54 protein-coding genes, 1 tRNA gene and 1 riboswitch (2 of these 56 only partly in view) are annotated in these 55,467 nt (G+C 70.4%); of the genes, 20 read left to right on the top strand and 35 right to left on the bottom strand.

Annotation, left to right across the window (positions count from 1 at the left end):
* From ACFWZ2_RS25570 to ACFWZ2_RS25525, 10 genes are all read right to left on the bottom strand, one after another.
* Positions 1 to 878 carry the 5' portion of an alkaline phosphatase family protein gene (locus ACFWZ2_RS25570; RefSeq protein ID WP_384549381.1) on the bottom strand. The gene continues 616 nt to the left of window position 1, outside the view, so the window shows 878 of its 1,494 coding nt (coding positions 1–878); its start codon is at positions 876 to 878; its stop codon lies beyond the left edge, outside the window.
* A 129-nt stretch (positions 879 to 1,007) separates the two neighbouring features.
* Positions 1,008 to 2,087: a 2-aminoethylphosphonate ABC transporter substrate-binding protein gene (locus ACFWZ2_RS25565; RefSeq protein ID WP_384549379.1), complete on the bottom strand. Its 1,080-nt coding sequence runs from the start codon at positions 2,085 to 2,087 to the stop codon at positions 1,008 to 1,010.
* 42 nt (positions 2,088 to 2,129) lie between these two features.
* Positions 2,130 to 2,957: an ABC transporter permease gene (locus ACFWZ2_RS25560; protein ID WP_384549377.1), complete on the bottom strand. Its 828-nt coding sequence runs from the start codon at positions 2,955 to 2,957 to the stop codon at positions 2,130 to 2,132.
* The gene (locus ACFWZ2_RS25555) at positions 2,944 to 3,816 is read right to left on the bottom strand and encodes a 2-aminoethylphosphonate ABC transporter permease subunit (RefSeq protein ID WP_384549376.1); all 873 of its coding nucleotides are present in this window, start codon (positions 3,814 to 3,816) and stop codon (positions 2,944 to 2,946) included. The genes ACFWZ2_RS25560 and ACFWZ2_RS25555 overlap by 14 nt, the downstream gene beginning before the upstream one ends.
* Entirely contained in the window at positions 3,809 to 4,861 is a 1,053-nt protein-coding gene (locus ACFWZ2_RS25550) for an ABC transporter ATP-binding protein (protein ID WP_384549374.1), read from the bottom strand. The genes ACFWZ2_RS25555 and ACFWZ2_RS25550 overlap by 8 nt, the downstream gene beginning before the upstream one ends.
* Entirely contained in the window at positions 4,861 to 5,556 is a 696-nt protein-coding gene (locus tag ACFWZ2_RS25545; protein WP_384549372.1) for an HAD family hydrolase, read from the bottom strand. The genes ACFWZ2_RS25550 and ACFWZ2_RS25545 overlap by 1 nt, the downstream gene beginning before the upstream one ends.
* 5 nt (positions 5,557 to 5,561) lie before the next feature.
* Positions 5,562 to 6,686, bottom strand: a complete 1,125-nt coding sequence (locus ACFWZ2_RS25540; protein ID WP_384549370.1) for a TIGR03364 family FAD-dependent oxidoreductase — start codon at positions 6,684 to 6,686, stop codon at positions 5,562 to 5,564.
* Positions 6,687 to 6,824: 138 nt separating this feature from the next.
* The gene (locus ACFWZ2_RS25535) at positions 6,825 to 7,634 is read right to left on the bottom strand and encodes a GntR family transcriptional regulator (RefSeq protein ID WP_384549368.1); all 810 of its coding nucleotides are present in this window, start codon (positions 7,632 to 7,634) and stop codon (positions 6,825 to 6,827) included.
* 128 nt (positions 7,635 to 7,762) lie between these two features.
* The gene (locus tag ACFWZ2_RS25530) at positions 7,763 to 8,989 is read right to left on the bottom strand and encodes a hypothetical protein (protein WP_384549366.1); all 1,227 of its coding nucleotides are present in this window, start codon (positions 8,987 to 8,989) and stop codon (positions 7,763 to 7,765) included.
* Between the two features lie 303 nt (positions 8,990 to 9,292).
* Positions 9,293 to 10,411: an ROK family protein gene (locus ACFWZ2_RS25525; protein ID WP_384549365.1), complete on the bottom strand. Its 1,119-nt coding sequence runs from the start codon at positions 10,409 to 10,411 to the stop codon at positions 9,293 to 9,295.
* 56 nt (positions 10,412 to 10,467) lie between these two features.
* Here ACFWZ2_RS25525 and ACFWZ2_RS25520 point away from each other — a divergent pair, with 56 nt between their 5' ends.
* The 4 genes from ACFWZ2_RS25520 to ACFWZ2_RS25505 all read left to right on the top strand — a co-directional run bounded on the left by ACFWZ2_RS25520 (position 10,468) and on the right by ACFWZ2_RS25505 (position 13,450).
* On the top strand, positions 10,468 to 11,556 hold the full coding sequence (locus tag ACFWZ2_RS25520) for a Gfo/Idh/MocA family oxidoreductase (protein WP_384549363.1): 1,089 nt from the start codon (positions 10,468 to 10,470) through the stop codon (positions 11,554 to 11,556).
* The gene (locus tag ACFWZ2_RS25515) at positions 11,553 to 12,023 is read left to right on the top strand and encodes a heme-degrading domain-containing protein (protein ID WP_384549361.1); all 471 of its coding nucleotides are present in this window, start codon (positions 11,553 to 11,555) and stop codon (positions 12,021 to 12,023) included. Before ACFWZ2_RS25520 ends, ACFWZ2_RS25515 begins: the two co-directional genes overlap by 4 nt.
* A 91-nt stretch (positions 12,024 to 12,114) precedes the next feature.
* Entirely contained in the window at positions 12,115 to 13,029 is a 915-nt protein-coding gene (locus ACFWZ2_RS25510) for a radical SAM protein (protein ID WP_384549359.1), read from the top strand.
* 10 nt (positions 13,030 to 13,039) lie between these two features.
* The gene (locus tag ACFWZ2_RS25505) at positions 13,040 to 13,450 is read left to right on the top strand and encodes an NUDIX hydrolase (RefSeq protein WP_384549357.1); all 411 of its coding nucleotides are present in this window, start codon (positions 13,040 to 13,042) and stop codon (positions 13,448 to 13,450) included.
* Here the strand turns inward: ACFWZ2_RS25505 and ACFWZ2_RS25500 are convergent.
* From ACFWZ2_RS25500 to ACFWZ2_RS25470, 7 genes are all read right to left on the bottom strand, one after another.
* The gene (locus tag ACFWZ2_RS25500) at positions 13,422 to 15,164 is read right to left on the bottom strand and encodes a hypothetical protein (RefSeq protein ID WP_384549355.1); all 1,743 of its coding nucleotides are present in this window, start codon (positions 15,162 to 15,164) and stop codon (positions 13,422 to 13,424) included. The genes ACFWZ2_RS25505 and ACFWZ2_RS25500 overlap by 29 nt on opposite strands.
* Positions 15,165 to 15,210: 46 nt before the next feature.
* Positions 15,211 to 15,966, bottom strand: a complete 756-nt coding sequence (locus ACFWZ2_RS25495; RefSeq protein WP_384549353.1) for a trypsin-like peptidase domain-containing protein — start codon at positions 15,964 to 15,966, stop codon at positions 15,211 to 15,213.
* Between the two features lie 194 nt (positions 15,967 to 16,160).
* On the bottom strand, positions 16,161 to 16,763 hold the full coding sequence (locus ACFWZ2_RS25490; protein WP_384549351.1) for a hypothetical protein: 603 nt from the start codon (positions 16,761 to 16,763) through the stop codon (positions 16,161 to 16,163).
* A 108-nt stretch (positions 16,764 to 16,871) separates the two neighbouring features.
* On the bottom strand, positions 16,872 to 17,729 hold the full coding sequence (locus ACFWZ2_RS25485; protein ID WP_384549349.1) for a fumarylacetoacetate hydrolase family protein: 858 nt from the start codon (positions 17,727 to 17,729) through the stop codon (positions 16,872 to 16,874).
* A 113-nt stretch (positions 17,730 to 17,842) separates the two neighbouring features.
* Positions 17,843 to 18,604 carry a YidC/Oxa1 family membrane protein insertase gene (locus tag ACFWZ2_RS25480; RefSeq protein ID WP_384549347.1) on the bottom strand — a complete coding sequence of 254 codons (762 nt, stop codon included), beginning with the start codon at positions 18,602 to 18,604 and terminating at the stop codon, positions 17,843 to 17,845.
* Positions 18,605 to 18,710: 106 nt separating this feature from the next.
* Positions 18,711 to 19,031, bottom strand: a complete 321-nt coding sequence (locus ACFWZ2_RS25475; protein WP_384549345.1) for a DUF6412 domain-containing protein — start codon at positions 19,029 to 19,031, stop codon at positions 18,711 to 18,713.
* A 72-nt stretch (positions 19,032 to 19,103) separates the two neighbouring features.
* Positions 19,104 to 19,634, bottom strand: coding sequence for a winged helix-turn-helix transcriptional regulator (locus ACFWZ2_RS25470; protein ID WP_384549344.1), 531 nt, complete (start codon positions 19,632 to 19,634; stop codon positions 19,104 to 19,106).
* Between the two features lie 107 nt (positions 19,635 to 19,741).
* On the opposite strand from ACFWZ2_RS25470, the gene ACFWZ2_RS25465 reads away from it, so the two are divergent.
* Positions 19,742 to 21,193 (top strand): MFS transporter, encoded by a 1,452-nt coding sequence (locus tag ACFWZ2_RS25465; protein WP_384549342.1) that lies wholly within the window; start codon positions 19,742 to 19,744, stop codon positions 21,191 to 21,193.
* Positions 21,194 to 21,204: 11 nt separating this feature from the next.
* On the opposite strand, the gene ACFWZ2_RS25460 is transcribed toward ACFWZ2_RS25465, so the two are convergent.
* Genes ACFWZ2_RS25460 through ACFWZ2_RS25450 form a run of 3 tightly spaced genes read right to left on the bottom strand, consistent with a single transcriptional unit; the run spans position 21,205 to position 23,817 of the window.
* Complete coding sequence (locus ACFWZ2_RS25460; protein ID WP_384549407.1) at positions 21,205 to 22,695, bottom strand: sodium:solute symporter; 1,491 nt, start codon at positions 22,693 to 22,695, stop codon at positions 21,205 to 21,207.
* A 38-nt stretch (positions 22,696 to 22,733) separates the two neighbouring features.
* Positions 22,734 to 22,943, bottom strand: coding sequence for a DUF3311 domain-containing protein (locus tag ACFWZ2_RS25455; protein ID WP_384549340.1), 210 nt, complete (start codon positions 22,941 to 22,943; stop codon positions 22,734 to 22,736).
* 31 nt (positions 22,944 to 22,974) lie between these two features.
* Positions 22,975 to 23,817 carry a class E sortase gene (locus ACFWZ2_RS25450; protein WP_384549405.1) on the bottom strand — a complete coding sequence of 281 codons (843 nt, stop codon included), beginning with the start codon at positions 23,815 to 23,817 and terminating at the stop codon, positions 22,975 to 22,977.
* Positions 23,818 to 23,975: 158 nt separating this feature from the next.
* On the opposite strand from ACFWZ2_RS25450, the gene ACFWZ2_RS25445 reads away from it, so the two are divergent.
* The 9 genes from ACFWZ2_RS25445 (at position 23,976) to ACFWZ2_RS25405 (ending at position 35,951) form a co-directional block, all read left to right on the top strand.
* On the top strand, positions 23,976 to 25,004 hold the full coding sequence (locus ACFWZ2_RS25445; protein ID WP_384549338.1) for an SEC-C metal-binding domain-containing protein: 1,029 nt from the start codon (positions 23,976 to 23,978) through the stop codon (positions 25,002 to 25,004).
* Between the two features lie 446 nt (positions 25,005 to 25,450).
* Positions 25,451 to 28,030, top strand: coding sequence for a Z1 domain-containing protein (locus ACFWZ2_RS25440; RefSeq protein ID WP_384549336.1), 2,580 nt, complete (start codon positions 25,451 to 25,453; stop codon positions 28,028 to 28,030).
* A complete protein-coding gene (locus tag ACFWZ2_RS25435; RefSeq protein WP_384549334.1) occupies positions 28,027 to 29,070 on the top strand; it encodes a PD-(D/E)XK motif protein in 1,044 nt (347 codons plus the stop codon). The genes ACFWZ2_RS25440 and ACFWZ2_RS25435 overlap by 4 nt, the downstream gene beginning before the upstream one ends.
* Positions 29,067 to 31,028, top strand: a complete 1,962-nt coding sequence (locus tag ACFWZ2_RS25430) for a hypothetical protein (protein WP_384549332.1) — start codon at positions 29,067 to 29,069, stop codon at positions 31,026 to 31,028. Before ACFWZ2_RS25435 ends, ACFWZ2_RS25430 begins: the two co-directional genes overlap by 4 nt.
* Positions 31,025 to 31,921, top strand: coding sequence for a hypothetical protein (locus ACFWZ2_RS25425; RefSeq protein WP_384549330.1), 897 nt, complete (start codon positions 31,025 to 31,027; stop codon positions 31,919 to 31,921). Before ACFWZ2_RS25430 ends, ACFWZ2_RS25425 begins: the two co-directional genes overlap by 4 nt.
* A gap of 3 nt (positions 31,922 to 31,924) precedes the next feature.
* Positions 31,925 to 33,796: a DUF6339 family protein gene (locus ACFWZ2_RS25420; RefSeq protein ID WP_384549328.1), complete on the top strand. Its 1,872-nt coding sequence runs from the start codon at positions 31,925 to 31,927 to the stop codon at positions 33,794 to 33,796.
* Positions 33,797 to 33,902: 106 nt separating this feature from the next.
* On the top strand, positions 33,903 to 34,970 hold the full coding sequence (locus ACFWZ2_RS25415; protein WP_384549327.1) for a DNA cytosine methyltransferase: 1,068 nt from the start codon (positions 33,903 to 33,905) through the stop codon (positions 34,968 to 34,970).
* 52 nt (positions 34,971 to 35,022) lie between these two features.
* Entirely contained in the window at positions 35,023 to 35,412 is a 390-nt protein-coding gene (locus ACFWZ2_RS25410) for a very short patch repair endonuclease (protein ID WP_384549403.1), read from the top strand.
* Between the two features lie 236 nt (positions 35,413 to 35,648).
* Positions 35,649 to 35,951 carry a hypothetical protein gene (locus ACFWZ2_RS25405; RefSeq protein ID WP_384549325.1) on the top strand — a complete coding sequence of 101 codons (303 nt, stop codon included), beginning with the start codon at positions 35,649 to 35,651 and terminating at the stop codon, positions 35,949 to 35,951.
* Between the two features lie 60 nt (positions 35,952 to 36,011).
* Here the strand turns inward: ACFWZ2_RS25405 and ACFWZ2_RS25400 are convergent, their stop codons facing one another.
* The 3 genes from ACFWZ2_RS25400 to ACFWZ2_RS25390 all read right to left on the bottom strand — a co-directional run bounded on the left by ACFWZ2_RS25400 (position 36,012) and on the right by ACFWZ2_RS25390 (position 39,078).
* The gene (locus ACFWZ2_RS25400) at positions 36,012 to 36,440 is read right to left on the bottom strand and encodes a hypothetical protein (protein WP_384549323.1); all 429 of its coding nucleotides are present in this window, start codon (positions 36,438 to 36,440) and stop codon (positions 36,012 to 36,014) included.
* Between the two features lie 168 nt (positions 36,441 to 36,608).
* Complete coding sequence (locus tag ACFWZ2_RS25395; protein WP_384549322.1) at positions 36,609 to 37,619, bottom strand: GlxA family transcriptional regulator; 1,011 nt, start codon at positions 37,617 to 37,619, stop codon at positions 36,609 to 36,611.
* 67 nt (positions 37,620 to 37,686) lie between these two features.
* Positions 37,687 to 39,078, bottom strand: a complete 1,392-nt coding sequence (locus ACFWZ2_RS25390) for a DUF445 domain-containing protein (RefSeq protein ID WP_384549401.1) — start codon at positions 39,076 to 39,078, stop codon at positions 37,687 to 37,689.
* A 286-nt stretch (positions 39,079 to 39,364) separates the two neighbouring features.
* Here ACFWZ2_RS25390 and ACFWZ2_RS25385 point away from each other — a divergent pair, with 286 nt between their 5' ends.
* A complete protein-coding gene (locus ACFWZ2_RS25385; RefSeq protein WP_384549320.1) occupies positions 39,365 to 40,684 on the top strand; it encodes an SGNH/GDSL hydrolase family protein in 1,320 nt (439 codons plus the stop codon).
* A gap of 42 nt (positions 40,685 to 40,726) precedes the next feature.
* Here the strand turns inward: ACFWZ2_RS25385 and ACFWZ2_RS25380 are convergent, their stop codons facing one another.
* Genes ACFWZ2_RS25380 through ACFWZ2_RS25365 form a run of 4 tightly spaced genes read right to left on the bottom strand, consistent with a single transcriptional unit; the run spans position 40,727 to position 44,030 of the window.
* A complete protein-coding gene (locus ACFWZ2_RS25380; protein ID WP_384549318.1) occupies positions 40,727 to 41,413 on the bottom strand; it encodes a DUF1707 domain-containing protein in 687 nt (228 codons plus the stop codon).
* Between the two features lie 9 nt (positions 41,414 to 41,422).
* A complete protein-coding gene (locus ACFWZ2_RS25375; RefSeq protein ID WP_384549316.1) occupies positions 41,423 to 42,388 on the bottom strand; it encodes an ATP-binding cassette domain-containing protein in 966 nt (321 codons plus the stop codon).
* Positions 42,389 to 42,394: 6 nt separating this feature from the next.
* A complete protein-coding gene (locus tag ACFWZ2_RS25370) occupies positions 42,395 to 43,159 on the bottom strand; it encodes an ABC transporter permease (protein WP_384549399.1) in 765 nt (254 codons plus the stop codon).
* A gap of 49 nt (positions 43,160 to 43,208) precedes the next feature.
* On the bottom strand, positions 43,209 to 44,030 hold the full coding sequence (locus ACFWZ2_RS25365) for an ABC transporter permease (RefSeq protein ID WP_384549314.1): 822 nt from the start codon (positions 44,028 to 44,030) through the stop codon (positions 43,209 to 43,211).
* Positions 44,031 to 44,219: 189 nt separating this feature from the next.
* Between ACFWZ2_RS25365 and ACFWZ2_RS25360 the strand changes: the two genes are divergently transcribed.
* Positions 44,220 to 46,709: a transglycosylase domain-containing protein gene (locus tag ACFWZ2_RS25360; protein WP_384549313.1), complete on the top strand. Its 2,490-nt coding sequence runs from the start codon at positions 44,220 to 44,222 to the stop codon at positions 46,707 to 46,709.
* A 288-nt stretch (positions 46,710 to 46,997) separates the two neighbouring features.
* Here the strand turns inward: ACFWZ2_RS25360 and ACFWZ2_RS25355 are convergent, their stop codons facing one another.
* The 3 genes from ACFWZ2_RS25355 to ACFWZ2_RS25345 form a co-directional block, all read right to left on the bottom strand.
* On the bottom strand, positions 46,998 to 47,318 hold the full coding sequence (locus ACFWZ2_RS25355; RefSeq protein ID WP_365150541.1) for a multidrug efflux SMR transporter: 321 nt from the start codon (positions 47,316 to 47,318) through the stop codon (positions 46,998 to 47,000).
* Between the two features lie 46 nt (positions 47,319 to 47,364).
* A riboswitch (guanidine-III (ykkC-III) riboswitch) is annotated at positions 47,365 to 47,430 on the bottom strand.
* A 54-nt stretch (positions 47,431 to 47,484) separates the two neighbouring features.
* Entirely contained in the window at positions 47,485 to 47,829 is a 345-nt protein-coding gene (locus tag ACFWZ2_RS25350; protein ID WP_384549311.1) for a GroES family chaperonin, read from the bottom strand.
* Positions 47,830 to 47,894: 65 nt separating this feature from the next.
* On the bottom strand, positions 47,895 to 48,221 hold the full coding sequence (locus tag ACFWZ2_RS25345) for a DUF3618 domain-containing protein (protein ID WP_384549309.1): 327 nt from the start codon (positions 48,219 to 48,221) through the stop codon (positions 47,895 to 47,897).
* A gap of 151 nt (positions 48,222 to 48,372) precedes the next feature.
* On the opposite strand from ACFWZ2_RS25345, the gene bcp reads away from it, so the two are divergent.
* The 3 genes from bcp to ACFWZ2_RS25330 all read left to right on the top strand — a co-directional run bounded on the left by bcp (position 48,373) and on the right by ACFWZ2_RS25330 (position 51,115).
* Entirely contained in the window at positions 48,373 to 48,840 is a 468-nt protein-coding gene (bcp, locus tag ACFWZ2_RS25340) for a thioredoxin-dependent thiol peroxidase (RefSeq protein ID WP_384549307.1), read from the top strand.
* Positions 48,841 to 48,966: 126 nt separating this feature from the next.
* Positions 48,967 to 50,463, top strand: coding sequence for a glycine betaine/L-proline transporter ProP (gene proP / locus ACFWZ2_RS25335; protein WP_384549305.1), 1,497 nt, complete (start codon positions 48,967 to 48,969; stop codon positions 50,461 to 50,463).
* A gap of 568 nt (positions 50,464 to 51,031) precedes the next feature.
* Positions 51,032 to 51,115, top strand: a tRNA-Leu gene (locus ACFWZ2_RS25330).
* A gap of 69 nt (positions 51,116 to 51,184) precedes the next feature.
* On the opposite strand, the gene rdgB is transcribed toward ACFWZ2_RS25330, so the two are convergent.
* The 5 genes from rdgB to ACFWZ2_RS25305 form a co-directional block, all read right to left on the bottom strand.
* Positions 51,185 to 51,787 (bottom strand): RdgB/HAM1 family non-canonical purine NTP pyrophosphatase, encoded by a 603-nt coding sequence (gene rdgB, locus ACFWZ2_RS25325; protein ID WP_384549304.1) that lies wholly within the window; start codon positions 51,785 to 51,787, stop codon positions 51,185 to 51,187.
* Positions 51,788 to 51,821: 34 nt separating this feature from the next.
* Positions 51,822 to 52,217, bottom strand: a complete 396-nt coding sequence (locus ACFWZ2_RS25320) for a hypothetical protein (protein WP_384549302.1) — start codon at positions 52,215 to 52,217, stop codon at positions 51,822 to 51,824.
* 201 nt (positions 52,218 to 52,418) lie between these two features.
* On the bottom strand, positions 52,419 to 52,811 hold the full coding sequence (locus tag ACFWZ2_RS25315; RefSeq protein ID WP_384549300.1) for a hypothetical protein: 393 nt from the start codon (positions 52,809 to 52,811) through the stop codon (positions 52,419 to 52,421).
* Positions 52,812 to 52,938: 127 nt separating this feature from the next.
* Positions 52,939 to 53,679, bottom strand: a complete 741-nt coding sequence (gene rph / locus ACFWZ2_RS25310) for a ribonuclease PH (RefSeq protein ID WP_384549299.1) — start codon at positions 53,677 to 53,679, stop codon at positions 52,939 to 52,941.
* A gap of 78 nt (positions 53,680 to 53,757) precedes the next feature.
* Positions 53,758 to 53,991, bottom strand: coding sequence for a glucose PTS transporter subunit EIIB (locus tag ACFWZ2_RS25305; RefSeq protein ID WP_055553187.1), 234 nt, complete (start codon positions 53,989 to 53,991; stop codon positions 53,758 to 53,760).
* Positions 53,992 to 54,216: 225 nt separating this feature from the next.
* Here ACFWZ2_RS25305 and ACFWZ2_RS25300 point away from each other — a divergent pair, with 225 nt between their 5' ends.
* Positions 54,217 to 55,467 carry the 5' portion of a PTS transporter subunit EIIC gene (locus ACFWZ2_RS25300; RefSeq protein WP_384549297.1) on the top strand. Its footprint extends 63 nt past the window's final position, so 1,251 of the gene's 1,314 nt are visible here — the first part of the coding sequence; its start codon is at positions 54,217 to 54,219; the stop codon falls past the right edge of the window.

The following is a 55,467-nucleotide window of genomic DNA, read 5'->3' as shown; positions in this document are numbered from 1 at the left end:
CAGGCCGGATCGATCGCCACGCCCAGATGGGCGAGGGCGCTCGCGGCGACGTCGGGCATGCGGACGTCGTGACGGACGGAGCCCGCGGTGACCGTGCCGCCTGCGGCGATCAGGAAGGTCTGGCGCTCGGGCCAGCTGGAGCCGCCGTGGCCGCCCGCGTCGGTGTGCCCGTGGTCGGCGGTGATCATGATGAGCCAGTCCTCTTCGCCGTACGTGGCACGGGACTTGACGGCGGCGACGATCTGGCCGACCTGGGTGTCGACGCCGTGCAGCGCGTCCAGGTACGCCTGGCTGGCGGCGCCGCTCTCGTGGCCCGCGTGGTCGACGTTGTCGAGCTGGACGAAGACGGCGTCGGGGTTGCCGTTCCTGACCTCGGCGACGGCGCGGGACGTGGTGCCCGCGTCGTACTCGGCGGACGGGGTGGAGACCCGGGTGTCGACCTTCGCGGAGAAGATGATGTCGGTGATGGGGTTCCAGGAGGCCACCGCGTAGGTCCGCAGGCCCGGCTTCGCGGCCTCGATCCGGGTCATGAAGTCCGGGTACGTGGCGAGCTGGTGGCCGGTGAAGTCGTTGTTGACGACCTTGTGCTTGTCGGGCCAGACGCCGGTGATGAGCGTCGACCAGCCGGGTCCGGACGAGGTGGGCGCGAGCGGATTGGCGTAGAGGGCGCTGGGCGCGGTGAGGCCCGCGGACATCAGGCCTTTCAGGACGGGCGTTTCGGCGTCCTTGATTCTGTTGAGCAGGGCGCCGTCGAGCCCTATGACCAGGACCTTCGGGGCCTTGGCCGCGGCTCTGGCGACGGCGGCGAGAGGGCCCGCCGCGGTCGCGAGCGCGGCGGCCGAGACGAGGAGCGAGCGGCGGGAGATTCCTTGCGACACGTGTGCCTCCGGCAGAAGGGGGTGGGGGGACGCGCACGCCAACGCCCCTGGAGAACCAGGGGCGTTGGGTCCATACCCGTTATCTTTTCGCTACCGAACCCCTGGGGCCAGGGGTACGACGGTGAACTCTCAGCTACCGGTCGCCGACTTCCAGTCCTCCACGTACGAAGGAAGGTTCTTGGAGATGTCGGCCCAGTCCGGCTCGAAGATCTCCACACCGTCGACGATCTTGTCGAGGGCGACCGCGTTGGCGTCGGTGGCCTTGACGTCCTTGCGGGCCGCGAAGCCGCCGCCGATCTCGCTGACCTGCTGCTGCGCCTTGCGGCCGAGCAGATAGTCGAGGAACTTCTTCGCGTTGGCCTCGTGCGGGGCCTTGGTGACGAGCCCGGCCGCGTACGGCAGCGCGAAGGTGGTGGGCTTCTTGCCCTCCTTGGCGGGGAACCAGATGCCGAGGTTCGGCATGTCCTTGGACTGCGCGTAGTTCATCTGCACGTCACCGTTGGCGGCGAGCAGCTCGCCCTTGTCGACCTTGGGCGCGAGCTTGCCGGTGGAGGCGGACGGGCCGACGTTGTTGGTCTGGAGCTTCTTCAGGTACTCCATCGCCGGCTCCTTGCCGCCGAAGTCGTGCATCGCCTTGATAAGTACGGCGGTGCCGTCGCCCGCGACGCCGGGCGTGGAGTACTGCACCTTGTCCTTGAACGAGCCGTCGGTGAGGTCCTCCCACGTCCTGGGCGCCTTGCCGCCCGCCAGCTCCTTCTTGTTGTAGATGAAGCCGAAGTAGTTGTTCACGACGGAGGTCCACTTGCCGTCGGCGGCCTTGTCGGCGCCGTCGACCTCCTCGGACCCCATGGGCTTGTACGCCTTCAACAGGCCCTTCTCGTCGGCCTGCTGGATGAAGGGCGGCAGCGTGATGATGACGTCGGCCTGCGTGTTGGACTTCTCGCGGACGGCGCGCTGCACCATCTCGCCGGAGCCGCCCTCGACGTAGTTCACCTTGATGCCGGTCTTCTTCGTGAAGTCCTTGAAGACCTGGTCGTACCAGCCGTCGCCGTTCTCGCCCTTGAGGCCGTCGGCGCTGTAGACGGTGACGGCCTTCTCGTCGGAGGCCGCGGAGTTGCCGCCGCACGCGGTGAGGGATCCGGCGAGGACGAGGCTGCCGGTGACGGCGGCGAGCGTGCGCGGGTGTCGGGCTCGGGTAAGGCGGGACATGACGTTTCGTACTCCTTGAAGAACCGTGGGACGGGGGTGAGTTCAGCGATAGGAGGCGCGGGTGCGCAGACGGGACACGGCGAAGAGCACGAGCAGCGTCGCCGCCATCAGGACCACCGCGACGGCGGCACCGGTGAAGGTGGAGCCGCGGTCGGTGGCCGCGTAGATCCGCACGGGCAGCGGCATCCAGTCCGGCGGGTAGAGCATCATCGTGGCGCTCAACTCGCCCATGGAGAGCGCGAAGCAGAGTCCGGCGGCCGCGGTCAGGGACGGCAGCAGCAGGGGCAGCTTCACCTTCCACAGGACGTACGAGGGACGGGCACCGAGCGAGGCGGCGGCCTGTTCGTACGCCGGGTCGAGACGCACGATGGCAGCCGAAACCGACTGGTAGGCGAACGCCGTGACAAGAATGGCGTGCGCGAGGATCACGATCCAGCGCGTGCCGTTGAGGATCATCGGCGGCTTGCTGAACGCCACGAGGACCGCGAGACCGACCACGACGGACGGCACGGCGACGGGCAGCATGAACAGCGCGTCGAGCAGCCTCCCCCAGAGCTTGGACAGCCTGGGGGCACCCCCTCCGCCCTTCCGCAGCGAGGCGGCGGCGAGCGCGGCCCACGATCCGACGGTCAGCGCGAGCAGACTGGCGCCGACGGCGGTGACCAGGCTGGTGGTGAGCGCCTGGAGCGACTCCCCGCGGGTCGCCGACGCGTAGTGCTCGGCGGTGAACCCGGAGGGGAAGGCACCCGACCAGTGCTCGGAGAACGACGCCGCGAGGATCACGAGGAGCGGCAGCGCGAACAGCGGAAGGAAGAAGACGAAGAAGAGGACCCAGGTGGCCCACTTCCCCTTGCGGCTATGCACCAACACGACGGCTCACCACCCGGTACAGGCCGTAAAGACCCACGGAAATCGCGATGTTGACGACGGCGACGACACACGCCGCCGGATAGTCGGACTCCAGGATCGCCTTGCCGTAGACGAGCATCGGCAGGGTCGTGACGCCCTTCGCCCCCGTGAACAGCACGATCCCGAACTCGTTCAGACACATGACGAGCACAAGACTCCCGCCGGCCGCGAGCGCGGGCAGCGCCTCGGGCAGGATGACGCGCCGCACGATCCGCCACGGCCCGGCGCCCAGGCTGGACGCCACCTCCAGCTGCGCGGTGTCGATCTGCGAGAACGCGGCGAGCAGCGGCCGCATCACGAACGGCGTGAAGTACGTGATCTCCGCGAGCAGCACGCCCCACGGAGTCGTGAGGAACTGGAACGGCCCCTCGGCGGCCCCGGTCGCATCCGTCCAGACCCCGTTCGCCATGCCCTTCGTCCCATAGATGAACAGCAGGGCGAGGGTGATCAGGAAGGACGGGAAGGACAGGAAGACATCGATGAACCTCGACACGGCCTTCCCCCCGGGGAACGGCACAAAGGCGATGACCAGCGCGAGCGCGAACCCGAGCACCAGACACCCCACCGTCGCCCCCACGGCCAGCCACACGGTGGTCCCGAGCGCCTCACGGAACGCCTCGGACGCGAACACGTCCGAGTAGGGCTGGAGGGAGGTCCCTCCGGTGTCGGGTCGCAGGGACTGCTGGACGACGAGGGCGAGGGGGTACAGGAAGACGAGGGCGAGCACGGCGACGGGAGGCAGGGCCCACACCCAACGGGGCATCTGCGGCGCCGACTTGGACTTCTCCCCGGGTACGGCGGTGAGCGTCGTGCTAGCCATCGGTCACCCCTGCGGACAGCAGCACCGCGTCCTCGGGCGCGAAGTGCAGGACGACCTCGTCCCCCAGCCCCGGCGGCGCCTTCAGCTCGCGGACATCCGCCTTCACCGCCTGCCCCGCCACATCGACGTACAACCGATGCGTGGCTCCCCGCCATTGGACCTCGGTCACCCGCCCGGTGACCGCGTTGGGCCCGTCCCCGAGCCCCACCAGATGCGGCCGCACACACAACGTGGCCGTCGCACCGGGGGCGGCCTCCCCCGTGCCGACCTTGACCTCGACCCCGCCGAAGGAGACACCCCCGGACCCCACCGTCACCGCGAGGAGATTCGCGTTGCCCACGAAGGACGCCGTGAACTCGGTCCGGGGCGCCCGGTACAGCTCCTGCGGCGTCCCGCAGTCCCGCAGCCGCGCCCGGTCCATGACGGCGATCCGGTCCGCGAGGGTCAGCGCCTCCACCTGGTCATGGGTGACGTACAGAATGGAGACGTCGGGCAACTCCCGGTGCAGCCGGGCGAGTTCGGCGAGCATCCCCGACCGCAGCTGCGCGTCGAGCGCGGACAGCGGCTCGTCGAGGAGCAGCACCCCGGGCCGGATGGCGAGCGCCCGTGCGATGGCGACCCGCTGCTGCTGTCCGCCGGACAGCTCGCGCGGGTACCGCTTCGCGTACGCGGCCATCCCGGTCATCTCCAGGGCCTCGGCGACCCGCCCGGGGATCTCCGCCTTCGCCACCTTCTGCGCCTTCATGCCGAAGGCGACGTTGTCGGCGACCCGCATGTGCGGGAAGAGCGCGTACTGCTGGACGACCATCCCGATGCCCCGCCGGTGCGGCGGCAGCCCCGTGACGTCGCGGTCGCCGATGAACACCCGCCCCGACGCGGGCCGCACGAAGCCCGCGACGGCCCGCAGCGCGGTGGTCTTGCCGGATCCGGAGGGCCCGAGCAGGGCCATGACCTCGCCGGGTTCGACGGTCAGGTCGAGGGAGTCGAGGACGGTGTTGCCGCCGTAGGCGACGGAGACCCGGTCGAAGCGGATGCCGCTGCCCATCAGCCGACTCCCCTGAGTATGTCGGGCAGTTCGCCGACGGAGCCGAGCACGTGGGTGGCCCCTGCCTCGCGCAGCGCGGCGTCCCCGTGGGCGCCGGTCAGCACCCCGGCGACGACCGAGGCACCCGCCCGTACGCCACTCTTCATGTCGTACGCGGTGTCACCCACGACAGCGACCTCCTGCACGCCCGCCACCGCACCGGTGCGCAGGAACGCGCTGAGCACCATGTCCGGGTAGGGCCGCCCGCGCCCGCCCGCGTCGGCGGGGCACAGGGTGAGCCGGACGAGGTCGCGCCAGCCGAGCGCGTCGAGGATGGCGTCCTGGGTGACCCGGGCGAACCCGGTGGTCAGGACGACGGTGCGCCCTTCCGCCGTCAGCTCCTCGATGGCTTCGCGCGCCCCGTCGATCGGGGCGATGCGCCCACCGTCCACCAGCGCCCCGTACGCCTTCTCGAAGGCGGCGTTGGCCTGCTGGGCGAGCGCCTCCTCGCCGAACAGGTGCCGGAAGACGGAGATCTTGGACTCGCCCATCGTGGCGCGCACGTACTCCAGCTTCGCGGCGTGGTCCGCGGAGCCCGGCTCGACGCCGAGCTCCCGCGCGGCGGCGGCGAAGGCCTGCTCGACCAGGCCGCCGTCGGCGACGGTGGTCCCCGCCATGTCGAGCACGACGAGGCCGATACGGTTGTTCGCGGTCAACTCCCTCACCATCCCAGTTCGTTGGCAGTCTGCTCGGCGATCGCGGGCGAGCAGGTCATGCCGCGCCCGCCGGGCCCGGTGACCAGCCACACCCCCGGGCGCAGCTCCTGCCGGTGCACGACCCGGCTGGTGTCGACGCACTGCGCGTACACCCCGGCCCAGCGCCGCCTGATCCTCGGCAGCGGGCGGCCCAGGAAGCCCTCGACGACCTCGGTGAGGTGCTCGTAGGGGTCTTCGAGGGTGTCGAAGGCGAAGGGGTGCTCGTACTCGTGGGTGTCACCGATGGTCAGGCCGCCGTCCTTGCGCTGCACCATGAGCAGCTGCATCTTGTGCGCGGCGGCGGTCGGCGTCTGGGCCTGTCCCGCGTTGAGCGCGTCGAGCGCCTCGGACTTGTACGCCGGGTAGTAGCGGAAGCTGTCGGCGTCGGCGACGGACGTGGTGAGCGGCTCGCCGAGCGGTTCGGTCTGCATCATCTGCAGCCGGACGCGGCGCACGGGCAGGTCGGGGCCCGCCAGTTCGCGCACCAGGCCGCCGAGCCAGGCCCCGGTGGCGAGCACGACGACGTCGCCGGTGTGCACGTCGCCGTGGTCGTCACGCACGCTGCCCGCGCCGACGACCTCGCGGACCTCGCGCCCGGGCAGGAAGGTGTAGCGCGGCGACTTCAACAGGGCTTCACGGAGCCGCAGTTGGGCGGTGCGCGGCTCCACCGCGGCGTCCCGCTCGCACCACAGGGCGGCGCTGAACCCGCCCCGCAGGGCCGGATTGAGGACGCGTGCCTCCTCGGCGGCGAGCAGCTTGTAGCCGCGGGCGGCCGCGTCGGGGCGGGCGAGCGCCGCGTCGGCGACCGCGCGCTCGCGCTCGTTCCGCACGAGGGTCAGCGAGCCGTTGGCCCGGAAGCCGAGCCCCGGCACGCGCTCACCGATGCCTTCCCACAGCTCCCTGGCGCGCAGCGCGGTGTCGAGCTCCTCGCCGCCCGCGCGGCCGCTCACCCATATCTGCCCGAAGTTGCGCAGCGACGCCCCGCGGGCCTCGCTCTCACGCTCGATCTGTACGACCTCGTGGCCGCGTTCCACTGCGTGCCAGGCGTGCATGGTGCCCACCACGCCGGCTCCTACGACGATGACTCTCACGGCGGCAACGCTCCTGGGGGTTGGTGACCCGCGCGGGGCCGAGGGGCAACGGGACGGTGAACGGCCACCCAAGGTTGGCCTAGACCCGTTACGTTTCCGTTATCGTCGTGGGTCGATCGCCGCTCGTGGAGGGCCCGTTCAGCCGTTGTCGTCGGCGCCCCGCGTGTGGCCGAGATGCGTGGTGAACGAGAACCGGTCACCCCGGTAGAGGGTCCGCACCCGCTCCAGCGGGCGGCCCGCCGTGTCCCGGGACAGCCGGTGGATCAGCAGCATGGGCAGCGCGGGCGGCGTCCCGATGAGCAGCGCCTCGCGCGGCGTCGCGAGCACCGTCTCGATCCGCTCGTCGGCGTCACCGAAGGAGATGCCGAGCCCGTCGCGGAGGTAGGCGTAGAAGGACGAGTCGGGCTCGAAGTCCGCGTCGAGCCGGGGCACTCTGGCCACCGCGACATAGGTGCTCTCCAGGCCGACCCGCTCGTCGTCGGCGAGCAGCACCCGCTCCATGTGCCAGACGGGCTCGCCCGCCTCGGTGCCGATCTCGGCGGCGAGCGCGGGCGGGCACGGGAAGCGGTCGAGGGAGATGAGGTTGCGGCCGGGGGTGCGCCCCTGCCGCCGTACGCCTTCGGTGTAGCTCGCGAGCGACAGCGGCTGCTCCAGCTTGGGGCCCGCGACGACGGTGCCGCGGCCCTGCCTGCGCAGCCGTCCCTCCAGGAGCAGTTCGCGCAGCGCCTGCCGCACGGTCTCGCGCGCCACCTCGTACCGTACGGCGAGGTCCCGCTCGGTCGGCAGCGGCTGCCCGTCCCCCAACTCCTCGATGAGCGCGGCGATCCTGGCCTTCACGGCGTAGTACTTGGGGATGCGTCCGTGCTCGGGGATGCCGGAGCGCACGGGTGCGCCCGGTGCCTGGTCGAGCAGGTGGGCGGGGGTCTGTGCGGGGTTCGGGTTGTCCACCCGGGGATGTTCGCAGACGTTCGTGAACACGAAGGTGAACCGAAGGTGACCGCGCCCGCGGCCGCCGGTGGTGCATCGGCTGGGGCGGCGCGGGCGCGGTCTTCCGGAAGGTGGCGGGAACGGCTGGTTCAGCGCTCTCTGGCCCGAAAGCGCCGAGATCCCACCACAAGGGCACCGCCGGCGAGGAGGAAGGCGCCGGCGGTGGCCCCCAGCCCGAGCAGAGTGCCCGGGCCCGTCTGTGCGAGCTCCTTGGCGGACGGCGTTCCAGGGCCGTCGGCCACGATGTCGAACGGGTAGTCGTTGGACTCGCCGACCCAGTCGCCGTCGTCTTCCCTGCGCTGCACGAGCGCGGCGGAGGCGACGACGTGATTGGCCTGTGTGTCGGAGGTGAAGGCGAGCCGGACCTTGACGGTGACCGTCTTGCCGGGGCCCACCGTGAAGCCCTCGAAGCCGTCGTCGAAGACGCCGATGTTCTCGTCCTGGTCGGTCTTCTCGAACGGCACGGGCCGCCAGCGCGTCCCGTCGTGGAACTCCAGCTGGATCTGGCGCGCCTGCAGCGTGTGGCGCTGGTCCACGAGGACGAGGACCGGGTGGATGTTGCCGCAGGAGTCACCGGTGGTGTTGGTGAGGTCGATCGTCCAGTTCCGGTAGCCACCGCCGGGGTGGTAGGTGGCCGGGCCCTCGTGGATACGGGTGTCGATGGGGAAGTCCGCGCTGTCCGCGGGGGCGCAGGTGGGCCGGTTCGCGGCCCCGGTGTCGACCAGGGACTCGCGGGGGCGGGCCTCCTGGGCGGTGGGACGGTTGACGGTGGCGGGCGGACGGGCGGTGGTGGGGCTGTCGGGGTTCTGGGCGGTGCCCGTGTCGTTGGGGTTCTGGGCGGTGCCGGTGTCGGCCGGGTTCTGGGCGGTGCCGGTGTCCGCCGGGTTCTGCGCCGTACCCGTGTCGTTGGGGTTCTGCGCGGTCCCCGTGTCCGCCGGATTCTGCACCGTGCCGGTGTCGTTGGGGTTCTGCGCGGTCCCCGTGTCGGCCGGATTCTGCGCCGTACCCGTGTCGTTGGGGTTCTGCGCCGTGCCCGTGTCCGCCGGATTCTGTGTGGTCGACGCGGGCTGCTGCTGGTTCGGCTGTTGCTGGTTCGGCTGCTGCTGGGACTGGGGGAACTCGCTCGCCACCCCGGCTTCCGCGGCACAGGACGAGTCCTCGATCACCGCGTCCAACACCCCGGTCACCGCGCAGATTTGGCTGCCAATGATGCTGCTGCCCTCGTCCGCCACTGCGGGTGCCCCGGCCACGGCGGGCGCGAGGGTGGCGGCGGCTGCGGCGGTGACGCCGAAGGCGAGAGAGCTGCGGAATCGCATGGAAGACCTTTGCTGAACTGGGCGCGGAACAGGTGACGAGCGAGCCGCCGACCGGACCAAACACCCTCCCCCGTCATGGAGTTGGTGCCGCCGAAGGACCTGCCGTGCGCCACAGGAGCCGGGTGGACGAGGAGGAACCGGGCGGAACCAGGGGGGAATCAGGGGGAAGGACGCGGGCGGACGACGGCCGGAATCCACCGGTCGTGGCCCGAGACCCTGCCACGCACGCGCGACCTCACCGGCACGCCACCGCCCGATAGGACCAATCGGCGGCCCAAGTCCCCTCGATCAGCCGAGTTTCCGTCAATTCCGATTGGCGGGAAAGGCCACATTCTCACGGCCGAAAACCGGCGCGAGAACCAGCTGGGCCGCCCCCTCCGCAACCCCACGCGCCCCTCCGGGGGCCGGCACGACGGGCACCCGCGCTCCCCCGCCGCCGCGCCGGACGCACTCGGCGACGACGGCGCCGACGCCGCGTACGAAGAGGTCCTCAGCAGCGAGAACGGTCCGGCCGCCGAGGAGCACGCGGTCGATGTCGAGCAGCCCGACGAGGTTTCCCGCGGCCGCGCCGAGGACCCGCGCGGCCTCGTCGAGATCACCGCGGGCGACCGCCGCGAGGCACAGGGCCTCGACGCAGCCCCGGTCGCCGCATGCGCAGGGCGGACCGTCCAACTGCAGTACCTGGTGGCCGAATTCACCCGCCCCGGTGCGGGCGCCGCGATAGAGGGCGCCGCCGAGCACGAGTCCCGCGCCCAGCCCGGTGCCCAGGTGCAGATACGCGAAGGACTCGGCGGCGCCCGCGAGCGCGAGGCCGAGGGCGGCCGCGTTGGTGTCCTTGTCCACCACGACGGGCAGTCCGAGGCGGCCCGCGAGCGCGTCCCCGAGCGGGTATCCGTCCCACGCGGGGAAGCCGGTCACGCGGTGCAGCACTCCGGCGACGTGGTCGAGCGGCCCGGGCAGCGCGACGCCGACTCCGGACACCGCGCCGTGCCCGGCCAGGAGCGCACGGACCTCCCCCGCCGCCGCGTCGACGACCGCGTCCGCACCGGCGGCGAAGGCGAGCGGGGCGCGGCGTTCGGCGACGACCGCGCCCGCCAGGTCGACGAGGACCGCCGTCAGCTCGTCGCGGTCCAGGTGGAGGCCGACCGCGTGGCCCGCGTCGGGGACCAGGCGCAGCACGGTGCGCGGCTTGCCGCCCGTCGAGGCGCGGCGGCCCGCCTCCGCGGCGAGGCCCTCGGCCCGCAGTCTCGCGGTGATCTTGCTGACCGCCTGCGGGGTGAGCCCGGTGCGCTCGGCGAGTTCCAGACGGCTGATGCCGCCCTCGCCCGCGGCGCGCAGCAGATCGAGCACGAGCGCGGCGTTGTGGCCGCGCAGCGCCGGCAGGTTCACTCCGGAGCTGGCCCGGTTCACGTACGACTTCACAGGGCCATTGTCCCTTCCGCTTGCACTTTGGCAACACCGTTGCTTAAGTGGACGACATGACTGGTACAGGCTCAGGCACCCCCCTCCGCGTCGGCCTCGTCGGATACGGCCTCGCGGGTTCCGTCTTCCACGCCCCGCTGATCGCCGCCACCGACGGCCTCGTCCTCGACACCGTCGTGACGTCGAACCCGGAGCGGCAGGCGCAGGCCCGCGCCGAGTTCGGCGACGAGCTGCGCTGTGCGGCGTCGGCCGACGAGCTGTGGGAGCGGGCCGACGAGCTCGACCTGATCGTCGTGGCGTCGCCGAACAAGACGCATGTGCCGCTCGCCACGGCCGCCCTGAAGGCGGGCCTGCCGGTCGTCGTGGACAAGCCGATCGCGGGCACCGCCGCCGAGGCCCGCGGCCTCGCCGCCCTCGCCGACGAGCGCGGGCTCCTCCTGTCCGTCTTCCAGAACCGCCGCTGGGACAACGACTTCCGTACGCTGCGCGCACTGATCGCCGAGGGCGAGCTGGGTGACGTATGGCGCTTCGAGTCCCGCTTCGAGCGGTGGCGCCCGCAGCCCAAGGGCGGCTGGCGCGAGTCCGGGAACCCGGAGGAGATCGGCGGTCTCCTGTACGACCTGGGCAGCCATGTCGTCGACCAGGCGCTCGTGCTCTTCGGCCCCGCGGCGAGCGTGTACGCGGAGTCGGACGTGCGCCGCCCCGGCGCGGAGGCCGACGACGACACGTTCATCGCCCTCACGCACACGAACGGCGTCCGCTCGCACCTGTACGTCAGCGCGACGACCGCCCAGCTCGGCCCGCGCTTCCGCGTCCTCGGCGCGCAGGCGGGCTATGTGAAGTACGGCCTCGACCCCCAGGAGGCGGCCCTGCGCGACGGCAGGCGGCCCGCGACCGACGCGCCCTGGGGCGTGGAGCCCGAGGGGATGTGGGGCCGGGTCGGCTCCGGCGAGTCCCCGCTGACCGGCGGCGGCCGCCCCACCCCGACGCTGCCGGGCGACTACCCCGCGTACTACGCCGCGATCGCCGACGCCCTGCGCGGCACCGGCGAGAACCCCGTCACCGCGCACGAGGCGGCCGCGGCCCTCGACGTCCTGGAGGCGGCCCGCCGCTCGGCCCGCGACGGTGTGACGGTGACGCTGTGACGACGCCCCCGCCCACGGTCCCCGAACTCGAGGAGCAGGAGCGGCGCCTGGTCCTGCCCCGCTTCACGCACGCCGACGCCTGGACGCTCGGCACGCTCCTGGTGGACCTGGCCCGCGAGCGCGAGGCCCCCGTCGCGATCGACATCCGGCGCGGCGGACAGCAGCTGTTCCACGCGGCGCTGCCGGGATCGACGCCCGACAACGACGCCTGGATCGACCGCAAGCGCCGGGTCGTCGAGCGCTACGGCTGCTCCTCGTATCTCGTCGGCTCCCGCTTCCGCGCCAAGGGCACGACGTTCGAGGAGTCGTCGCGCCTCGACCTCGACGTCTACGCGGCCCACGGTGGCGCGTTCCCCATCGCGGTCGAGGGCGCGGGGGTGATCGGCACGGTGGTCGTTTCCGGGTTGCCGCAGGTGGCGGACCATGCGCTGGTGGTGGAGGCACTGGAGCGGTTCATCGCCGGGTAGCGGGGGCGGTCGGCGCCGCCCGGCCGCTGCCAGACTGCCGCAACCACCCGCGCCCGCGCAGCCGTAACAGAATTGTTCAGCGATTCGGGTGATGGCGGCCCGCAGGCGACTCGCGGACCCCCTATTGTCGCCTTCCATGCAACTGCCCCCCTTCGTCGATCTACGCCCCGTCGGCCGTTGCAATTTGAGTTGCCCGTTCTGCTTCGGGCCCCGCCACGAGGTGGAATCGATGAGCGGGGACACCGCCCTGCGCGTCGCCGCCGTCCTGCGGGACGGCGGCGTCCAGGGCGTCGTGATCTCCGGCGGCGAACCGACCCTGCTGCCCTATCTCCCGGATCTCGTACGGGAGTTGAGTGATCCCCTGCCGGACGGCCGACGGCCCCGCGTGGTCCTCAGCACGAACGGGCTCGCCCCGCTGCGCGCCATGGAGCGCGTGCTGCCCGGCCTCTCCTGGCTCGCCCTGCCGCTGGAGTCCAAGGACGAGGCGGAGCACCGGCTGCTGCGCACCGGCGTCGCACCGCACCGCGACAGGGTGCTCGGCCTCCTCAAGGAGGTCCGCAAGAACCACCAGCACGTCCGCGTCAAGCTGGGCACGGTGGTCACCCGCCTCAACACCAAGGGCGCCCCGGAAGTCCTCGACCTGATCGAGGACGCCGGATCACTCCCCGACGTGTGGAAGGTCTACCAGATGTCCGAGACCAACTACGGCGCGGACAACCGGGATTGGCTCTCCGTCGAGGACGCCGAGTTCGAGGACGTGGTGGCCCGCTGCCAGGAGGCGGCCGACCGGCGCGGCGTGCCGCTGCGCGTCTACCGCAACTCCACCCGCACCGGCAGTTACTTCTTCATCGACCCGGACTGCGAGATCGTCGTGGTCGACGAGGATGGGGAGCGCAGGACCGGGAATCTCTTCGAGAGGCTGGCACAAGGAACGCTGCGTCCCGCCGAGCTGATCACCCCGGCACGGAATGCCGAGAACTTCGACGGTACGTACCCGGACGCATGAGGAGCTCCCGATGACGGCACACGTACGCGTAGGGGTCCAGGCGATCGTCCGCCTCGGCGGCGACGTCCTGCTCGGCCTGCGGGCCAACTGCTTCGGCGCCGGCACCTGGGGCCTGCCCGGCGGCCACCTGGAGGTGGGCGAGTCCCTCATGGAGGCCGCCCGCAGGGAACTCGCCGAGGAGACCGGCGTGCTCGCCCTCGATCTGCGGGTCGCCTGCGTGACCGACCCCGACCCGGCGGCGAACCACCACATGCAGGTCGGCGTGGAGGTCGTCGACTACACCGGCGACATCCGCGTACGCGAGCCGGACCGCTGTCTGCGCTGGGAGTTCTGGCCCATGGACGCGCTGCCCGACGCGCTCTTCGTCGGCTCGGCCGGAGTCCTCGGGAACATCAGGGCCGGTGCCCTGCACCGCCCGTGAAGCCCTCCCCGCTCTCGGAGTCGTCGTCGCTCTTGCTGAGCCTGTCGTCGGACTGTGTCGCGAGCAGCGACCGCAGCCGCCCCTTGTGCTGCTCCTCGTTCACCCCGAACTGCTCCCAGGTGCTGGTCAGTTCCCACTGCGCGAGGAACGCCGCAAGGCTGTCCGCGTAGTACTTGCTGTCCTTGCGGAACCGGTGCTCGAAGACCATCAGGCCCCTGCGCGTGCGGTGCTGCGGATTCGTCGTGATGTACGGCTCGAAGAAGCTCACCTGCGAGGTGATCAGCGTCGACCCGGAGAGATCGGTGGGGGTCAGCTTCAGCTCCACCTGGCCGGGGAATTCCTTGCGCAGGGCGAGATAGGAACGGATGACGGGCCGGTACGTCTTTCGGTAATAGTCGCTGGCCTTCACCCGGTCCACGATGTTCTCGCAGGCCCGGTCCGATTCCGTGCCGTGGTGCATGAAGATCGCGAGATTGTTCCAAGGACTGCTGAGGATCACGTGGAAAAGGGCGCCGCGCTGCAGGGCCCGCCTGATCTGCCAGTAGAAGATGTCCAGGTCGTCGAGGAAATAGGAGGCTCCCGCGTGCGCGATGAGGCGGATGACATTGTTCTCCGCGTCGATCGCCGCCCGCTTCGCCTCGTTGCGGATGTCGTTCTCCTGCGGCGTATACGTGTGATCGATGAGATACGGCAGGTCGTCCGTCTGCACGGTCGCCTCCCGCAGATGCGCGAGCGCCTCCCGGATGGCCAGCGTCTGGGCGTGCCCCCGGCCGAGCACCTCCACCGCCATCTCCTCGGCCGTCTCGAGGAGGCACACCGCCCGCTGCCTGCGCAGCAGACTGCCCGAGCCGCCGCTCGCCGCGTCGAACTCGGCGACGGCCAGGGCCGCTTGGGCCACGATGGTCTCACGGTGGCGCGCCCCGAGGAGGGCGGAGGCGTTCAGCTTGACGATCTCCATCTGGCTCAGCTGGTGCTCGCTGCGCTCCACGTCGTGCGTGGCCGCCGCGGTCTCGAACTTCGCCGTGGCCAGGGCGCGGCGCGCGGCGATGGCCGTGGGGTGGTCGCCGCCCTTGAAGCGGATCACGTCGTCGGCCGACCGGCCGAACTGGTCCATGGCCACGTTGAGTTGGGCGATGTCCTTGCGGGACCTGGCGACTTCGAGGAGCACCCAGTCCGCGGTCATCCGCGCCTCGTCGTCCTCGTCGCCCCAGTAGGTGTCCAGCTCGCGTAACGCCTTGCCCGCCCAGACGTCGGCGTCCGCGATGTCGCCCATGCGCAGGCTGACGGCGCCCAAGTTGGCCAGGATCCTGCCCCGTTCGGGGACATTGCTGCCCCGCTTGGCCCTGCTGAGGGCGCAGCACAGGACGAGCTTCGACCGTTCCAGCTCGCCGTGCTCGGCTAACAGCGCGCCCAGTTCGTTCCAGACGGAGGCCCCGTACACCTCTCGGTCCGCCTCCGAGATCTCCATGTGCCGCAGCGTCGTGCCCGCCACGTTCAGGGACAGTGTCTTCATGCCGAGCGCGCCGAGCAGCTTGGCGAGGTGGGTGAGTTGTTCGGCGAAGCTCTGTTGGGACTCGGCGGCCGGCTCCGGCCTGCCGACGAACTTCACACAGTCCGCGAGGCGGTCCTTGTCGCTCCTGCGCGGCGCGGCCGGCGCGAGGAGCATCTCCTCGGCGACCTCGATGGCGCGGTCCAGGTATTCGGTCGTGGTCATGGTTCCTCCTGGGGTGCCGCCGGCCCGCTGCCGGTCGGGCGCGGTGTCAGCGGCGTTTCCACGGCAGTCTCACCAGGGACGAGAAGCCCGCTTTGTCGAGGGCGTCCCGCACCTCGGCCCTGACCCGCATCTCCTCCGCCGTCTCGATGGGTTCGAGGCGGTACGGGCTCACGGACAAGGGATACGGCTCCCTGCCCAGGCCCTCGATGCGAAAGCGCCCGAACCGACGGACGGCCTCGCGCACGGTGCCCGCGTAGACCGTCTTCGGGTCCGGGCCCGCTCCCGGCCGAAGTTTGACGATGAGCCCGAGGACGACGGGCGGCCTGTAGGGGTCACCGCGCTCCACCGGGCTCCCGGCGAACCTGTCGTAATCGTGGGGTACCCGGTAGCAGTCGAGCCGCAACGCGCTGACGCGGGCCCCATCATCCGTACTCCGGTACAGGCTGCCGACCTCGGCGACGCTGCCGCTCAAGTCGTTGCCGGTGTCGGGCAGTTGATGGGTCGCCTGCCACAGCTCGCCCTCGCGGGCCTCGTCGAAGCAGACTCCCGGGAGCTGGACATCCTCGTCCTTGTGGAAGATGAGCCTGAGCAGCGCGAGGTCGGAGAGGTCGTCGTACTCCTGTACCTCACCCATGGCCTGCTTGCCGTCCGGCAGACACAGACGCACCGCGTCGCCGCCCTCGAGTTCGTTCTCCTCGAGGCAGTGCGCCGCGGTGAGGGCGAAATCCCGGGTGAGCCGCACTCCGGACCCCAGCCGGCAGTCGTCCCGGTAGATTTCGATGAAGTACTCGTCGTAGACCACGGGTCACCCCCCGTACCGGACCCTGAGCGAACCCCCGCTTTCGCCCGGAAGACGCCATGGTAGCCAGGAACGGTTTCGGCCGCGCCACGCTATGCGCGCCTCTTGGCGAATATGCCGGGAGAAAGGCCGAATAGCGTTCTCCATTCGGCACGTCGGGCCTTTTCCGCCCCTTCGGCAACGGCGGCCCGTACGGTTCATTCCGTCCGCGCGGTCACTGCCGCCGCCTGCGGTCGGCCCTGTATCGCCCGCCTCTTGCGCCAGGCGTGCCGCTCCTTCACCTTCCACCACTTCGGCGGTCGTTCGACATGCACTTCGGCCCGCAGCAGCTCGATGACCCGCTTCTCGGCCGCACGCGATGCCGCCACGGACTCCAGGAACCTCACCCATCGCGGGTCGGACGCGCTCATCCGCGGGTTGACCTCCCGCCGGGTGCGCCAGAACCCCCACGCCAAGTTCCAGCCATTGAACGCCTCCGAAGCGCACTCGCAGGCCTCAAGGAGGTCGTCGGACCCGTAGATGTCCATGCGGGCCACCAGCGCCGTCATGTCGCCCAGCGGGTCCGGGGCGCCCGCGGCACGCTCGGGCAACTTGCCGAACTCCTCGACGTGGTCCCGCAGCTGCCCGATGCGGTGCATCACGATCACGGCCTCGTCGTAGACGTCCCGCCGCCGCGCCCAGACACGGTGCTCGTGCTCGCGCCTGCTGGTGGCGCGCTGGATGTACCAGGCGCTGGAGAAGGTGGCGAGGGACCCCAGCGCCGTGCCCGTGAGCGCGGCTTCGACCGCAGTCAGTCCCACGGCGCCATCATGCACCGGCCGCACACCGGGCGGCAGTCCGCGCTCCCGGCGCACCGGGAGCCAACTGCCGCCTGGGCGCGGGCGGTTACGCGTCGTGCGCGGGGGCGGTCACGCGTCCTTGAGTTCCTGGCGCTGGTGGCCGAGCCCGTCGATCTCCAGCTCCACGACGTCCCCGGCCCGCAGGTACGGCTTGGGCTCGGGCCGCCCCATCGCCACGCCCGCGGGCGTGCCCGTGTTGATGACGTCGCCCGGGTACAGGGTCATGAACTGGCTTACGTAGCGCACCACTTCGGCGACCGGGAAGATCTGGTCGGCGGTCGTGCCGTTCTGCTTCAGCTCGCCGTTGACCCAGAGCTTGAGGGAGAGCGCCTGCGGGTCGGGCACCTCGTCCGCGGTGACGAGCCAGGGGCCGAGCGGGTTGAACGTCTCGCAGTTCTTGCCCTTGTCCCAGGTGCCGCCGCGCTCGATCTGGAACTCGCGCTCGGACACGTCGTGCGCCACCGCGTACCCCGCGACGTGCGCGAGCGCCTCCTCCTCGGACTCCAGGTAGCGCGCCGTACGCCCGATGACCACGGCCAGCTCGACCTCCCAGTCCGTCTTCACGGAGCCGCGCGGCACCAGGACCGTGTCGTCCGGACCGACGACCGTGTCCGCCGCCTTGAAGAAGACGACGGGCTCGGCGGGCGGCTCGGCACCCGTCTCGGCGGCGTGGTCGTGGTAGTTGAGCCCGATGCAGACGACCTTGCCGATCCGCGCGAGCGGCGGCCCCACGCGCAGCCCCTCGGCCGCGATCTCCGGCAGCTCACCGGCGTCGGCGGCGGCCCTGATCCGGCCGAGGGCGTCCGCGTCGGCGAGCAGCGCGCCGTCGATGTCCGCGACGATCCCCGACAGATCCCGCAGCGTGCCACCGGCGTCGCGCAGTGCCGGGCGCTCCGCGCCTGCCGTACCGACTCGCAGCAGCTTCATGGTCAGACTCCATTCCCTTGGTAGCCCGGCCGATGGGTTGCGGCCATCGGAGGTTTGGTCGATCGTCCAAGGTCCCCGTCCGCTCTGCAAGACCCCGTTCACGTACTGGACCTTTACGCAGCGGTAGCGAGCGCCCCCGCCCCGCTCGGCATGTCCCGGTACAGCACCGCCCGCTCGACCGCGCTCCACGTCGTACTGGTCACCACGTACAGCGCGGCGGCCAGCGGCACCACCGCCACCGTGAACAGAGTCATGAACGACATCAGCGGCATCACCTTGGTCATCGCGGCCATGCCCGGCATCTGCTGGTCCCCGGCCTGCGGCTGCGGGGCGGTCGCCATCTGCCGCTTGGTGCGCCGGTAGTTGAACGTGGCGACGGCCGCGACGATCGCGAACAGGCCCAGATAGACGAGCCCCTGCGCCCCGAAGACCCCGCCGCCGGAGAGCGCGTCCGCCCAGCGCCCGCCGAGCGGCGCGGCGAAGAGCTTGTGGTCGAGCAGCGTGTTCGCCTCGCCGCCGATGCTCGCGTTCGAGAACAGGTGGTAGAGCAGGAAGAAGGCGGGCAGCTGGAAGAGGCTGGGCAGGCACCCGGAGAGCGGCGACACCTTCTCCTTCCTGTGCAGCTCCATGATCGCCTTCTGGAGCTTCTCCGGGTTCTTGCCGTGCTTCTTGCGCAGCTCGGCGATCTGCGGGGAGAGCTTGGCGCGGGCCTTCTGACCTCGGGCCGACGCCCGTGACAGGGGGTGGACGAGGAGTCGTACGCAGGCGGTGAACAGGATGATCGCGGCGGCGGTCGCCGAGGCGTGGAAGAGCGGGTCGAGCGCGTCGGCGAGGTGCTCGACCAGGCTGGCGAACACGGACATGAAAGCGGACATGGAGAAGCCCTCCGAGGGATGCGTCGTGCCGGACGGAAAGGCGATGGCGGACATCGCGTCGGCGTGACGACCCACGAGGGGCTTGCGGTACGGGTGTGCTGCGCCCCTACGCGGCCGTCAGGAGGGCACGGCCGGGTGCTCGGGGGCGCCTGCGGCCCCTGGCGTCGGGGTCGCGTTGCGGCAGGAAGGCGGTGCGCAGCTCGCGGTCGCGGATGGCCGTGCGCACTCTGGTGCGGGGCACGGCGGGCGCGCAGCGCGCGGCGATCACGGAGCAGACGGCGAGCGCGGAGCCGGCCGCGGCGGTCGCCGCGAGGGCGACGGCGGCGGTGAGGCTGCCGGTGTCGACGAGGACGACCTCGACGAGGAGGAACAGGAGGAGCAGGGCGGGGCGTACGGCTGCTTTCCAGCCGCTGATCATGCCGCGCATCGCCGGTCCTCCTCTCCTGGTGCTCGTCGTGCCGCAGTCAGCACTTGTCGTACTGCACGCGTCGTACTGCCGTTATACAGGATCCGTCTCGACGGGCTGCAGGAGCCTGCGGGGCCGCAGCAGTGCCCGGCTGACCGGATCGGCGGGATCGGGGTCGAGCCCCGGGCCCGGCATCATCTCGACGTCGCCCGGCGCGACGGGGACGCGGCAGACGGGGCAGTCCCCCGCGACGCCCAGCTCCGTGCCGCAGGCCGCGTGGCGGAAGTAGCGCAGCGGTTCGGTGCCGGGGATGTGGTCGCGCCCCCACAGGCCGAGCGCGCGCAGCGCGGGCCACAGGGCCTCGCCGCGCTCCGTCAGCACGTACTCGTGCCGCCTCGGCGCCTCGGCGCACGGCCGTTTGTCGAGGACCCCGGCGGCGACGAGCGTCTGGAGCCGCGCGGCGAGTACCGCGCGCGGGATGCCGAGGTGGACGAGGAAGTCGTTGTAGCGCCGCACTCCGTAGAGCGCGTCGCGGACGACGAGGAGCGTCCAGCGCTCGCCGACCACCTCGAGCGCGCGGGCGATCGAGCATTCCTGCGCGGCGTAGTCCTTACCCAGAGCCATGGCCCCACTGTAGTCACTTTCCCCGTACGAGGTTCAGTGAATGAACTTCGGATGCTACGGTCGCCTCACTTACCGAGTTCAATGACTGAACCTCGAAGGGCTGACCCATGTCCACCCGGCTCGTCCGCACCCCGTCGACCGCCCCGTCGCAGGCCACCGCGCCCCCGACCGCCGCCGCGCCCACCGAGGGGCGCCCGTCCGCCACCCTCGCCGTCACCAGCGCCGCCACCGCCGTGGCCCTCATGACGTACACCGCGCCGATGATCACGCTCCCCGACACGGCCGCCTCCCTGCACACCCCGCTCTCCGCCCAGGCCTGGCTGCTCAACGGCACGCCGCTCGGCCTCGCCGCCGTGCTCCTGGTCGCGGGCAGCCTCGCCGACGACCACGGCCGCCGCCGGATCTTCCTCTCCGGCACGATCGCGCTCGGCATCACCACCGCACTCGCCGCGCTCGCCGACTCGACCTGGCTGTTCACGCTGGCCCGCGTAGCCCAGGGCGCGGCGAGCGCGGCGATCCTCGCGAGCAGCCTCGGCCTGCTCGTGCACGCGTTCCCCGCGGGGCCGGGCCGGATCAGGGCCACCGGCATATGGGGCGCGTTCGTCAGCGGCGGCATCGCGGCGGGCCCACCGGTCGCGGGCGGCATCGCGGGCACGGGCCAGGACGGCTGGCGCTGGGCGTACGCCGCACTGGGCATCGCCGCCCTCGCGGTCGCCGCCTTCGTCCCTCGTACGCTGACGGAGTCCCGCGCCCCGCGGCCGGGACGCCCCGACCTGGCGGGCGCGTTGACGCTCGGCCTCGCGCTGACGTCCCTGGTCGCCGCGCTCACCCTCGGCAGGGACGGCTGGCTGCGCGCACCGGTCGGGGCGCTGCTCGTCGCGGCCGCGGTGCTGCTCGCCGCGTTCGTGGCGGTGGAGCGGCGGGGCCGCAACCCCATGCTCGACCTCGGCCTGCTGCGCCGCCCGCTCTTCCTCGCCTCGACCACGGGCGCCCTGTTCACCGGCTTCTCGCTGATCGCGCTCTTCAGCTACCTGCCGACGCTGCTCCAGCACACGCTGGGCCTCTCCGCGATGAACGCGGCCTGGCTGTTCGTGATCTGGTCGGGCACCTCCTTCCTGGTCGCGCTGCAGGCCAGGCGCCTCGCGGGCCGGGTCTCCGCACGCCACCAACTGGCCATCGGCTTCGCCCTGCACGCGGTCGCCGTCCTGACGATGCTGGGCGCGGCGTCGGCGGGTCCCGGCTCGGCGGGCTCCTGGCTCCGCCTCCTGCCGGGACTGCTCATCTCCGGCGCGGGCAGCGGCCTGCTCAACGCCGCCCTTCCGCTGCTCGCCGTGGAGTCCGTGCCCGCCGACCGCGCGGCGATGGGCTCGGGCGCCAACAACACGGCCCGCTACATCGGTTCGGCGGCGGGCGTCGCCCTGATGATCGCGGTGTCCACGTCCTCCGGCGACCTCGGGCACGGCACGGACGTGGCCATGACGGTCTCGGCGGGCCTCGCCGTGCTCGCGGCGGTCAGCGTGCTGCTTCTGAAGGAGCGGCGGTCAACGACCCGCCCCTGAAGGCGCAGTGGTCAACGACCCGCCCCTGAAGGCGCGGCCGCCCCGGAGCTGACGCCCTCCTCGTCGTCGAGGGGGTCGCGCGCCAGGACCTCGTCGTCCGGCCGGTCGTCCGCGTCGGCGGGCCCCGCGTACGTCACGACGAGCGCGACGGCGAGGTTGGCGGCGAGCGCGACGATCCCCGCGTTCACCCCGAACACCGGATCGTGCTCGCTGAAGACGAGCCCGCACACGATCGCGACCCCCACGACGAGCCCGCTCAGCGCCCCCGCGAGCGTCAACTTCCGCCACACGAGCCCGAGAAGAAGCATGGGCACCAGCTGGGCCATCCCCTCGTACGAGATCAGAGACAGCCGTACGAGGGTGTTGGGCGCCGCATAGGTCATGCCGAGGGCGAGCGCGCCCGCCACGACGACCACGCCCTGCGAGGCGAGCTTCTGCCGCAGGGGACCGCGCCACCGGGGCAGCAGCGAGAGCACGCTGCTGCCCCACATCGTGCCGATGACCAGCATGAACACGGCCATGGGCACGATGGAGGAGAGCGCGGCCGCGACCCCGATGACGCCGACGGCCCACGCGGGCAGCGAATCCACCACGAGCTTGAAGAGCGCGAGATTGGACTCGGCGCCGGTGAGCCCGGGCACGACGAAGAGCGCGGCCATGCCAAGCAGCATGGGGACGAAGAGCAGCACGTTGTAGGCGGGCAGCCAGATGGCGTTGCGCCGCAGCCCGTCGGCGCTGCGCGCGCCGAGATATCCGGCGACGGTGGTCGGGAAGATGACGACGGTGAGGGCGTTGAGGAACGACGTCGTGGCGAACCACGCCTCCCCATAAGGACTTCCGCCGCTCCCCGGCAGCGTGAGCCAGTCCGCCTTCTCCGTGACGATCCGGTCGAGGAAATCCCCGTACCCGTCGAAGTAATGCAGGGGTACGTAGAAGGCGAGGAATCCCAGGGTCCCGATGACGAGCACGTCCTTGAGCACGGAGACCCAGGCGCTCCCCCGCAGCCCACTCACCACCACGAACCCGGTGGTGACCGCAAACCCGATGAAATAGGCCCAGTTGAGGCTGATCGCGCCATAACTGATCGTCGACACGACGACACCCATGCCGGTGATCTGCAACTGAATGTACGGAAGCAGAAAGACGGTCACGAGAATCGCGATACCGGCACCGAGCCACGGCCGGGCGTAACGGTGGGCGACCATGTCGCTGATGCTGACGAGCCCGTGCGTGCGGGCGTAGTTCCAGAGCATCGGGCCGACCACGTATCCCACGGCGTATCCGCAGGACATATAGGCGACGACGTACAACACGGGCGCCCCGTAGTTGTACCCCCACCCCGCGGCGCCCAGATAACTGAAACTGGTGTACCCCTCCCCCGCCATCAGCACCCAGATGAACACGGCCCCCAGACTGCGCCCGCCCACCGACCACTCGGCGAGCCCGCCCTGCCGGCCACGCCCCCGGACGGCGGCGAGCCCGAGGGCGACGGTGCCGACCATGAAGACGGCGAAGATGGTGGTGGCGACGGCTCCGTTGCTCACGACCGGCCGCCCTTCGCCCGCAGGTCACCGCGGCGCGTGAGCCAGACGGAGAACGGCGTCAGCACGGTGGCGCCAAGGAGCCAGAAGAAGAGAAAAGGCAGCCCGAAGACGACGGGCCGTACGCGATTGACCAAGGGCAGCACCCCGATATACAGCACAAAGGGAAGCAGCAGCCACAGCAGGTGAAGACGACGTCGAGCGATCACGAAAGGCGACCCTATCGGGGACGGGCTGCGACTACCGGGCCCGCATGGACCGCAGCTTCCCCCACACCACGAGCCGGTACTTCGAGGTGTACTCGGGGGTGCAGGTGGTGAGCGTGATGTAGTACCCCGGCTCGTCGTACCCGTACCCCTTGCGCACATCACTGCGCGGCACACTCCGGATGACCCCGCCGTCCCGCGCCGAAGTCCGCGCGAGCGCCTTGTCCACGGCATACGTATAGACGCCGCTCTTCGTCTCGACCCTCAACTCGTCCCCGTCACGCAGCCGGTTGATGTACCGGAACGGCTCCCCATGCGTATTGCGATGCCCCGCAAGCGCGAAATTCCCGGCCTGGCCCGGCTGCGCGGTACGGGGGTAATGCCCGACGTACCCCTGATTGAGCACGGCACTCTTGCTGATGCCCTCGGCGACGGGGACGCGGATTCCGATGCGGGGAATACGGAGGACGGCGTAGGCCTGGTCCCAACGGGGCTGTGGGGCGGGGGAATGGGCGCGACTCCCAGGACGGGGGCCGGAACCGGGGCCACCCCCACCGAGGTCGGCCTTGCCGGAGCCGGAGCCGGAGCCCGCCTCCCCTCCACCAAGCCCACCACCCGCACCCGAGGCCCCAGACGACGCCCCGAGACCCCCCTCCCCCCGCTCTCCCTCCCACTCCCTCTCCAACGCCTCGACCTTGCGTTCAGCGGCGGCGCGGGCCTGCCGGTTGGTCCACCACAGCTGATGGACGACGAGCAGGAGCAGCACGATCCCGAGGGTGACGGCGACTTCGGCACCGTTCCAGAGGAACCGGACGGCGGGCCCGCGCCCCTGGCGGCGCCGCCGCCCATGCTGAACGACCGGCACCCGTTCCCGCACGACGCCTCCCTCGACCTCGACCTTGACCTTGACCTCGACAGAGGGCCGCACGATAGGCGCTGCCCCCGCAACAATCCATGGCCGGACCAGGACCGGAGGCCGAACGTGCCCTGCTGCGGCCCTGCTGCAAGGAGGCACTCGGCAGTACGGTGTCCCGTATGCGCCCCGACAAGCCTGCTGCTGCCGACCACGTCGACGTCGACCACATCGCCGAAGCCGCGCGCCTGGAACGCACGGCCGGCCTGTACCCGGAGGACGCCGAACAGCTCCTCCTCCAGGCCGCGGCCCACCTGGAACTGGCCGGCGCCCGCGACCGCGCGACGACGCTCTACGACAGCCTGCTGTCCGGGGACGCCGCGTCCCCGCTCCTCATCCGCGCCCTGAAGGCCTCGAACCTCTGGGAGTACGGCCACGAGGCGGAGGCAAGGGCGATCATCGAGGGAATCCGCACGGCGGCCCCCCGCGACCCGGCCCCCTGGCTGATCGTCGCGGAGTCCCTGGAATCCCACGACGAGCTGGAACAGGCGCACGACACCTTCACCGAGGCGGCGTCGCTGCTGCTCCCCGACGACACCACGGAACCCCCCTACGCGACGCACCCCCTCCTCTACGGCCGCCACCGCGTACGCCGCCTCATGGGCGCGGACCACGACGCCTGGGACACCCTCGCCGACCGCATCCACACGGCCCGCGCCACGGTCCCCCTCGACGAACTCCACGACCCGAAACGCATCTGGTCCCTCGGCTCGGAGAACCCCGCGGAACTCCGCGCGGAAATCTCCCGCATCCAGGCGGAGTTGGGCTCATACAGGGAGGCGTTGTCCCGCCCCTTCCCGGTGGCAATCCTCCACTGGCCCTCAACAGAACTGACAGAACTCCTGACGGCGTACCCGTCCCTGGCCTCCGAATACCCCTCCCACGAGGCGCACTTGTCGACCATAGAGTCCTCCTTGCGCGAACTCTCCGCCTCGGGCACCCCGAACCTGGGCGTCGTCACAGGCACGGTCCCTTCGTACGAGGCGTTCGCCGCCTCAGAGGGCACCTCTCCGGAAGACTCGTCCTTGCTCCCGCAGTACGCGACGACACTGGCGGCACGGGGGCGGGCTGTGGGGTGGCCGCCTGAGCGGGGGGAGGGGTGTTGGTGTGGGTCGGGGGCGGTTTATGGGGAGTGCCACGGAAGGCCATAACGACGCCGCGCACCGCCGGGACCACTGCCTTCGGCGCCCTTCAGGACCTTTGGCCGGGTCTGAGGTCCCTTTCATCCACACCAACAGTCCCTATGAAACTACTGTGCGATACCGTCATGGTGGAACATTGGAACTGCCGAGCCGTTGTTTCCCGCTTGCGCAGCTGCAGTCCCGCGCTCCCGAGGAACACGACAGCCCATGCTTTATGCGCCCTCCGCCGACCGGCGTCACGACGTACCCGCCACCGGCGAAATCCGGGCCCCCCACCCCACAGGCCCACTCGGTCTCGGCCCCACCGCTCCACCGGTAGGCCCGGTCGGCCTGCACGCCGAATGGCCACCAGGCACGGCTTCGGCACATTCTGGAATTTCACGGCTCCACCGACTGCGTCGAGCCAGGAAGTAATCGGGGTACCGGCGCCACGCGCAGCCCGGCAAGGAGACACAGTGAGCAGCGATCTCGACCAGATGTACGGCGTCTTCCGCAACCTCCTCGACACCAGTACGCCCGCGGACGCGGTGAAGCAGCTGGAGGTCCTGGGCGTCGACGACGAGCGGATCCAACGCATCCGTGAGTTCCACGAGCGGCAACTGCTGTCGATCAAGGAGATGGAAGAGCCGCGGGTCGCCGTCAACGGCAATCGCGAGACCTGGTACACGGGCCCACGCGAGAACGACCGGGCATGGCCCGCCATCCAACGTGAGCTGGAGAAGTCGGGCTGGCCCTCGGAAGCGATCAAGGATCTCGACGCGGCATCCACACGCGTCGTCTCTCTGCTCAACCACCCCAAGGAGCCCGCATTTTCCGCGCGCGGCCTGGTGGTCGGCTACGTACAGTCCGGCAAGACCACCAACTTCACCTCGGTGATGGCCAAGGCGGCCGACCGCGGCTACAAGCTCTTCATCGTGCTCGCCGGGATCCACAACGGACTGCGCCGTCAGACCCAGGCGCGCCTCGCCCAGCAATTGGTGGCGTCGAACCCGACGGGCTGGTCCCAACTCACCGGCCTCGACCAGGACTTCGTTCCGCCGGAGAACGCCGCTTCCTTCTTCGGCGGCAGCAACCGTACCCACGTTCTGTGCGTGGTGAAGAAGAACGCCAAGGTGCTCGAGAAGTTCGTCAAGTGGCTGCAGTCGGCCTCCAAGTACCTGCAACAGGCCCCCGCGTTGGTGATCGACGACGAGGCCGACCAAGCCAGCGTCGCCACACCCTCGATCAACCCATTGATCCTCGGGATCCTCGACACTCTGCCGAAGGCGGCGTACGTCGGATACACGGCGACCCCCTTCGCCAACATCCTCATCGACCCGGCGGCGAAGGACCTGTACCCGAGCGACTTCATCGTCAACCTGCCGCAGCCCAAGGGCCACTTCGGCACGGAGGTCCTCTTCGGCAGGTACGCCCTGGACGGCGAGGATCCGGAAGACGTCGACGACGGTCACGACATGATCCGCACAGTCCCCGCCGAGGACATCCCCCTGGTCACCCCTGCGACGCGAGCCGACGCCGACGGCTTTACGCCGGAGATCACCGAAACCCTCGACGAGGCCGTCCAGTACTTCTGGCTCACGACAGCCGCTCGGCGGGTGCGCGGCACGGGCAACAAGCACTCCACCATGCTGATCCACACCAGCATGCGCATCCAGGTCCACAACAGCTTCCGTGAACCCCTCAAGAAGCTCCGCGCGCACACGTTGGACCATCTGACCGACCCCGACACGCTTCGCCGACTGCGCGCCCTCTGGGACAAGGAGACCGCGCGGGTGCCCGCCGAGAGCTTCGGGGAGAAGAAGGTTCCCTTCGACGCGCTCCTGGAGGAACTCCCGGGCGTGGTCGGCGACTGCCGGATCATCATGGACAACTCCGAGAGCGAGGACACCCTCGACTACGACAACGGCGCGGTGGTCGCCATCGCGGTCGGCGGCAACAAGTTCTCCCGGGGACTCACCCTGGAGGGCCTCGCCGTCACCTACTTCGTGCGCGCGGCCTCGGCGTACGACACCCTGCTGCAGATGGGCCGATGGTTCGGTTTCCGGCACGGCTACGCCGACCTGCCCCGGGTCTGGATGACCGCCGACCTCCACACCGCCTTCCGTCATCTCGCCACGGTCGAGGCCGACATGCGTCGCGACATCGACGTCTACCTCCACGAGAACGAGACCCCGCAGACGTTCGCGGTTCGCGTGCGCACCCACCCGGTGCTGCGGGTGACCGCTGCCGCCAAGATGCAGTCCGCGATCAGGGCGAGCGCGGCATACGGCGGCCGTCGGATCCAGACCCGCTACTTCCACACCCGCGCCGACTGGCTGGCCGACAACCAGGAAGCCGCCCGCGACCTGGTGCGTCGCGCCGTCACGGAGGCGGTCACGCAGGACTCGCGCCCCGGAGACGGTCGACACATCCTGCACGGGGTCCCCCACACCGACGTGCTCGACTTCCTCGGCCGGTATCGCTTCCACGAGAACTCCCAGGAGTGCGACGCCAAGCTGATCTCCTCGTACATCCGGCGCCGTGTACGGACGGGCTCCCTCCAGCGCTGGAACGTCGCGATCATCGGCAACCGCGCGGGGGACACCACCAAGGACTTCACCTTCGCCCCGGACATCACCGTCGGCCGCATCACCCGTGCCCGTCTCCACAACCCCACGGGAGAACCGGACTTCGCGGACATCAAGACCCTGATGAGCCGGGCCGACGCCGCCGCCGACCTGGTGGACGTCCCGCACGGCCTCGAGGAGGACGAGATCATGCGGAAGCGCCGCGAACAACTCCCGGACACGGGTCTGCTCGTGCTGTACCCGATCGACAAGGAATCCTCCCCTTCCGAGCACCGCAAGAAGTCCCGTGCGCCGCTCGGCGCCGATGACCACGTGATCGGCGTCGGACTGGTCTTCCCGAAGCCCGGTCAGACGGACAGCCAGGTCACATGGGACGGCAGCTACATCTCGGCGGACCTCTCCGGCCTCCGGCTGGAGGACACCGACGACGAGGACCTTCGCACCCTCGAGGGAGAGGACGCCGCGTGAGTGACATATCCCGGGGGGAGCTGGCGGAGCATTGGCAGGATCTCCTGCTCGTCCCCGTGTCCTCGGACCGCCGGCTCCGCACCACGCCGCTGTCCGTCACCACGTCGCTCGGTCCGGTCCTCGCAGCCGTCGATCACGAGGGTCATCGGCACCTGCTGGTGCCCATAGCCAAGAACCAGCACGTCCGTGAAATCCCCGACGGTCAGGTCCTTCGCCTGCGCACGCGCCCCCTGGAAGACCCGGAGGTCTACCAGCACTACGCCGACCTCGGCTGCATGCGTCGCGATCTCGACGACGTGTTCACCCGGCTCGGGGAGGACGTTCTGGCGGAGATGGCCCTGCTGTGCGAGGGGGAGCAGACCCTCACTTCCGGCCAGGCGCTCAGGGCCCTACACCGGGTCCTGGACCGCTGGCGGGCCCTGTTCCGTACGTCCGGCACACTGCTGGGCCCCGAACAACTCGCGGGCCTGTACGGCGAATTGCACATACTGCTCCGGCTCCTCACCGAGAACCCCAGCGCCCACAGGCTGTGGAAGGGGCCGCGCGGCTGCCGGCACGACTTCACCTCCGGAACCAACGCCGTCGAGGTGAAGACAACCACCGGTGACGCACTGCGCATACGCGTCCACGGGCTGCGTCAACTGGAGCCACCGGAGGGCGGTTCCCTCCAACTCTCCTGCCTGCGTGTCGAGCGCACCCCCGAGAGCGGCGGAGGGACGAGCGTCGTGGACCTGGTGGAGCAGGCGCTGCGGCTGTGTGACGACGAGAGCACGCTGCTCGGCCTGCTCGCCGAAGTGGGCTACAACAGCGTCGACGCCGAGCGCTACCGCACCACTCGATTCCTCGTGCGCGATGAGCGCTGGTATGTCGTCGCCGCCGACTTCCCCCGCATCACGACGGCCGACCTCGCCGTCGCCGAGGTGGCCGAGACCGTGACCGACGTCGCGTACACAGTGGACCTCACGGCGTCACCGCCCAGCCCTCTGCCGATGACCGGTGTGGAGAGACACCTGGCTGCCATGCTCGGGGAGAGCGAGTGACAGACGTACGCACTGAACCGCAGTGGTACTCCCAGCCGTATCCGCCGGAAGGCGCGAGCGCGGCCGAGGGCATCCGCAACCAGCTCGGTCGCCCCGAGTTGGACCTGCTCACCATCCTGGTACGGGAAGCCGCACAGAACAGTTGGGATGCCAAGGACCCTCGACACGACGGACCGGTCCGCTTCGGCATCGACCTGGGGTACGTCGGACCGGCGTATGCGGACGCATGGCGCAGACTCCTGCTGAACGGCGCCCCCTCGAACGACCATCTCGCCCTGCGCACGGCGCTTCGCGCGGGCATTCGGATCATGACGATCTCGGACCGGGGGACGAACGGTCTCGGCGGCCCCGTCCGGGCCCACGAGATCTCCAAGGAGCGGCAGGACTTCATCGCCTTCGTGCGGAACGTCGGCGAACCCCGTGACACCAAGCTCGGCGGCGGCACCTACGGCTTCGGCAAGGCCATCTTCTACCTCCTCTCCAGCCTCGGCACGGTGCTCGTGCACACCAGGTGCCGCAACGACCGGGGCGAGCTGGAGACCCGCCTGATCGGCTGCGCCCTGTGGCACAGCTACCGAGCCAGGGACGCAGAGGGGGAAGAGCGGCGCTACACCGGCCGGCACTGGTGGGGTGACGCCTCCGGGGACGTGATCGATCCCCTCGTCGGTGCCGCCGCCGAGGAGATGGCCCGCCACCTGGGGCTCACGCCTTTCGGTGAGCAGGAGACCGGTACCAGCGTCGTCGTCCTGGACCCCCAACTCGACGGTCTGGAGGCGAAGGAGGCCGCTGCCTACCTCGCCGAGACCGTGGCCTGGCACCTGTGGCCCAAGATGCTGGAGCGCGCCGACGGCACCCTGCCCATGCGGTTCTCCGTCACCTGCGAAGGACGCGACTTCCCGGTCCCCGACCCGCGCACCACCTCTCCGCTCAACCTCTTCGTTGACGCCTACAGGCAGCTCACCACCGACGAGGGGCGAACCCTGTCGTGCCAGAAGCCCGTCAGGGAGTTGGGACGTCTTGGGCTCGTCCAGCGCCCGGTCGTCCCTCTCGACCCTTCCCCCGCCGCACACCGAGCCATGGAGATGGTGCAGATCGAGCGGTCCGTGCATCACGTTGCGCTGATGCGCCCCGCGGAGCTGGTGGTCACCTACTGGTCGGGGCGCGAGACCGGGGCCGAACTCCTCTCGTACGCAGGTGTCTTCCGCGCCACCGAGGAGATGGACGCCACCTACGCCGAGGCCGAACCCCCGACACACGACGCGTGGAACCACCAGCGCCTGGAGGGTCAGGACCGCACCTTCGTCCGCACCACCTTCACCCGTCTCAAGGAAGCCGTCGACGAACTCCTCCAGCTTGGCGGAGCCACCCGCGAGGGCTCGGCGAACGTCGCGCTGGGAGCCGCCAGCACCCGCTTCTCCCCGCTTGTCGGTGGCGCCTGGGGAACCGGCGGCGCCACGGACTACGGCGCCCGGGCCTCCGCCACGGGCCGCGCCACGGCGGCACCGGACGACGACGAGGAACTCCCCGACCCGCAGGACCGAGCCGGCGCACGACGAAACGGCCGAGGCACGGACACGGTCGACGCCCCACCCACGGGGGGCGGCACCGCCCGCACCCCCCGCCCACGCGTGAAGTACGCGGGCGCGACCACGTACGAGGAGCGCCACGGACACTCCGTCCTCGTGCAGGCGTTCACCCTCCCCGCACCGCTCGTACAGCGGGTCCGGGTCGAGCTGGCCGTGGCCCTGCCCGGCACGGGCAACCGCGAGACCGACCCACCTGCGGGTGCGGCCATGCCCGGCCTCGTCGGTTGGGAGGACGCGGACGGCACGCTGCACGCCTCGCCCACCTTCGTCATCGAGGGCGGTGACGACACCGTCTGGCGTGCCGTCGTCCGCCCGGCCCCGGACACCATCACGGAGATCACCGTGAAGACCCAGGCGGTGAACGCGTCGTGAGCAGGCTCGCCCTCCCCTATCGCTCGCCCTCCGCCTCCTGCGTCCGGGCCGAGCCGTGGCAGCTCGTCATCGACGGCGCCGCCACAGAACTCCCCGAGTCACTCGACTTCTGGGACTACCGCATGGACGTCGAGCTGAGCCGCACCGTGTACGTCGATCTACCGGCGGCCCGCGCGGGCGCGGGCCTCACCGACGGCGCGGTGCTCACTCTCGCGGCCATCTGGACCGCCTCCGGCTCCAACCTCCGCGGCCCCGTGCAACGGGTTCCGCTCACCGGCGACGGCGTGCGCACCGTGGACCTGCACGCCACGCTGTCCGGCGCCCAACTGGGCGGTGTGCTCTCCCTGGAGACCGTGCTCGCCCTTTCCCGCACGACCGGGCCGTCCGCCCCCTTCGCACCGCGCCGTTCCGGATCGCTGCTCTGGGCCGACAACGCGGCGCTGCGACTCCAGGGCGACGCGCCGCTCTTCCCCATGACGGTGATCGACTTCGCCCACACCTCGTTCAGGAACGGCGCGGCCTGGCACCTGCAACTCGGCTCGGACCTGAACGCCGCGGCGATGGGCTCCATGCTGCTCCTCGTCAACGAGAAAGCCGAGGAGGTGTCCACCGCGTTCGCCCGCGCCGCCAGGCCCGGCCCGGTAGATCGCGTCGTCCTGTCGATGGTGTACTCCGACTGCGCCCGGATCATGGTGGAACACGCCCTGCTCAAGGAGGAGTTCGTCGACGACGCGGACTTCCCCGAGGACTCCCTGGGCGCCACCCTCGTCAACCTCTTCCACCGGCTCTTCCCCGGCCGGACCATCCAGGACCTGCGACAGCTCCGGCAGAATTCGCCGAGCCATTTCGGCTCCGAACTCCAGGCCGCGACCCACATCCTCCAGGAGGCGTGAGCCGTGGCTCTCCTCTACCCCCGTCTCCTCTCCGGACAGGCCAAACCGCTCCACCAGCTGTACAAGGAGATGTCACCCCGAGACCTGGCCGAACATGTCGCGTACCGCCATGAGTCCGCGGTCTACGTCGCGACCGGCGGTGACCGGATCTCCGAGCAACAACTGCGTGACCTGCGGGCCCGTGTCCTGGCCACCGCCGAACGCGCGGGCTTCCCCGAGGAGTCCTCCCGCACGGCCCGGGCCCGCTTCGACCTCGACCTGGCCGCGCTGCTGCACACCGAGATGGGCCTCATGCCAGCTGAGGCCGCGTCCGGCGACGTCTGGGCCTTTCTCGCCCTGGTGCTGCTCCCCGATGTCGCGTACTGGCGCTACCCCCGCCCGCCCGGCGACCGTGTGGTGGCCAGCGACCTCACCCGGCATGTCTTCGGTCGCCTGTGGTGGCGCGCGCACCTCGTCCGCGACCCGATGGCCCCCGATCCGTACGAGGCTCTCGACATCCTCGGCGAGGCCGCGTTCGACCAGATCTACGCCCGCCGAAAGTCGCTCGGCGGAAGCCCTCACCTCGTACGCAACCTCCTCCACGCCTGGGCGGCCGTCGACCTGCGCGGCCTCGCCGAGCGAGAGGTGCTGCGGGACTTCCTCAAGCGACTCCTCAGGCTCGCTCCCTTCGTCATCTTCGAGGCTCTGGACGACGCCGAGCTGCGGGCCGAACTGCGCGTGGTGGCAGAGGAGTCCGTGGCTGCCCTGCGGCCCGACGAAGCACAGGCCGTCCCTCAGGAACCCGCGCCCACGCAGGCGATCTCACCGGAGCCGGCACGCGGCCCCGAACCCGAACCCCCCGGGCCCGCCCCCTCGCCGACGGCGAAACTCTCACCCACGTCCACCGGCCGTCGTCTCACCTCCCTGGAGCTGTGCGCGGGCGCCGGCGGCCTCGCGCTCGGCCTGGAATCCGCAGGCTTCGACCCCGTTCTGCTGATCGACAACCGCCCCATCACCCTGGACACCCTGCGCCTCAACCGCCCCGACTGGCGCCTGAGCGGAGAGGATCTGACCACCCTGACTCCAGGGGCGCTGGCACAGGAACCCACCCTGCAGGGGCTCGACCTGATCTCCGGTGGTCTTCCTCGTGTGAAGGCAACGGCCGCGGTCGCCCGTGAACGCGGCAACGACCACGAACTGGCGGTCTTCCACGCCACCTTGGACCTCACCCGGGCCCTGCGCCCCCGCGCCCTCCTGATCGAGAACGTTCCGGACCTGGTCACGAGCGAGACCTACGCCCCGCTCCGGGACCTCGTGCAGCAGGAGCTGTCCGCGAGCGGCTACTCTCCGCTCTGGTTCGTCCTCAACGCCGCCCACTACGACGTGCCGCAGGACCGGAAGCAGGGCATCCTGCTCGCCTTCGCGAGCAGCCGGGCGGCCGAGGCGTTCCGGATCCCGCCGCCTTCTCCCGACCCCCCGGCCACCGTCGGTCAGGCTCTCGGCCCTTCCATGGCGGCCCGCGGCTGGTCCGGTGCCGCCGAGTGGGTGGCACAGGCCACCGAGGTCGCCCCCACCCTGGTCGGCGGTTCCTGGGATCGTGGCGGCGCCGACCTGGGTCCGACCGGCTCCAAGCGGGCTTGGGCCCGGATCGGGGTGGACGGCGGCACGGTCTGGGACGAGGTTCCGGGACCCGACTTCCTGTGGAATCCGGCCCTCGGCCGCGACGGCATGATGGCGCTCACCGTCGAGCAGACCGCCCTGCTCCAGGGCTTTCCCAAGGACTGGGCCTTCGCGGGACGCAAGACCGCCCGCTACCGCCAGGTCGGCCAGGCGTCCCCACCTCCGGTCGGCGAGGCACTGGGCCGTGCGATCCAAGCCGCCCTGTCCGCCGCGTGACGCCACAGCCCTTCCGTCGGGTCCCTCGCCCCCTCCATCACCTATAAACTCGCTCACCATGACCGTCGCTCTGCCTCACCAGCTCCCACCTGTGGATTTCCACATCGTGGACCTTTTCGCCGGCCCCGGCGGACTGGACATGGCCGCGACGGCCCTGGGCCTGCCCTCCCTGGGGATCGAATGGGACGCGAACGCCGTCACGACACGGAGGGCGGCCGGACTGCGGACGGTCCACGGCGACGTGCGCCACTACGGCCCGGCGGACTTCCCCGAAGCAACCGTTCTGGCAGGCGGGCCACCATGTCAGAGCTTCACCGTCGCGGGCACCGGAGCAGGACGCCGTGCACTGGACGACGTATTGAAGTTCGTGCAGCGCCTAGTCGACCGCGACACACGCGACAACATCGACGCCGACCTGGCCGAGATGGACGACGAACGCACCGGGCTCGTCCTTGAGCCCTTGCGTTGGGCGCTGAGCGCCATCGACAACGACGAGCTCCGCCCGTACAGCGCCATCGTCCTCGAGCAGGTGCCCGCGGCCCTCCCCGTCTGGGAGGCATATGGAGAAGCACTCGCCGACGAGGGCTACTCGGTGGCCCACGGCATCCTGCACACCGAGGAGTTCGGCGTCCCGCAGACCCGCCGCCGCGCGATCCTCGTCGCCCGCCGTGACGGGCAAGCCGCTGCCCTCCCCACCCCCACGCACCATCGCTACCGCAAGGGCGTCCCCCGCCCGTCGGCCGACCTCGTACGCCAGAGCTGGGTCGCCATGAAGGACGTGCTGACGGAGCGCACCGACCCCTTCCAGGTCGTCTCCAACTACGGCACGGGCGGCGATCCCAAGCTCCGGGGCAGACGCCACTCCTGTGAACCCTCGGCCACGGTGACCGGCAAGGTCTCCCGCAACCGCATCGTCACCGACGACGCCGCGGAACTCGACCTCCCTCGGCTGAGTCACAGCGAGGCGGGTCTGCTCCAGACCTTCCCCAAGCGGTTTCCCTGGTCGGGTGGCGACATCGCCCAGCAGATCGGCAACGCCGTACCGCCCCGCCTCGGCATCCACGTCCTCAGCGCCGCGCTCGGCCTGACGCCCCCCGGCGAGGACGAGTGGCGCGCCCTCGCCGACTGGTCCCCGCAAGTCCGCGATGAGGCCGCGGCAGACGCCTCACACTGAGATCGTGCCCGCTTCACGCCCCATCCCCTCGTCCCCCGCCGTCTCCGCCCGGATGAGCAGGCAACCTTCTCGGGACACCAAACCGGAACTGGCCGTCCGTCGTCTGCTCCACGCCGCCGGTCTCCGCTTCCGGCTTCAGCGACGTGTCCCCGAAATGGCCCGCAACACGATCGACATCGCCTTCCCAGGGCCTCGTGTCGCCGTCTTCATCGACGGCTGCTTCTGGCACGGCTGTCCGGAGCATGCCACCTCCCCGAAGGCGAACTCCGCGTTCTGGCGCGAGAAGATCGACAGGAACGCCCTCCGTGACACGAGGACCACGGCCCATCTCGAATCCCTGGGCTGGACCGTCCTCCGCTTCTGGGAACACGAGAAGCCGGAACAGGTGGCCATCCAGGTCGCCTCGGTGCTCCGATCGGCGAAGTCCACCAAGAACCGGTGACGCGGCCTTTCGACGCCCAACGCTGCGCCGGGCCCAGCCGCCTCCGTCGCCCCAGAGACAACCGAGGGCAAGACACCCTTCGGTGCGCCCGTGACGGCGGACGGGGAGTCGTCGCTCCGGGCACGAGTTCCGTCGTCGAGACCAGTCACCTGATCCCGCCGACCACCGCCCCATCCCCCCGCGTTAGCCTCGGGCCGAGGAACATCAAGGACGTATCACCGAGAGGCGGACCGATCATGGCGAGGATTCCGGCGGCGGCAGTGGCCGCGAGTGGGCTCATCGGCGGCTACGCCACCGCCCGCTTCACCAAGAAGCGTCCCCTCGGTGGGGCGGTGCTCGCCGCGGCCGGGGCCGTTGCCGCTCGGCAGTGGCAGCAGAAGGCCGGAGGGAAGACCGCCGTCGCCCTCAGCGCGGCGTACGTCGCCGGGTTCGCCGGGTCGCATCCGCTCGCGAAGAAGGTCGGCGCCTGGCCCGCCGTGGTCGGCGTCGCGGGCGGGGTCGGGCTCGCCTCGTACCTGCTGGCCGACCGGCGGAGCTGAGCACTGGGCTCCCCGGCCCAGCCAAGCGGACCACTCTCAGGCCCCGGGGCCCGCGGCCGTTCAGTCGCCCTGGCCCCGCGGCCCGAACTGCCGCGCCACCGCCCCCACCACCAGCGCCCCGCCCCCCATCAGCAACGTGAAGAACGCCCACGCCACCGGCCACGCGTTCGCGTCCTGGGTGGGGTGGGTGTCGAAGGAGATGTAGAGGAGCGTCGCGGGTGGGGCGGCCACTAGGAGGAGGGTCCAGGCCAGACGGTCCCGGATGCCGAAGTAGGCCGCGAGGGCGAGCAGGGAGAGGGTCAGGAAGGTGAGGCCCGGTGCCGTCACCGGGGACGTCTCGTTGATCGCTCCCGGTGATTCGGCGCGGTTGCGCAGGTCCCAGGGGAGGCACACCACGTACGCGGCCGCCGAGAGGGCGGCGCCGAGCAGTCGGGTCGCGTACCTCGGCAGCGGCGTGCTCTTCGGAAGAGGAGTCAGCAGCGTGTTCATGCGTACGACGATGCCGCTCGCCCCGCCGGGCGGGACAGAGTACGCGTACTCAGGTATGAACCATTCCGCCCAGGGCGGCCCGGCTACGCCCGCACCCCCCGAACCATTCCGCCCAGGGCGGTCCCGCTACGCCCGCACCCCCGAACCATTCCCCCCGGGCAGGCCCGACTACACCCGCACCCCCCTGAACGTCGCCCGATACGCCCCCGGCGACACCCCGAGCCCCAGCGCGAAGTGCTGTCGCAGCGACGCGCCCGTGCCGAAGCCCGCCTCCGTCGCGATGCGGTCGACCGTGTGGTCCGTCGACTCCAGCAGTTCCCTGGCCCTGTCCACCCTGCGCTGGGTGAGCCACTGCATGGGGGTCAGGCCGGTCTCCTCGCGGAAGCGGCGGCTGAAGGTGCGGACGCTCATCGACTCGACGGCCGCCAGGTGGGCCAGTGTCAGCGGTTCGGCGAGGCGGGTCAGGGCCCAGGTGCGGGCCGCGCCCGTCGAGGTCAATGAGGGTTCGGGGACGGGGCGTTGGATGTACTGGGCCTGGCCGCCATCGCGGTGGGGCGGTACGACGGTGCGGCGGGCCACGTCCGCCGCGACCGCGGCGCCGTGGTCGGTGCGGATCAGGTGCAGGCACAGGTCGATGCCCGCGGCCTCGCCCGCCGAGGTGAGGACCTCGCCCTCGTCCACGTAGAGGACGTCCGCGTCGACGGTCACCTCGGGGAACGTCCGCGCGAAGCGGTCCGCCGACATCCAGTGCGTCGTCGCCCTGCGGCCGTCGAGGAGTCCGGCCGCGGCGAGGACGAACGAGCCGGTACAGATGGAGGCCACCCGACGCCCGGCACGAACGGCCAGCGCCGACGCCAACTCCCGGTCCAGGCCGCCCGGTTCGAGCCCCTCGTCGCTCTCGTGCGAGGCCGGGACGATCACCGTGTCCGCCGCGGCGACCGTGTCCAGGCCGTGTTCGGCGTAGATCGGGAAGTCCGCGTCGGTGCGGATCCTGCCGGGGCGGGGCGCGCAGGTGCGGACGTCGTAGAGCAGGTCGCCGGAGGCGGCGCGGGCCGCGCCGAGCAACTGGTGGACCAGGCCCAGCTCCATCGGCAGCACACCGTCCCTGACCAGGACCGCGACCGTGTGGCGTGCGGCCGCCGGGGCGCCGTCTCCGTGCGTCACGCGTGCTGCCGTCATGGCCGGATTCTTTCATGTGGCGATAGTCCGGCCACCCCGACCATGCCCCGAGGGGAACCCGCCAGGACTACGCCCCCAACGCCCGCGACACCGTATAGATCGCAAGCCCCGCCAGGGAGCCGACCACCGTGCCGTTGATCCGGATGAACTGCAGGTCACGGCCGATGTGCGCCTCGATCTTCTTCGAGGTGTGCTCCGCGTCCCAGCCCGCGACGGTGTCCGTGATGAGCGAGGTGATCTCGTCGCGGTAGGTCGTGACCACGTACACCGCCGCGCCCTCGACCCAGCCGTCGACCTTCCGCTGGAGGTTGCCGTCCGTCGCCATCCGGGCGCCGAGCGAGAGCAGCGAAGCCCGTACGCGAAGCCGCAGTTCGCTGCGCTCGTCCTCGGCGGCGGCCACGATCATCTGGCGGACCGCCGACCAGGTGGAGGCGATCAGGTCCTGCACCTCGCCGCGGCCGAGGACCTCCCGCTTCAGGCGCTCCACGCGCTCACGGGTGTCCGAGTCGGACTGGAGGTCGCCCGCGAAGTCGGAGAGGAAGCGGTCGAGGGCGCCGCGCGCGGGGTGCTCGGGCATGTCCCGCATCTCGGTGACGAAGCGCAGGAGTTCCTTGTAGACGCGCTCGCCGACCTTCTTGTCGACGAACCGCGGCGTCCAGCCGGGGGCGCCGCCCTGCACCGCGTCCATCACCGAGTCGGCGTGCTCGACCAGCCAGTCGTGGGCGCGTACGCAGACCAGGTCGACGACTCGTCTGTGGCCGCCGTCCGCGACGACCTTCTCCAGCATCTTGCCGATGCCGGGCGCGATCTCCTGGGCGTCGGCGCGGCGCGTGATGGCCTCGCCGACGACCGCCTGCACGTCGGAGTCCCGCAGGACGGTGAGGGCGCCGCGCAGTGCCGTGGCCAGCTCGGCCGTCACCCGGTCGGCGTGCGCGGGCTCGGCGAGCCAGGCACCGAGGCGGCCGCCGATGCCGACGGCGTGCAGCCTGCCTCGTACGACATCGGCGGAGAGGAAGTTCTCCCCCACGAACTCGCCGAGCGACGCGCCCAGTTGGTCCTTCTTGTTCGGGATGATCGCCGTGTGCGGGATGGGGATGCCCAGCGGGTGGCGGAAGAGCGCCGTGACCGCGAACCAGTCGGCGAGCGCGCCGACCATGCCGGCCTCGGCGGCCGCCGCGACGTACCCCGCCCAGGCGCCGGCCCCGGAGTGCTGCGCCCACTTCGCGAGTACGTAGACCAGCGCGACGAAAACGAGCAGCCCCGTCGCGGTGATCTTCATGCGGCGGACGCCGCGCCGCTTCTCCTCGTCGGCGGCGCTGTACGTGAAGCCGCCGGGCGCGGGCGCGGCGGCACCGCCACCACCGTCCTTCGCACCGCCGGAAGAGCCACCCGCTGCGCCGTTCGTGGAGCCGCCTGCGCCGAACGGGGCACCGCTCGGCGCACCGCTTGAAGGACGGATTTCACGGGCATGCTGCCCGTCATCCGCTTCGGCCGGTTCGGCCGCTTCCTCCGCATTCGTGCGTTCCACTCACTCCACCTGGCCCGTTCGCATCGTCTTCATCCGCATTGTCCCCGCGTCCTGTGTTCCGTGCCCCTTCCTGACCGACTCCTGGAACGGACGACAAGTTCCCGGCGTCTCAGTGGGCGGAGGGGGGCAGTGTCGGCCGCCTCACGGCCCATGACGCATCATGGGGTGATCACATCGGAGCCTCGGGGCTCCCCCTGCCCGAGGAGAAAGAGCCCGCATGACCAAGCGTCACGGTTATGCCCTTCTCGCCGCGGTCCTCGCGGTCATAGTGGTGATTTCCGCCGCTATATACCTCGGCGTCTCCGGCGCCGACGACGGCTCGCAGAACTCCGCCACAGGTCCGCGCGCCCCCCGCAACTCCGCCGCCCCCGCCTCCTCCGGCACCTGGGTCGGCTCCTGGTCCGCGTCCCCCGCGGGGTCCGAACCGGGCACGGAGCAGAAGGGGTTCGCGGGACGCTCCATCCGCAACGTCGTGCACACCAGCGTCGGCGGCAGCAGCGCCCGCATCACCCTGTCGAACCTGTACGGCACCACGCCGCTCAGCATCACGCACGCCTCCATGGCGATCGCCTCCGCCGCGAACAACCCGGCGGCCGCGCCCGGCACCCTGCGCCGCCTCACCTTCAACGGCAACACCTCGGTGGTGATCCCGCCCGGCCGGCAGGTCCTGAGCGACGCGGCCAGGCTGCGCGTCCCGCACGACGCCGACCTGCTGATCACGACGTACTCGCCGACCCCGTCGGGCCCGGTCACCTACCACCCGCACGCACGGCAGATCAGCTACGTCGCCGAGGGCGACCGCACCGAGGACCAGGGCGGCGAGGCGTACACCGAGCAGAGCCCGTACTGGCGCTACCTGGCCGCGGTGGACGTGCTGAGCAACGAGTCGGACGGCACCGTCGTCGTCTTCGGCGACTCCATCACCGACGGCATCTCGTCCACGATGGGCGCCAACCGCCGCTGGACCGACGTCCTCGCCGACCGGCTCCGCGACGAGGCGGGCGCGCCCCGCTACGGCGTCGTGAACCAGGGCATCAGCGGCAACCGCATCCTCTCCGACGGCCGCGGAAGCCCCGCCGCCAACCCGAGCGGCCTCTCCCGCTTCGACCGCGACGTCCTCGACCGCAGCGGCGTCAAGGCCGTCGTCATCGCCCTCGGCGTCAACGACATCCTGCGCAACCCGCACCAGAACGACCCCGACCGCATCGTCGAGGGCCTGCGCGAGCTGACCCGCCAGGCGCACACGCGCGGTCTGCGGGTCGTCGGTGCGACGCTCATGCCGTTCGGCGGGCACCGGGGGTACGAGCCCCGCCTCGAGGCCGTGCGGCAGTCCGTGAACGAGCGGATCCGCGCCGGGGAGGTCTTCGACGAGTACGTCGACTTCGACGAGGCGCTGCGCGATGCTTATGACCCGCGGAAGCTGCGGGGGCAGTACGACTCGGGGGACCATCTGCACCCGAGCGATGCGGGGTATCGCCGGATGGCGGAGACGTTCGACCTCGCCCATCTGAAGGGGTCGGCTGCGGCTGAGCTCTGAGTTCCGCTGCGGGTACTGGTCCCTCAGCTACTGGTCCCGCAGCTACTGGTCCCTCAACTGGCGTCGCTCCTCCTGCCGGAGGCGGCGCCGTTCCTCCTTCAGCCGCAGCTTCTCCATCCGGCGGATCTTGCGGTCCACGCCGACGCCGCCCATCAGGGCGAAGCCCTTGACGACGACGCGGGGGGAGCCGGGGGTGCCCTCGCCGGTGGCCCGGTCGTCGAAGCCGCCCATGAAGCCGAAGCCCTTGACGACCACGGTCATTTCGGGCGGCACCGTGACCTGCATGCCGCCCATGATCGTGAAGCAGCGGATCTCGACGTCCTGTTCGGTGAACCGCGCCTCGCGCAGGTCGATGTCGCCGCCGCCCCACATCGCGAACCCGTTGAACTGCCGGCCGACCACCCAGCCGCCCTTGCGGCTGAATCCGCTCCAGAGGGCGAAGCCCATGGTCGACGTCGGTTCGCCGGTCACCATCCGCTCGGACCAGTCGATGGCCGCGGGGTCGTCGCGCACCGGGCCCTTCACCATGGACACCTTCGTGCCGTGGCTCGGCAGGTCCCTGGTGAGGGGCTCCAACTCGCCGTACGTACGCGCCTTGTAGGTGGCGTCGAGGCGCTCCTCGAACTCCGTCATGTCGAGGCGGCCCTCCGCCATCGCGTCGCGGAGTTGCTCGGCGACCCGCTCACGGTCGGCATCGGAGGCCCGCAGATCGGGGAGTTCGTCACTCATACGTGCACTTTACGAGGTCGCCCTCTCCGCGTACATCTTGGCGATGACCGCCTCGATGTCCGGTTCCCTGACGGAGAGGTCGACCATCGGGTACTCCGCGGCGATCCGCGCGACGAGCGGGGCCGCGGACTGAGCGGCGGGGAAGGCGAGCCACTGCCGCGGGCCCTCCACCTTCACCACCCGCGCCGACTCGACCTCGATGGGCGGCAGTTCGTGCTCCAGGTCCACCACGAGGGTGCGCTCGCTCTCGCCCGCCTCGTGCAGCCCGGAGAGCGCGCCGTCGTACATGAGGCGGCCGTGGTCGATGACCATCACGCGCTTGCAGAGCTGCTCGATGTCGGTGAGGTCGTGCGTGGTGAGCAGCACCGTCGTGCCCGACTCCGCGTTGAGGTCCCGCAGGAATCCCCTGACCTTCGCCTTGCTGATCACGTCGAGGCCGATCGTCGGCTCGTCCAGGTAGAGCACCTCGGGGTCGTGCAGGAGCGCCGCCGCGATATCGCCGCGCATCCGCTGCCCGAGCGAGAGCTGACGCACGGGGACGTCCAACAGGGCGCCCAGTTCGAGGAGTTCGACGCACCGGTCGAGGTTCTCGGCGAAGCGCTTGTCGGGGATCCGGTACATGCGGTGCATCAGACGGTACGAGTCGATGAGCGGCAGGTCCCACCAGAGCGTGGTGCGCTGGCCGAAGACGACGCCGATGCGGCGGGCGAGGCGGGTGCGCTCGCGGGACGGGTCGATGCCCGCGACGCGCAGCCGCCCGCCGCTGGGGGTGAGGATCCCCGTCAGCATCTTGATCGTCGTCGACTTGCCCGCGCCGTTGGGCCCGATGTAGCCGACCATCTCGCCGCGCGGCACCGTGAAGGAGATCCCGTCGACGGCGCGCACCGCGTGCTTCTCGCGGCGCATGAAGCCCGTCTTCTTGCGTACGTCGAAGACCTTCTCGACGCCGTCAAGATCGATGAAGGCACTCTCCACGGCAGTTCAGCTCCCAGTGCTGCGGTACGAACGGAGGCCGGTGCGCCAGGCGAGACCGGCCAGGGCGAGACATCCCGCGGCGGCCAGCGGCGGGGTGAACGCCACCCACTCCGGCAGGTCCAGCGGATAGGGCCGCCCCAGGACGTACAGGGCGGGCAGCCAGTTCACGAAGGCGAGCGGCAGCACGAACGTGACGCCACGCACCAGCTCCTTGCTGAAGAGGGTCGGCGGGTACTGGAGCAGCGTGTTCCCGCCGTAGGTGAAGGCGCTCTGCACCTCGGCGGCGTCCTGCGCCACGAACTGGAAGGCCGCGCCCGCCACCCACACGGACGCGAAGATCCCCGCGCCGCAGAGCAGCATCACCGGGATCATCAGGACCTTCAGCGGGGTCCAGTCGATGTCCAGGACCACGAGCGCGTACGTGAGGATGAGCAGGCTCTGCAGGACGCGCCCGACCCGGTGCAGGCCGAAGCGGTCGGCGGCGACCTGCGCGATGACCGGGACCGGCCGCACCAGAAGGGTGTCGAACGTGCCGTCGCGCACCCGTTTGCCGAGCCGGTCCATGGACCCGAGGGCGAGGTCGGTGAGCCCGAAGGAGACGCCCGCGGCGCCGTAGAGGAGGGCGATCTCGGCGAGCGAGTAGCCGCCGAGCCGGTCCACCTGGGAGAACATCAGGAGGATCGCCGCGAAGTCGAACGCGGTCACCGCGAAGTTGCCGAGCGCGGTCATCACGAAGGACACCCGGTAGGCCATGAGGGAGCGGATCCACATGCCGGAGATCAGCCGGTAGGTGCGCAGCCCCTCCCGCACCTGTGCCACGTCAGCCACCCTGGACCACCACCCGTCGCGTCGCCGCGGTCTGGAGCAGCCGCCCGGCCGAGAGCAGCACCGCGGCCCAGCCGATCTGGAAGGCGTACGCCCGCAGCAGGCCGGTGCCGGTGCGCGTGCCGAGGAAGACGTCGACGGGCACCTGCAGCAGCGCCGACCAGGGCAGCGCGCGGGCGAATTCGCCGAGCGCACCGGGGAAGACGTTCAGCGGCAGGAGCATTCCGGAGAAGAAGACACCCGCGAGTGACGCGAGCTGGATGGTGCCCGCGCCGTCCATCAGCCAGAAGGCGGAGAGCGCCACCAGGAAGCGGAGCGCGAAGCTGACCACCGCGCCGAGCACGACCGCCACCAGGAACGTCAGCCAGCGCACCGCGTCCGGCGGCAGCGCCAGGTCGAAGGCGAGGGCGCCGACCACCATCGGGACGACGCCGCGCCCCAGGAGCTGGAAGCCCGCGCGGCCCAGGTCGGCCGAGAGCCACCAGGCCTGCAGATCGGCGGGCCGGTACAGGTCGACGGCGATGTCCCCGGTGCGGATCCGCTCGATCAGCTCGTTCTCGAAACCGCCGCCCATCAGGGACATCACGGTCAGCAGCCCCTGCCCGAGCCACACATAGGTGAGCGCCTGCGCCTGGTCGTAGCCGCCGAGGCCCGGCCGTTCGTCCCAGAGCGCGATGTAGGTGTACGCCAGGATGATGCCGAAGACGGTGTTGGTGAACACCCCCGCCGCGGTCGCCACCCGGTACGTCGCGTAACGCCGGAAGCCTCCTCTGGCGACGGCCGCGTACAAACGGAACCGTCCTGCACGCACGAGCATCCCTTTCAGCGTGAGCCTCTGCCCCGAATCGGGCCAAAGCGTTGGAGCCTAGTGCGATCGGGGTCGCTCGTGCCAGGCATTTTCGGCGCGAGGGCGCGTGCCTGGTCGGGAACGCGCGTTGCGACAGTGTGCAATGGGGGTTTACGAGGCGTACTGGACGTACGACGCTAACCGGGAGTTCCGCGAGACATGAGCGACGAGCCGCAGCAGCAGGGTTCCGAAGGGCACCAGGGGTGGGCGCCCCGGGAGCCCCGGGACACGCCCGCTGGCGCCCCGCCACAGACTCCCGAGGGAGCGGCGGCACAGGCCCAGGCGGTCGAGGGCGGCGAGGGCGTGAAGGGCAAGAAGCCCAAGAAGCCCAAGCGCCCCAAGCGCAAGGGCTGGCGGCGGATCTTCCCCACCTGGCGCATGGTCCTCGGCGGGTTCATCCTGCTGATCCTGCTCGGCGTGGGCGCGTTCATGACGGGCTACCTGCTGGTCGACATCCCGCCCGCGAACGCCGCGGCGACCAAGCAGAGCAACGTCTACCTGTACGCCGACGGCACCGAACTCGCCCGCGACGGCAAGGTCAACCGCGAGAAGGTGCCGCTCAAGCAGATCCCCCTGGACGTCCAGCACGCCGTGCTCGCCGCCGAGGACCGCGACTTCTACAGCGAGTCCGCGGTCGACCCGAAGGCGATGATCCGCGCGGCCTGGAACACCGTCACCGGCAAGGGCAAGCAGTCCGGCTCCACGATCACCCAGCAGTTCGTGAAGAACTACTACCTGGGCCAGGAGCAGACGGTCACCCGAAAGGTGAAGGAGTTCTTCATCTCGATCAAGCTCGACCGCGAGGTGAGCAAGGACGACATCCTCGAGGGCTATCTGAACACCAGCTACTTCGGCCGCAACGCGTACGGCATCCAGGCCGCGGCCCAGGCGTACTACGGCAAGGACGTCGAGGACCTGAGCGTCGCCCAGGGCGCGTACCTCGCCACGCTCCTCAACTCCCCCAACGCCTACGACGTGGCCACGCACCCGGAGAACAAGCCGCGCGCCGCGGGCCGCTGGAACTACGTCCTCGACGGCATGGTCAAGGAGGGCTGGCTCGGCAAGAGCGAGCGCGCGGGCATCAAGTTCCCGATGCCCGAGGAGGCCAAGGGCACCGCGGGCCTCTCCGGGCAGCGCGGCTATGTCGTCAAGGCCGTCGAGGACTATCTGACGACGAACAAGATCATCGACGAGGAGACCCTCGCCAAGGGCGGCTACCGCATCACCACCACCCTCCAGAAGGACAACCAGGAAGCCTTCAAGAAGGCCGTCGAGGACCAGGTGATGTCGAAGGTCGACAAGAACGCGCGCAAGGTCGACCGCAACGTCCGCGCGGGCGGCGCCTCCATCGACCCGGCCACCGGCAAGGTCGTCGCGATGTACGGCGGCATCGACTACACCAAGCAGTACGTCAACAACGCGACGCGCCGCGACTACCAGGTCGGCTCCACCTTCAAGCCGTTCGTGTTCACCTCGGCGGTCGAGAACGGCTCGGTCACCCAGGACGGCCGCACCATCACCCCGAACACCATCTACGACGGCACCAACAAGCGCCCCGTGCAGGGCTGGAGCGGCGGGACGTACGCCCCCGAGAACGAGGACCAGGTCTCGTACGGCAACGTCACCGTCCGCGCCGCCACCGACAAGTCCGTCAACGCGGTCTACGCGCAGATGGCCGTCGACGTCGGCTCCGACAAGGTCAAGGACACCGCGATCGAGCTCGGCCTCCCGGACAGCACCCCCGACCTCACCGCGTCCCCCTCCATCGCGCTCGGCCCGGCCACCGCGAGCGTCCTGGACATGACCGAGGCGTACGCGACGCTCGCCAACCACGGCAAGCACGGCACGTACACCATCGTCGAGAAGATCACCAAGGACGGCGACGAGGTCGAACTGCCCGGGCAGAAGACCCGGCAGGCCGTGACCCGCGAGGCCGCCGACACCACCACGTCCATCCTGCAGAGCGTCGTCCAGGGCGGCACCGGCACCGCCGCCCAGGGCGCGGGCCGCCCCGCCGCGGGCAAGACGGGCACCGCCGAGAACGACACCGCGGCCTGGTTCGCGGGCTACACCCCGAACCTCGCCACCGTCGTCGCCGTCATGGGCCAGGACCCCGACACCGGCGCCCACACCCCGCTGTACGGCGCGCTCGGCGAGCCCCGCATCAACGGCGGCGCCTACCCGGCCCGCGTCTGGGCCCAGTTCACCAAGGCCGCCCTCGAAGGCAAGCCGGTCAAGGACTTCGACCTGGAACTGGAGCAGGGCGCGGACGTACCGGTCGTCCCCGACCCCACCACGGGCGGCACCGAGGAGCCGGAGACCGACGGCGGAACGACCGACGGAGGCACCACCGACGGCGGGACGACCGACGGCGGCACCACCAACGGCGGCCAGACGGGGAACGGCGGCACCACCAACGGCGGCCAGAACAACGGCGGCCAGACCGGCGGACAGGACACCGGAGGCCAGACGGGCGGCCAGACCGACGGCGGCACCACGGACGGCGGCACCACCAACGGCGGAACGACCGACGGCGGCACCACCAACGGCGGCCAGACGGGGAACGGCGGCCAGACGGGCGGCGGCGCCGACGACGGAGGGGGCGGGACCGCGGACGGCGGCGCGCTCGGAGGGCTCACGGACGGCTAGGGCCTGTCCGGCGGATCAGGCCGCGTGCGGGTGGCGCCCACTTTTCGGTGCTGGTGAGCGGGGCCTGGTGCGTGCAGCTGCAAGGCGGAGGAGGGCGGCAACGCGGAGCGTTGGCAACTGACGACAACGCCGCAGATGTGCGTGCCAGGCCCCGCGACCGCGGCATGATCCGCCGGACAGGCCCTAGGGGGCGCCCCGTCAGGGGCGCGGGGCTGTGACATGTGCGGCTCCGCCGCGTGGGCGCGACAAGCCACAACGGACCCGCGGTTCCCCCACCCGGCGAAGCACTCAGTGGCCGGACGTTGCCTTGAGACCGACGACGGCCACAAGCAGCAGACACACAAAGAAGATCCGCGCCGCGGTGACCGGCTCACCCAGAATCACCATGCCGAGCACCGCCGCGCCCGCCGCACCGATACCGACCCACACGCCGTACGCCGTACCGATCGGCAACGTCTTCGCGGCGTGCGACAGAAGCATCATGCTCGCGACGATGCCCGCGCCCGTGAACACACTGGGCCACAGCCGCGTGAATCCGTCCGTGTACTTCATCCCGATCGACCAGCCCACCTCGAGCAGACCGGCGACGATCAACAGAACCCAGGCCATGACGGCACCTCCGACATCTTGAAACGCGGAACGCGTTCTCAATAGGGGTGCGTCGTCTTTGCGGAAGCCCGGTACGGCGCGTCTCGTCGGGGTCCCACCAAGGTAGCAAAGTCCACGCAAAAGGGGCTGGTGACGATGGTCACCAGCCCCTTACACGTACTGCCGTCTACAGGTAGAGGCCCGTTGAATCCTCGGAGCCCTCGAACCGGTCGGCCGCCACCGCGTGCAGATCGCGCTCGCGCATCAGGACGTACGCCACGCCCCGCACCTCGACCTCGGCGCGGTCCTCCGGGTCGTACAGGACCCGGTCGCCCGGCTCCACCGTGCGCACGTTCTGCCCGACCGCGACCACCTCGGCCCAGGCGAGCCGCCGGCCCACGGCCGCGGTCGCGGGGATCAGGATGCCGCCGCCGGAGCGCCGCTCGCCCTCGCTGGTGTCCTGCCGCACGAGCACGCGGTCGTGCAGCATCCGGATGGGCAGCTTGTCGTCGTGATGGGTCTTGTCGCTCACGCCCCGAACCTACCTGTCCCCCGCCCGCCCATGAGCCGCCGGGTCCGCCGTTCCGACGTGCCCGGTCAGCCGTTGCGCCGACGCGAGCTCACCACGAGGAGCCCCACGAGGCCCACCGCGACCAGTGCCACCGGGACGATCCGCTCGATACGGGGCGCGCCCTCCTCGGTGACGAGCTGGCCCCGCACGTCCGAGACGAAGCGGTTCGCTCCGACGTACGCCCGGCCGAGCGAGTTGTCCACGCTCGCGACGACCTTCGCCTTCGCGTCGCCGACGATCGTCTTCGGGTGGACCCGCACCCCGATCTCGTCGAGGGTCTCGGCCAGCTGGTCGCGCCGGCGCTTGATGTCCGCCTCGATCTGCGCAGGGGTCCTGGCATCCGCATCCGACACCGCGCTGCCTCCGTGGTCGTATCAGAGAGTCTGTGACCGTGTACCCCACAGTCCGTTGCCCACAGTCTGTCAGCTTCGCGGGCACCGCACCCCACGGCACCCCCATTACGCTCGTGACCGTCACTGCACCCTTGCGAGGAGACCGAGAGACATGAGCGAGCGACTCAAGCCCGGCGACACCGCCCCCGCCTTCACCCTGCCCGACGCCGACGGCAAGGACGTCTCGCTGGCCGACCACAAGGGCCGCAAGGTCATCGTCTACTTCTACCCGGCCGCCCTGACCCCCGGCTGCACCAAGCAGGCCTGCGACTTCACCGACAACCTCGACGTGCTCGCGGCCGCCGGGTACGACGTCATCGGCGTGTCCCCGGACAAGCCGGAGAAGCTCGCGAAGTTCCGCGAGAAGGAGAACCTCAAGGTCACGCTGGTCGGCGACCCCTCCAAGGAGACCCTTGAGGCGTACGGCGCCTTCGGCGAGAAGAAGCTGTACGGCAAGGTCGTGACCGGTGTCATCCGCTCGACCGTCGTCGTCGACGAGCAGGGCAAGGTCGAGCACGCCTTCTACAACGTGAAGGCGACCGGCCACGTCGCCAAGATCATCAGGGACCTCGGCGTCTGAGCCGCGCCACCGCCCTTTCCGTGATGTGACGAAGCCCCCCTCATGGGGGGGGCTTTCGTTTGCACCCGCCATGGACGAGCAAGTGATCTCAAGGGGGGATGCCCGCAGACGGAAAGGATCCACTCCATGGCGGCCCACCCGTCACCCGAGGCCGACACCGAGGCGGTCAAACGCCACCGCGCCCTGTTCCGGGCCGTGAAACGGCGCAGAAATCCGCCCCTGCGCCGCACCGACATCACGGTCACGGACGAAGCAGCGGTCAAGCGGGCGGTCAAGGCGGCCTCGCTCGGCAATGCCATGGAATGGTTCGACTTCGGGATCTACAGCTATCTCGCCGTCACCATCGGCCATGTGTTCTTCCCGTCCGGGAACGACACGGCCCAGCTGATCTCGTCCTTCGCCACCTTTGCGGTGTCATTCCTGGTCCGCCCCATCGGCGGCATGGTCTTCGGGCCCATGGGCGACAAGATCGGCCGCAAGAAGGTGCTCGCGCTGACCATGATCATGATGGCGATCGGCACGCTGTCCATCGGCCTCATCCCGTCGTACGACTCGATCGGCTTCTGGGCGCCCGTCCTCCTGATCCTCTTCCGCCTCGTCCAGGGCTTCTCCACCGGCGGCGAGTACGGCGGCGCGTCCACCTTCATCGCCGAGTACGCGCCCGACAAGCGCCGCGGCTACTTCGGCAGCTTCCTCGAACTGGGCACGCTGGCCGGGTACACGGGCGCGGCGGGCCTCGTCCTCGTCCTCAACACCGCGCTCGGCTCCGACGGCATGGAGTCCTGGGGCTGGCGCGTGCCGTTCCTCGTCGCGGGCCCGCTCGGCCTCGTCGGCCTCTATCTGCGACTCAGGCTCGACGAGACGCCCGCGTTCCAGAAAATGGAGGACGCCACCTTCCACTCGGCGGCCGAGGGCGCCTCCACCGTGGAGACGTCGGCCAAGGGCGACCTGGCCAAGATCTTCCGCGAGTACTGGCCCACGCTGATCCTCTGCATCGCCCTGGTCGGCGCGTACAACGTCACCGACTACATGCTCCTGTCGTACATGCCGACGTACCTCTCCGACGAACTCGGCTACGACGACTCCCACGGCCTCCTGATCCTCATCGGCACGATGGTGGTCCTGATGCTGATCATCAATCAGGTCGGCAGGCTCTCCGACCGCTTCGGCCGCAAGCCGCTCCTGATGACGGGCATGCTGAGCTTCCTGGTCCTGTCCATCCCCGCGTTCCTCCTGATCAAGCAGGGCAGCCTGCTCGCGGTCTCGGCGGGCATGCTCCTCCTGGGCCTCTCCCTGGTCTGCCTCCTCGGCACCATGTCGGCCACCCTGCCCGCCCTCTTCCCCACCTCGGTCCGCTACGGCTCCCTCTCCGTCGGCTACAACCTCTCCGCCTCCCTCTTCGGCGGCACGGCCCCCCTGGTGATCACCTCACTGATCAGCCTGACGGGCACCGACATGATCCCCGCGTACTACTCCATGGCCGCGGCCCTCGTCGGCGTCATCGCGGTGACCTGCATGAAGGAAACGGCCCAACAGCCCCTCGCGGGCTCGCCCCCTTCGGTGGGGACGAAGGAGGAGGCGGCGGAAATGGTGGAGGCACAAACTCCGCCACCGAGGTTCTGACGCTTCCCCCACCGCCCCTTCGGCCCGCCCCGCAGCCGGGAGGGGAGGGGTGACTTGTCACTCGCGAAGGACGCCAGTGGTTCGCGAGCCGGCAAGCTCGTCCAGCACACGTGGCACGGCCCGTGAGCTCGGGATGCCGGATGACAGCCGGCGATCGACGAGACCGCCCTCCGCGCGGCCGTGCCCGAGGCCACTGGCTGCGCGGACGTCATGCGGGCGCTCGGCCTGGAGGCCTGTGATGTCAACCACCGCCGGGTCCGGCGTGCAACAGCCCGGCTCAAGCTCGACACCAGCCACTTCAGGCGGAGGGCATGAGGTGCCGTTCAGGTCAATGAACGAAGGCCGATCGCGGCAAGCACACTCACTGTCCTGCCGCCGGATTCCAGCCGCGCAAGCCGTGACCGGCTGCACCGGGCAGCGGGAGAACCTACGGTACCTATGCCCGAACTGCCATGCATTGACAGAGACCTGGTGCAGGAACAGGCGACGGAGAACGCCTCGCGCCGATGCCTGATCCTCGGGCCACGTGCCGCTCGGGCCATCGGCCCGTTAGCATGAGTAACTACCAGCGGCGGTGGTGCAGTGGCGACACAGCTGGTTTAGGTCCAGTGACCCGTGACAGGGTTTGAGGGTTCGAATCCCTTCCGCCGCACTGCTCCTCAGAGCCGAAGGCCCGCCTCGCGTACCCCGCGAGCCGGGCCTTCGCCGTACGCGCGTGCTCTCAGCCCAACAACTCCCGCACCACCGGCACCAGCTCCCGGAACGCCTTGCCGCGGTGGCTGATTGCGTTCTTTTCGTCGGCCGTCAGCTCCGCGCAGGTCCGTGTGTCGCCGTCGGGCTGGAGGATCGGGTCGTAGCCGAAGCCGCCCGTGCCGGAGGGGGCGGTGCGCAGGGTGCCGAGGAGGCGGCCCTCCACCACGCGTTCCGTGCCGTCCGGCAGGGCCAGTGCCGCCGCGCAGGCGAAGTGGGCGCCGCGGTGTTCGGCGGCGATGTCGTCGAGCTGGGCCAGGAGCAGGTCCAGGTTGGCCCGGTCGTCGCCGTGGCGGCCCGCCCAGCGGGCGGAGAAGATGCCGGGGGCGCCGCCGAGCACGTCGACGCAGAGGCCCGAGTCGTCGGCGACGGCGGGCAGTCCGGTGGCCTGCGCCAGGGCGTGGGCCTTGAGCAGGGCATTCTCGGCGAAGGTGACGCCGGTTTCCTTGACGTCGGGGATCTCGGGGTAGGCGTCCGCGCCGACGAGGTCGTGGTCGAGGCCTGCGTCGGCGAGGATCGCCTTCAGTTCCGTGATCTTGCCGGTGTTGCGGGTGGCGAGGATGAGGCGGGTCATGGCCCCCAGTATCCCGGGGCGCGGGACCCGCTCGTCACGGCGTGCAGACCTTGGTCAGTTCGCCGGCCGCGTCGGTGACCGGGGAGACGTCGGGGGTGGCGTCGCCGTCCTTGATGGCCTGGCGGACGTTGTCGACGGCCTTGTCGAGGTCGTCGACGGCCTTGTTGACATCGGTGTCGTCGGTCTTGTCGCCGATCTCGTCGAGGTTCTTGCCGATCTCGTCGAGGGCCTCGTCGGCCTGTGTCGGGTCGTCGCCCGCCTTCTCGACGGCCGTCTGCAGGTCGGTGACGCTGTCGGCGATGGCGTCGGCGGCCGACACGCAGTCGAGCGCCTTGCTGACGGCGTCGCAGCCGACGAGGCCGATGCCCGCCGGCACGGCGATCAGGACGGCGGTGACAGCGGTGGCGATACGGCGGTGGCGCGCGGCCATGGTTCGGTCCCTCCCCAGGGGGTACGGACGGGCGCACGGCTTGGCCCGCGCGCCCGTACTCGTTAGAACGCCCCTAAGGGGCCTGTTGGTTGCTTGCTGGGCGGCTTCGGGCCCGGCGTGCCGGAATGCTTCCGGGTCAGCGCCGCCGCCGCACGCCCCCAGTATCGGCCCCCGGGATCGGCCCTCGGTACTCGATTTCCCTTACGGGGTGCAGGCCTTGGTGACCTTGCCGCCCGCGGCCGCGACGGGGCCGAGGTCCGGGGTCTTGTCGCCGTTGTCGACCGCTTCCTCGATGTTGTCCATGGCCTTCTTCATCTCGTCGACGGCGTCACGGACGTCCTCGTCGTCGTTCTTCTCGCGGATCTCGTCGAGGTCGGACTTGATGTTGTCGAAGGACTTGTCGGCCTTGTCGGGGTAGAGCGCCGCCTCCTGGGCGGCCTTGCGCATGGCGTCGACGCCGTCCGAGACCGCGTCGGCCGCCCGGACGCAGTCCACGGCGTCCGACGGGTCGCAGGCGGCCAGACCGAGCACTCCTGGGACGACGAGCAGGGTGGTGACAGTGGCGATGGCGAGACGACGGTGACGCGCGACCATGGGTGAAGCCCTCCCCGGGGGTACGGGTGAGCGCGTGGCCGTCCCACGCGCCCGTCGTATTCGACAACGCCCCCGGGGATCCCATGGTTGACAGGCCGCCTTCAACCGGCGGCGCGGACCGCACAATTCAGCCGCGCTGCAGCGTCTCTTCCAGTGCCTGGCGCTGCAGGGCGGCGAGTTCCTCGCAGCCGCCGGTGGCCAGGTCGAGCAGTGCGTTGAGCTCCTTGCGGTCGAAGGGCTCGGCCTCGGCGGTGCCCTGGACCTCGACGAAGCGGCCGTCGCCGGTGCAGACGACGTTCATGTCGGTGTCGGCGCGGACGTCCTCCTCGTAGCAGAGGTCGAGCAGCGGTACGCCGCCGACGATGCCGACGGAGACGGCCGAGACGGTTCCGGTGAGCGGCTTGCGTCCTGCCTTGATCAGCTTCTTGCCCTGGGCCCAGGTGACGGCGTCGGCGAGGGCGACGTACGCGCCGGTGATCGCGGCGGTGCGGGTGCCGCCGTCGGCCTGGAGGACGTCGCAGTCCAGGACGATGGTGTTCTCGCCGAGCGCCTTGTAGTCGATGACGGCGCGCAGCGAGCGGCCGATGAGGCGGGAGATCTCGTGGGTGCGGCCGCCGATCTTGCCGCGCACGGACTCGCGGTCGCCGCGGGTGTTGGTGGAGCGCGGCAGCATCGAGTACTCGGCGGTGACCCAGCCCTCGCCGCTGCCCTTGCGCCAGCGCGGGACGCCCTCGGTCACGGAGGCGGTGCAGAAGACCTTGGTGTCGCCGAAGGAGATGAGGACGGAGCCCTCGGCGTGCTTGCTCCAGCCGCGTTCGATGGTGACGGGGCGGAGCTGTTCGGGGGTGCGGCCGTCGATTCGAGACATGGGCACGACCCTATCCGGTACGCGCGCGGGCCCCGGTCCGGGTTCCGGAACGGGGCCCGCGGCGGTGGGCTCAGCGGCTCACATCATGTCTTCGATGTCCGCGGCGATCGGGTCGGCGTCGGTGCCGATGACGACCTGGACGGCGGTGCCCATCTTGACGACGCCGTGGGCTCCGGCGGCCTTGAGGGCGGCGTCGTCGACCAGAGCGGGGTCCTTGACCTCGGTGCGGAGGCGGGTGATGCAGCCCTCGACCTCTTCGATGTTGTCGATGCCGCCGAGCCCGGCAACGATCTTCTCAGCCTTGCTGGCCATGGTGTTTCTCCCTGCTTTTAAAGGATGCGGCCTCGACGCACCGTAGGTCCGCTTTGCCACGGTAACGCACGGTTGGACCATCTTCGCGGGCGGTTACGGCAGTCGTGCCCAATGATGACGATCAAGGTGCCGTCCCTCATCGGGCGGCACTCCCACCCGTTCCGCAACTGGTCTACACCAGTTTTCAACGACCGCCAAACCTGGCTTGTTCCGGGAGGGACGCCAATGAGTTCCCATGCCGCCGCGGTGCCACAGAAGAAGTGGTGGAACGGCCTGTTCCAGGGCCTCCAGAAGATGGGCCGCAGCCTTCAGCTGCCCATCGCGGTCCTGCCGGCCGCCGGTATCCTCAACCGGCTCGGCCAGCCCGACGTGTTCGGTGACGACGGTCTGGGCTGGACGAACGTCGCGAAGGTCTTCGCGGCGGCGGGCGGCTCCCTGCTCGACTCCTCGCTCGGCCTGCCGCTGCTCTTCTGCATCGGTGTCGCGATCGGCATGGCGAAGAAGGCGGACGGCTCCACGGCGCTCGCGGCGGTCGCGGGCTTCCTCGTGTACTACGCGGTCCTGCGGGCCTTCCCCGACGACTGCCCCGCGGACACCACGTTCGGCGGCGCGGGCATGTGGAGCGGGGTGTGCGTGGCCGAGGACGGGACGGTGGCACAGGCCGCGTACCAGAATCCAGGGGTCTTCGGCGGCATCGTGATGGGCCTGCTCGCCGCCTGGTTCTGGCAGCGCTACCACCGCGTGAAGCTGGTCGACTGGCTCGGCTTCTTCAACGGCCGCAGGCTCGTACCGATCATCATGGCCTTCATCGGCCTGGTCTTCGCCGGGATCTGCGTCTGGATCTGGCCGCCCATCGGTGACGCGCTGACCAGCTTCTCCAAGTGGCTCGTCGACCTCGGCTGGCTGGGCTCGGGCATCTTCGGTGTCGCCAACCGCGCGCTGCTCACCATCGGCCTGCACCAGTTCCTGAATACGTTCGTGTGGTTCCAGTTCGGCGACTTCACCAAGCCGGACGGCACGGTCGTGCACGGTGACATCAACCGGTTCCTCGCGGGCGACCCGACGGCGGGCCAGTTCACCTCGGGCTTCTTCCCGATCATGATGTTCGCGCTGCCTGCCGCGGCCCTCGCGATCACGCACTGCGCGCGCCCCGAGCGCCGCAAGGTGGTCGGCGGCATGATGCTCTCGGTCGGTCTGACGTCGTTCGTCACGGGCATCACCGAACCGATCGAGTACTCGTTCCTCTTCATCGCGCCACTGCTGTACGCGATCCACGCGGTGCTCACCGGTGTCTCGATGGCGGTGACGTGGGCGCTCGGCGTGAAGGACGGCTTCAGCTTCTCCGCGGGATTGATCGACTACGTCATCAACTGGAGCCTCGCGACCAAGCCATGGATGATCATTCCGATCGGTCTGTGCTTCGCCGTCGTGTACTACGCGCTATTCCGCTTCGTCATCACGAAGTTCAATCTGCCG

It is taken from the genome of Streptomyces sp. NPDC059002, from assembly GCF_042740435.1.
Classification (GTDB): Bacteria; Actinomycetota; Actinomycetes; order Streptomycetales; family Streptomycetaceae; genus Streptomyces.
Note: the sequence above shows the minus strand (reverse complement) of the source record. Positions and strands in the feature narration are given on the sequence as shown.

What these genes read in the sequence shown, in the direction of transcription:
- ACFWZ2_RS25465 (WP_384549342.1), top strand. Translation starts at nt 19,742, where the DNA reads ATGTCCACCCGGCTCGTCCGCACCCCGTCGACCGCCCCGTCGCAGGCC.
- ACFWZ2_RS25510 (WP_384549359.1), top strand. Translation starts at nt 12,115, where the DNA reads ATGGCGGCCCGCAGGCGACTCGCGGACCCCCTATTGTCGCCTTCCATG.
- ACFWZ2_RS25530 (WP_384549366.1), bottom strand. Translation starts at nt 8,989, where the DNA reads ATGCGATTCCGCAGCTCTCTCGCCTTCGGCGTCACCGCCGCAGCCGCC.
- ACFWZ2_RS25370 (WP_384549399.1), bottom strand. Translation starts at nt 43,159, where the DNA reads ATGTGGATCCGCTCCCTCATGGCCTACCGGGTGTCCTTCGTGATGACC.
- ACFWZ2_RS25520 (WP_384549363.1), top strand. Translation starts at nt 10,468, where the DNA reads ATGACTGGTACAGGCTCAGGCACCCCCCTCCGCGTCGGCCTCGTCGGA.
- proP (WP_384549305.1), top strand. Translation starts at nt 48,967, where the DNA reads ATGGCGGCCCACCCGTCACCCGAGGCCGACACCGAGGCGGTCAAACGC.
- bcp (WP_384549307.1), top strand. Translation starts at nt 48,373, where the DNA reads ATGAGCGAGCGACTCAAGCCCGGCGACACCGCCCCCGCCTTCACCCTG.
- rdgB (WP_384549304.1), bottom strand. Translation starts at nt 51,787, where the DNA reads ATGACCCGCCTCATCCTCGCCACCCGCAACACCGGCAAGATCACGGAA.
- ACFWZ2_RS25355 (WP_365150541.1), bottom strand. Translation starts at nt 47,318, where the DNA reads ATGGCCTGGGTTCTGTTGATCGTCGCCGGTCTGCTCGAGGTGGGCTGG.
- ACFWZ2_RS25550 (WP_384549374.1), bottom strand. Translation starts at nt 4,861, where the DNA reads ATGGGCAGCGGCATCCGCTTCGACCGGGTCTCCGTCGCCTACGGCGGC.
- ACFWZ2_RS25470 (WP_384549344.1), bottom strand. Translation starts at nt 19,634, where the DNA reads ATGGCTCTGGGTAAGGACTACGCCGCGCAGGAATGCTCGATCGCCCGC.
- ACFWZ2_RS25555 (WP_384549376.1), bottom strand. Translation starts at nt 3,816, where the DNA reads ATGGCTAGCACGACGCTCACCGCCGTACCCGGGGAGAAGTCCAAGTCG.
- ACFWZ2_RS25480 (WP_384549347.1), bottom strand. Translation starts at nt 18,604, where the DNA reads ATGTCCGCTTTCATGTCCGTGTTCGCCAGCCTGGTCGAGCACCTCGCC.
- ACFWZ2_RS25505 (WP_384549357.1), top strand. Translation starts at nt 13,040, where the DNA reads ATGACGGCACACGTACGCGTAGGGGTCCAGGCGATCGTCCGCCTCGGC.
- ACFWZ2_RS25315 (WP_384549300.1), bottom strand. Translation starts at nt 52,811, where the DNA reads ATGGTCGCGCGTCACCGTCGTCTCGCCATCGCCACTGTCACCACCCTG.
- ACFWZ2_RS25385 (WP_384549320.1), top strand. Translation starts at nt 39,365, where the DNA reads ATGACCAAGCGTCACGGTTATGCCCTTCTCGCCGCGGTCCTCGCGGTC.
- ACFWZ2_RS25400 (WP_384549323.1), bottom strand. Translation starts at nt 36,440, where the DNA reads ATGAACACGCTGCTGACTCCTCTTCCGAAGAGCACGCCGCTGCCGAGG.
- ACFWZ2_RS25445 (WP_384549338.1), top strand. Translation starts at nt 23,976, where the DNA reads ATGCGCCCCGACAAGCCTGCTGCTGCCGACCACGTCGACGTCGACCAC.
- ACFWZ2_RS25320 (WP_384549302.1), bottom strand. Translation starts at nt 52,217, where the DNA reads ATGGCCGCGCGCCACCGCCGTATCGCCACCGCTGTCACCGCCGTCCTG.
- ACFWZ2_RS25475 (WP_384549345.1), bottom strand. Translation starts at nt 19,031, where the DNA reads ATGCGCGGCATGATCAGCGGCTGGAAAGCAGCCGTACGCCCCGCCCTG.
- ACFWZ2_RS25500 (WP_384549355.1), bottom strand. Translation starts at nt 15,164, where the DNA reads ATGACCACGACCGAATACCTGGACCGCGCCATCGAGGTCGCCGAGGAG.
- ACFWZ2_RS25380 (WP_384549318.1), bottom strand. Translation starts at nt 41,413, where the DNA reads ATGAGTGACGAACTCCCCGATCTGCGGGCCTCCGATGCCGACCGTGAG.
- rph (WP_384549299.1), bottom strand. Translation starts at nt 53,679, where the DNA reads ATGTCTCGAATCGACGGCCGCACCCCCGAACAGCTCCGCCCCGTCACC.
- ACFWZ2_RS25305 (WP_055553187.1), bottom strand. Translation starts at nt 53,991, where the DNA reads ATGGCCAGCAAGGCTGAGAAGATCGTTGCCGGGCTCGGCGGCATCGAC.
- ACFWZ2_RS25485 (WP_384549349.1), bottom strand. Translation starts at nt 17,729, where the DNA reads ATGAAGCTGCTGCGAGTCGGTACGGCAGGCGCGGAGCGCCCGGCACTG.
- ACFWZ2_RS25395 (WP_384549322.1), bottom strand. Translation starts at nt 37,619, where the DNA reads ATGACGGCAGCACGCGTGACGCACGGAGACGGCGCCCCGGCGGCCGCA.
- ACFWZ2_RS25565 (WP_384549379.1), bottom strand. Translation starts at nt 2,087, where the DNA reads ATGTCCCGCCTTACCCGAGCCCGACACCCGCGCACGCTCGCCGCCGTC.
- ACFWZ2_RS25405 (WP_384549325.1), top strand. Translation starts at nt 35,649, where the DNA reads ATGGCGAGGATTCCGGCGGCGGCAGTGGCCGCGAGTGGGCTCATCGGC.
- ACFWZ2_RS25410 (WP_384549403.1), top strand. Translation starts at nt 35,023, where the DNA reads ATGAGCAGGCAACCTTCTCGGGACACCAAACCGGAACTGGCCGTCCGT.
- ACFWZ2_RS25365 (WP_384549314.1), bottom strand. Translation starts at nt 44,030, where the DNA reads ATGCTCGTGCGTGCAGGACGGTTCCGTTTGTACGCGGCCGTCGCCAGA.
- ACFWZ2_RS25360 (WP_384549313.1), top strand. Translation starts at nt 44,220, where the DNA reads ATGAGCGACGAGCCGCAGCAGCAGGGTTCCGAAGGGCACCAGGGGTGG.
- ACFWZ2_RS25460 (WP_384549407.1), bottom strand. Translation starts at nt 22,695, where the DNA reads ATGGTCGGCACCGTCGCCCTCGGGCTCGCCGCCGTCCGGGGGCGTGGC.